General features: G+C 47.5%; 55 protein-coding genes and 1 other RNA gene (1 of these 56 cut by a window edge). 37 read left to right on the top strand and 19 right to left on the bottom strand.

What is annotated here, in order from left to right:
- Positions 1-67 precede the first annotated feature (67 nt).
- The 10 genes from ACKRDP_RS05540 (at position 68) to cysM (ending at position 10,972) form a co-directional block, all read left to right on the top strand.
- Positions 68-3,274: an Eco57I restriction-modification methylase domain-containing protein gene (locus ACKRDP_RS05540; protein WP_409153779.1), complete on the top strand. Its 3,207-nt coding sequence runs from the start codon at positions 68-70 to the stop codon at positions 3,272-3,274.
- A gap of 42 nt (positions 3,275-3,316) precedes the next feature.
- Positions 3,317-4,072 carry a DUF2851 domain-containing protein gene (locus tag ACKRDP_RS05545; RefSeq protein ID WP_409153780.1) on the top strand — a complete coding sequence of 252 codons (756 nt, stop codon included), beginning with the start codon at positions 3,317-3,319 and terminating at the stop codon, positions 4,070-4,072.
- Between the two features lie 61 nt (positions 4,073-4,133).
- A complete protein-coding gene (locus tag ACKRDP_RS05550; RefSeq protein WP_409153781.1) occupies positions 4,134-4,565 on the top strand; it encodes a rubrerythrin family protein in 432 nt (143 codons plus the stop codon).
- Between the two features lie 60 nt (positions 4,566-4,625).
- Positions 4,626-5,915, top strand: coding sequence for an anaerobic glycerol-3-phosphate dehydrogenase subunit C (locus ACKRDP_RS05555; protein ID WP_409153782.1), 1,290 nt, complete (start codon positions 4,626-4,628; stop codon positions 5,913-5,915).
- Between the two features lie 9 nt (positions 5,916-5,924).
- The gene (locus ACKRDP_RS05560) at positions 5,925-6,299 is read left to right on the top strand and encodes a nucleotidyltransferase domain-containing protein (protein ID WP_409153783.1); all 375 of its coding nucleotides are present in this window, start codon (positions 5,925-5,927) and stop codon (positions 6,297-6,299) included.
- Complete coding sequence (locus ACKRDP_RS05565; protein ID WP_409153784.1) at positions 6,275-6,415, top strand: hypothetical protein; 141 nt, start codon at positions 6,275-6,277, stop codon at positions 6,413-6,415. The genes ACKRDP_RS05560 and ACKRDP_RS05565 overlap by 25 nt, the downstream gene beginning before the upstream one ends.
- Positions 6,412-8,124: a selenocysteine-specific translation elongation factor gene (selB, locus tag ACKRDP_RS05570; RefSeq protein WP_409153785.1), complete on the top strand. Its 1,713-nt coding sequence runs from the start codon at positions 6,412-6,414 to the stop codon at positions 8,122-8,124. The genes ACKRDP_RS05565 and selB overlap by 4 nt, the downstream gene beginning before the upstream one ends.
- A complete protein-coding gene (gene selA / locus ACKRDP_RS05575; protein ID WP_409153786.1) occupies positions 8,121-9,458 on the top strand; it encodes an L-seryl-tRNA(Sec) selenium transferase in 1,338 nt (445 codons plus the stop codon). Before selB ends, selA begins: the two co-directional genes overlap by 4 nt.
- Position 9,459: 1 nt before the next feature.
- Positions 9,460-10,017 (top strand): precorrin-2 dehydrogenase/sirohydrochlorin ferrochelatase family protein, encoded by a 558-nt coding sequence (locus ACKRDP_RS05580; protein WP_409153787.1) that lies wholly within the window; start codon positions 9,460-9,462, stop codon positions 10,015-10,017.
- Positions 10,018-10,024: 7 nt separating this feature from the next.
- Positions 10,025-10,972, top strand: coding sequence for a cysteine synthase B (gene cysM / locus ACKRDP_RS05585; protein WP_409153898.1), 948 nt, complete (start codon positions 10,025-10,027; stop codon positions 10,970-10,972).
- Here cysM and ACKRDP_RS05590 read toward each other — a convergent pair.
- Positions 10,969-11,640, bottom strand: a complete 672-nt coding sequence (locus ACKRDP_RS05590) for a lipid-binding SYLF domain-containing protein (RefSeq protein WP_409153788.1) — start codon at positions 11,638-11,640, stop codon at positions 10,969-10,971. The genes cysM and ACKRDP_RS05590 overlap by 4 nt on opposite strands.
- A gap of 50 nt (positions 11,641-11,690) precedes the next feature.
- Here ACKRDP_RS05590 and pheT point away from each other — a divergent pair, with 50 nt between their 5' ends.
- The 17 genes from pheT to ACKRDP_RS05675 all read left to right on the top strand — a co-directional run bounded on the left by pheT (position 11,691) and on the right by ACKRDP_RS05675 (position 30,909).
- The gene (gene pheT / locus ACKRDP_RS05595; RefSeq protein WP_409153789.1) at positions 11,691-13,994 is read left to right on the top strand and encodes a phenylalanine--tRNA ligase subunit beta; all 2,304 of its coding nucleotides are present in this window, start codon (positions 11,691-11,693) and stop codon (positions 13,992-13,994) included.
- Positions 13,992-14,159, top strand: a non-coding RNA gene (ssrS, locus tag ACKRDP_RS05600) — 6S RNA. Before pheT ends, ssrS begins: the two co-directional genes overlap by 3 nt.
- 31 nt (positions 14,160-14,190) lie before the next feature.
- Positions 14,191-14,760: a 5-formyltetrahydrofolate cyclo-ligase gene (locus ACKRDP_RS05605; RefSeq protein ID WP_409153790.1), complete on the top strand. Its 570-nt coding sequence runs from the start codon at positions 14,191-14,193 to the stop codon at positions 14,758-14,760.
- Positions 14,757-16,493 (top strand): ribonuclease Y, encoded by a 1,737-nt coding sequence (rny, locus tag ACKRDP_RS05610; protein ID WP_409153791.1) that lies wholly within the window; start codon positions 14,757-14,759, stop codon positions 16,491-16,493. The genes ACKRDP_RS05605 and rny overlap by 4 nt, the downstream gene beginning before the upstream one ends.
- A 33-nt stretch (positions 16,494-16,526) precedes the next feature.
- Positions 16,527-16,847, top strand: coding sequence for an SH3 domain-containing protein (locus tag ACKRDP_RS05615; RefSeq protein WP_409153792.1), 321 nt, complete (start codon positions 16,527-16,529; stop codon positions 16,845-16,847).
- Positions 16,848-16,850: 3 nt separating this feature from the next.
- Complete coding sequence (gene mutS / locus ACKRDP_RS05620; protein WP_409153793.1) at positions 16,851-19,376, top strand: DNA mismatch repair protein MutS; 2,526 nt, start codon at positions 16,851-16,853, stop codon at positions 19,374-19,376.
- An 18-nt stretch (positions 19,377-19,394) separates the two neighbouring features.
- A complete protein-coding gene (carB, locus tag ACKRDP_RS05625; RefSeq protein ID WP_409153794.1) occupies positions 19,395-20,987 on the top strand; it encodes a carbamoyl-phosphate synthase large subunit in 1,593 nt (530 codons plus the stop codon).
- Positions 20,984-21,508 (top strand): NTPase, encoded by a 525-nt coding sequence (locus ACKRDP_RS05630; protein WP_409153795.1) that lies wholly within the window; start codon positions 20,984-20,986, stop codon positions 21,506-21,508. Before carB ends, ACKRDP_RS05630 begins: the two co-directional genes overlap by 4 nt.
- A 50-nt stretch (positions 21,509-21,558) precedes the next feature.
- Positions 21,559-21,825: a hypothetical protein gene (locus tag ACKRDP_RS05635; protein WP_409153796.1), complete on the top strand. Its 267-nt coding sequence runs from the start codon at positions 21,559-21,561 to the stop codon at positions 21,823-21,825.
- Positions 21,815-22,564 (top strand): LOG family protein, encoded by a 750-nt coding sequence (locus ACKRDP_RS05640; RefSeq protein ID WP_409153797.1) that lies wholly within the window; start codon positions 21,815-21,817, stop codon positions 22,562-22,564. The genes ACKRDP_RS05635 and ACKRDP_RS05640 overlap by 11 nt, the downstream gene beginning before the upstream one ends.
- Positions 22,561-23,712, top strand: a complete 1,152-nt coding sequence (locus ACKRDP_RS05645; protein ID WP_409153798.1) for a metallophosphoesterase family protein — start codon at positions 22,561-22,563, stop codon at positions 23,710-23,712. Before ACKRDP_RS05640 ends, ACKRDP_RS05645 begins: the two co-directional genes overlap by 4 nt.
- Positions 23,693-27,088, top strand: coding sequence for an SbcC/MukB-like Walker B domain-containing protein (locus ACKRDP_RS05650; RefSeq protein WP_409153799.1), 3,396 nt, complete (start codon positions 23,693-23,695; stop codon positions 27,086-27,088). Before ACKRDP_RS05645 ends, ACKRDP_RS05650 begins: the two co-directional genes overlap by 20 nt.
- A gap of 6 nt (positions 27,089-27,094) precedes the next feature.
- Positions 27,095-27,589 carry a DUF29 domain-containing protein gene (locus ACKRDP_RS05655; RefSeq protein ID WP_409153800.1) on the top strand — a complete coding sequence of 165 codons (495 nt, stop codon included), beginning with the start codon at positions 27,095-27,097 and terminating at the stop codon, positions 27,587-27,589.
- Positions 27,586-28,074: a DUF29 domain-containing protein gene (locus tag ACKRDP_RS05660; protein WP_409153801.1), complete on the top strand. Its 489-nt coding sequence runs from the start codon at positions 27,586-27,588 to the stop codon at positions 28,072-28,074. Before ACKRDP_RS05655 ends, ACKRDP_RS05660 begins: the two co-directional genes overlap by 4 nt.
- Positions 28,075-28,106: 32 nt before the next feature.
- Entirely contained in the window at positions 28,107-29,360 is a 1,254-nt protein-coding gene (locus ACKRDP_RS05665) for a M16 family metallopeptidase (RefSeq protein WP_409153802.1), read from the top strand.
- The gene (locus ACKRDP_RS05670) at positions 29,357-30,610 is read left to right on the top strand and encodes a M16 family metallopeptidase (RefSeq protein ID WP_409153803.1); all 1,254 of its coding nucleotides are present in this window, start codon (positions 29,357-29,359) and stop codon (positions 30,608-30,610) included. Before ACKRDP_RS05665 ends, ACKRDP_RS05670 begins: the two co-directional genes overlap by 4 nt.
- The gene (locus ACKRDP_RS05675) at positions 30,610-30,909 is read left to right on the top strand and encodes a hypothetical protein (protein ID WP_409153804.1); all 300 of its coding nucleotides are present in this window, start codon (positions 30,610-30,612) and stop codon (positions 30,907-30,909) included. Before ACKRDP_RS05670 ends, ACKRDP_RS05675 begins: the two co-directional genes overlap by 1 nt.
- Here ACKRDP_RS05675 and ACKRDP_RS05680 read toward each other — a convergent pair.
- A complete protein-coding gene (locus ACKRDP_RS05680) occupies positions 30,881-31,567 on the bottom strand; it encodes a sigma-70 family RNA polymerase sigma factor (RefSeq protein ID WP_409153805.1) in 687 nt (228 codons plus the stop codon). The two genes, ACKRDP_RS05675 and ACKRDP_RS05680, sit on opposite strands and share 29 nt — an antisense overlap.
- Positions 31,568-31,653: 86 nt before the next feature.
- Between ACKRDP_RS05680 and ACKRDP_RS05685 the strand changes: the two genes are divergently transcribed.
- On the top strand, positions 31,654-32,046 hold the full coding sequence (locus ACKRDP_RS05685; protein ID WP_409153806.1) for a bacteriohemerythrin: 393 nt from the start codon (positions 31,654-31,656) through the stop codon (positions 32,044-32,046).
- On the opposite strand, the gene ACKRDP_RS05690 is transcribed toward ACKRDP_RS05685, so the two are convergent.
- From ACKRDP_RS05690 to ACKRDP_RS05710, 5 genes are read right to left on the bottom strand one after another with little or no spacing between them, the layout of a single operon-like run.
- Positions 32,017-32,502 (bottom strand): JDVT-CTERM system glutamic-type intramembrane protease, encoded by a 486-nt coding sequence (locus ACKRDP_RS05690; protein WP_409153807.1) that lies wholly within the window; start codon positions 32,500-32,502, stop codon positions 32,017-32,019. The two genes, ACKRDP_RS05685 and ACKRDP_RS05690, sit on opposite strands and share 30 nt — an antisense overlap.
- Positions 32,480-33,328, bottom strand: a complete 849-nt coding sequence (locus ACKRDP_RS05695) for a type II secretion system minor pseudopilin (RefSeq protein WP_409153808.1) — start codon at positions 33,326-33,328, stop codon at positions 32,480-32,482. Before ACKRDP_RS05695 ends, ACKRDP_RS05690 begins: the two co-directional genes overlap by 23 nt.
- Complete coding sequence (locus tag ACKRDP_RS05700) at positions 33,325-33,711, bottom strand: hypothetical protein (RefSeq protein ID WP_409153809.1); 387 nt, start codon at positions 33,709-33,711, stop codon at positions 33,325-33,327. Before ACKRDP_RS05700 ends, ACKRDP_RS05695 begins: the two co-directional genes overlap by 4 nt.
- A gap of 2 nt (positions 33,712-33,713) precedes the next feature.
- Positions 33,714-34,868, bottom strand: a complete 1,155-nt coding sequence (locus ACKRDP_RS05705; RefSeq protein ID WP_409153810.1) for a hypothetical protein — start codon at positions 34,866-34,868, stop codon at positions 33,714-33,716.
- A 15-nt stretch (positions 34,869-34,883) separates the two neighbouring features.
- On the bottom strand, positions 34,884-36,299 hold the full coding sequence (locus ACKRDP_RS05710; protein ID WP_409153811.1) for a GspE/PulE family protein: 1,416 nt from the start codon (positions 36,297-36,299) through the stop codon (positions 34,884-34,886).
- A gap of 23 nt (positions 36,300-36,322) precedes the next feature.
- Here ACKRDP_RS05710 and ACKRDP_RS05715 point away from each other — a divergent pair, with 23 nt between their 5' ends.
- Complete coding sequence (locus tag ACKRDP_RS05715) at positions 36,323-38,194, top strand: S8 family serine peptidase (RefSeq protein ID WP_409153812.1); 1,872 nt, start codon at positions 36,323-36,325, stop codon at positions 38,192-38,194.
- Here the strand turns inward: ACKRDP_RS05715 and ACKRDP_RS05720 are convergent.
- Complete coding sequence (locus tag ACKRDP_RS05720) at positions 38,138-39,178, bottom strand: S8/S53 family peptidase (protein ID WP_409153813.1); 1,041 nt, start codon at positions 39,176-39,178, stop codon at positions 38,138-38,140. The genes ACKRDP_RS05715 and ACKRDP_RS05720 overlap by 57 nt on opposite strands.
- Positions 39,179-39,252: 74 nt before the next feature.
- On the opposite strand from ACKRDP_RS05720, the gene ACKRDP_RS05725 reads away from it, so the two are divergent.
- The gene (locus ACKRDP_RS05725) at positions 39,253-40,401 is read left to right on the top strand and encodes a glycosyltransferase family 4 protein (RefSeq protein ID WP_409153814.1); all 1,149 of its coding nucleotides are present in this window, start codon (positions 39,253-39,255) and stop codon (positions 40,399-40,401) included.
- Between the two features lie 7 nt (positions 40,402-40,408).
- Positions 40,409-40,834 carry a lytic transglycosylase domain-containing protein gene (locus ACKRDP_RS05730; protein ID WP_409153815.1) on the top strand — a complete coding sequence of 142 codons (426 nt, stop codon included), beginning with the start codon at positions 40,409-40,411 and terminating at the stop codon, positions 40,832-40,834.
- On the opposite strand, the gene ACKRDP_RS05735 is transcribed toward ACKRDP_RS05730, so the two are convergent.
- Genes ACKRDP_RS05735 through ACKRDP_RS05750 form a run of 4 tightly spaced genes read right to left on the bottom strand, consistent with a single transcriptional unit; the run spans position 40,796 to position 45,510 of the window.
- Entirely contained in the window at positions 40,796-41,368 is a 573-nt protein-coding gene (locus tag ACKRDP_RS05735) for a hypothetical protein (protein ID WP_409153816.1), read from the bottom strand. The genes ACKRDP_RS05730 and ACKRDP_RS05735 overlap by 39 nt on opposite strands.
- Positions 41,365-43,452, bottom strand: a complete 2,088-nt coding sequence (locus tag ACKRDP_RS05740; RefSeq protein WP_409153817.1) for a secretin N-terminal domain-containing protein — start codon at positions 43,450-43,452, stop codon at positions 41,365-41,367. The genes ACKRDP_RS05735 and ACKRDP_RS05740 overlap by 4 nt, the downstream gene beginning before the upstream one ends.
- A 50-nt stretch (positions 43,453-43,502) precedes the next feature.
- Positions 43,503-44,516 (bottom strand): 2-hydroxyacid dehydrogenase, encoded by a 1,014-nt coding sequence (locus ACKRDP_RS05745; RefSeq protein WP_409153818.1) that lies wholly within the window; start codon positions 44,514-44,516, stop codon positions 43,503-43,505.
- Positions 44,503-45,510, bottom strand: coding sequence for an ATP-grasp domain-containing protein (locus ACKRDP_RS05750; RefSeq protein WP_409153819.1), 1,008 nt, complete (start codon positions 45,508-45,510; stop codon positions 44,503-44,505). The genes ACKRDP_RS05745 and ACKRDP_RS05750 overlap by 14 nt, the downstream gene beginning before the upstream one ends.
- Before the next feature lie 104 nt (positions 45,511-45,614).
- On the opposite strand from ACKRDP_RS05750, the gene ACKRDP_RS05755 reads away from it, so the two are divergent.
- The 4 genes from ACKRDP_RS05755 to ACKRDP_RS05770 are packed head-to-tail and all read left to right on the top strand — an operon-like array spanning position 45,615 to position 47,777.
- Complete coding sequence (locus tag ACKRDP_RS05755; RefSeq protein ID WP_409153820.1) at positions 45,615-46,154, top strand: hypothetical protein; 540 nt, start codon at positions 45,615-45,617, stop codon at positions 46,152-46,154.
- Positions 46,155-46,168: 14 nt separating this feature from the next.
- Positions 46,169-46,546, top strand: coding sequence for a PulJ/GspJ family protein (locus ACKRDP_RS05760; RefSeq protein ID WP_409153821.1), 378 nt, complete (start codon positions 46,169-46,171; stop codon positions 46,544-46,546).
- On the top strand, positions 46,543-47,304 hold the full coding sequence (locus tag ACKRDP_RS05765; protein ID WP_409153822.1) for a hypothetical protein: 762 nt from the start codon (positions 46,543-46,545) through the stop codon (positions 47,302-47,304). Before ACKRDP_RS05760 ends, ACKRDP_RS05765 begins: the two co-directional genes overlap by 4 nt.
- Entirely contained in the window at positions 47,301-47,777 is a 477-nt protein-coding gene (locus ACKRDP_RS05770; RefSeq protein WP_409153823.1) for a PilW family protein, read from the top strand. Before ACKRDP_RS05765 ends, ACKRDP_RS05770 begins: the two co-directional genes overlap by 4 nt.
- A gap of 3 nt (positions 47,778-47,780) precedes the next feature.
- On the opposite strand, the gene ACKRDP_RS05775 is transcribed toward ACKRDP_RS05770, so the two are convergent.
- Together ACKRDP_RS05775 and ACKRDP_RS05780 are read right to left on the bottom strand one after the other, a co-directional pair.
- Positions 47,781-49,529 carry a YncE family protein gene (locus ACKRDP_RS05775; protein WP_409153824.1) on the bottom strand — a complete coding sequence of 583 codons (1,749 nt, stop codon included), beginning with the start codon at positions 49,527-49,529 and terminating at the stop codon, positions 47,781-47,783.
- Positions 49,530-49,583: 54 nt separating this feature from the next.
- Positions 49,584-50,804: a hypothetical protein gene (locus ACKRDP_RS05780; RefSeq protein WP_409153825.1), complete on the bottom strand. Its 1,221-nt coding sequence runs from the start codon at positions 50,802-50,804 to the stop codon at positions 49,584-49,586.
- A 143-nt stretch (positions 50,805-50,947) separates the two neighbouring features.
- On the opposite strand from ACKRDP_RS05780, the gene ACKRDP_RS05785 reads away from it, so the two are divergent.
- A complete protein-coding gene (locus tag ACKRDP_RS05785) occupies positions 50,948-52,426 on the top strand; it encodes a hypothetical protein (RefSeq protein WP_409153826.1) in 1,479 nt (492 codons plus the stop codon).
- Here ACKRDP_RS05785 and ACKRDP_RS05790 read toward each other — a convergent pair.
- The 3 genes from ACKRDP_RS05790 to ACKRDP_RS05800 are packed head-to-tail and all read right to left on the bottom strand — an operon-like array spanning position 52,400 to position 53,688.
- Positions 52,400-52,783 (bottom strand): hypothetical protein, encoded by a 384-nt coding sequence (locus ACKRDP_RS05790; RefSeq protein ID WP_409153827.1) that lies wholly within the window; start codon positions 52,781-52,783, stop codon positions 52,400-52,402. The genes ACKRDP_RS05785 and ACKRDP_RS05790 overlap by 27 nt on opposite strands.
- Positions 52,761-53,300 (bottom strand): RNA polymerase sigma factor, encoded by a 540-nt coding sequence (locus ACKRDP_RS05795; RefSeq protein WP_409153828.1) that lies wholly within the window; start codon positions 53,298-53,300, stop codon positions 52,761-52,763. The genes ACKRDP_RS05790 and ACKRDP_RS05795 overlap by 23 nt, the downstream gene beginning before the upstream one ends.
- A gap of 55 nt (positions 53,301-53,355) precedes the next feature.
- Complete coding sequence (locus tag ACKRDP_RS05800) at positions 53,356-53,688, bottom strand: pilus assembly FimT family protein (protein WP_409153829.1); 333 nt, start codon at positions 53,686-53,688, stop codon at positions 53,356-53,358.
- 120 nt (positions 53,689-53,808) lie between these two features.
- Here ACKRDP_RS05800 and ACKRDP_RS05805 point away from each other — a divergent pair, with 120 nt between their 5' ends.
- Positions 53,809-54,348 (top strand): hypothetical protein, encoded by a 540-nt coding sequence (locus tag ACKRDP_RS05805; RefSeq protein ID WP_409153830.1) that lies wholly within the window; start codon positions 53,809-53,811, stop codon positions 54,346-54,348.
- Here ACKRDP_RS05805 and ACKRDP_RS05810 read toward each other — a convergent pair.
- Positions 54,345-55,772 (bottom strand): GspE/PulE family protein, encoded by a 1,428-nt coding sequence (locus ACKRDP_RS05810; protein WP_409153831.1) that lies wholly within the window; start codon positions 55,770-55,772, stop codon positions 54,345-54,347. The genes ACKRDP_RS05805 and ACKRDP_RS05810 overlap by 4 nt on opposite strands.
- Positions 55,769-56,179, bottom strand: the end of a protein-coding gene (locus ACKRDP_RS05815; protein ID WP_409153832.1) for a choice-of-anchor D domain-containing protein. 1,302 nt of this gene lie beyond the right edge of the window; 411 of the gene's 1,713 nt are visible here — the last part of the coding sequence; its start codon lies beyond the right edge, outside the window; its stop codon occupies positions 55,769-55,771. Before ACKRDP_RS05815 ends, ACKRDP_RS05810 begins: the two co-directional genes overlap by 4 nt.

A 56,179-nucleotide genomic window follows, 5' to 3' on the forward strand; every position in this document is an offset into this window, starting at 1 on the left:
TCTACATGGCGGTAATTTCTTACAATCTCCATAGGCTCTGGAGTGCAGGGATGCTATAACTTGCAACTTGCGTTATACCTACTTTGTGGAGAGGGGAAAGGGCTATTACACCCTGAGGAAGGCCCTCCTTGAACTTGAGCTGAAAGACCTTCAGAGCCTGCAGAGAGCCTTCAGCACCGAAAGGCTTACAGAGAAGTTTTTCAACGCCTACCGCTCCGCGGTCAACAGAATAAGGTCAGCTCTGGATAGAAGGATTGACCCGGGCAAAGCCCACGCCTTTGCACAGCAACTTCTTTCAAGGATTATGTTTGTTTACTTCCTGCAGAAGAAGGGATGGCTCAAATGGAAAGACTATGTGCCAGACAGGGAATATATGCTGGGCTTCTGGAAAAGATACAGGGTGCATGTTGAAGATAGTCCCCACCAGAAAGACACCTTCTTTTCAAAGTGGTTATCCAGCCTCTTTTTTGGAGCCTTTAACAAAAGGCTCTCCTTGGTGGACCAGAGCCTTCCGGAGGACATAAGGGAGTCTCTGGCTCTTATGCCTTACCTGAACGGTGGTCTCTTTACAAAGAACGAGCTTGACCTTATGGTGGAAAGCCTTCCCGATGAGGTTTTTGAGTGGCTTTTTGAGCCAGACCCAACGGGCAGGGACGAACAGAAGGGCTTTTTACAGCTTTACAACTTTACCGTGGACGAGTCCATGCCTCTGGACGAGGAGGTGGCAGTTGACCCTGAAATGCTTGGCAAGGTCTACGAATCTTTAATCGCAGAGGAGGAACGCTCTGGCAGTGGAATTTTTTACACTCCAAGGCTTGAGATAGACTTTATGTGCCGTCTTGCCCTTACGGGCTATCTTGAGGAAAAGACAGGCATTGAACGGCGAAGGCTTCTGGATTTTGTCTACAATCCTGAAACTGCGTGGCTTAGCCATGACGAGCTCAGGTCAATAAGAAGGTCCCTTGAGGAGCTGAAGGTGGTGGACCCGGCGGTTGGCTCTGCCTCTTTTCTGGTTGGCATGCTCAACATACTGGTTTCCCTGAACTCTGCCCTTATCAGGAATCTGGAGGGGAAGGAGCCCAACCTCTTTGCCCTGAAAAGAAAGATAGTGCAGGACAACCTGTATGGCGTGGATGTCAAGGACTGGGCGGTGATGGTGGGAGAGCTAAGGCTCTGGCTCTCTCTCGTTATAGAGAGCGACGAAAAGGAGATGGACATATACACAAAGCCCCTGCTTCCCAACTTTTCCTTCAAGCTCAGACAGGGGGATTCTCTCATTGAGGAGGTGGGTGGCACGCCCCTGCTTTTGAGGGCAGAAGGTGCCTTCATACCCTCCAGGATAAAGAAAAAACTGCAGGAGCTCATAGATAGAAAAAACAGGTTCTACTCTGGAGAGTTCAGCTCAGACCTCAGAGAGCTTGAACAGATACACGAGCTTGAAAGAGAAATACTCCTTGAGGTCCTGAAAGAAAAGCTCCAGAACATAGAAAAAGACCTTCAAAAGCTCAAAAGAGACATTGAGCTTCTTTCTCAAAAGGACATGTATGCAGCTTCTCATCAAAAGGAAAGCCTTAAGGAGCTAAGAGAAAAAGAGAAACTTCTCAAGCAGGAAAAGGAAGAATACCAGAGGCTTGTGTCTGAAGTGGGTAAGAGTAAGTCAAAGGATTACTTTCTGTGGGAGATAGATTTTGCAGAAGTCTTTGAGAAGGGGGGCTTTGACATAGTCATAGGAAACCCGCCCTATGTAAGGCAGGAAGAAATAGCACCACCCCTTGAAAAGATGGAGAGACACTCAGAAGAGAGCTGGAAAGCCCTAAAAGAGCAATACAAGGAAAAGCTCCTGCAGTCTGTAAAAAGGCTCTGGGGCCATATAAACCTCTCAAAAAGAAGCGACCTGTATGTTTACTTTTTCCTACATGGGCTTTCGCTCCTGAGAGAGGGAGGAATCCTTTGCTTTATCACCTCAAACTCCTGGCTGGATGTGGGCTACGGTGCGGGGCTTCAGGAGTTTTTCCTCAATAAGGCAAGGCTTGAGTATGTTATAGACAATCTGGTAAAAAGGTCCTTCAAAGAGGCGGATGTGAACACGGTAATAACTCTCGCCAGAAGAAGGCAGGAAGAGGAGGACTACAGAGTGCGTTTTGTATCCTTCAGAAGACTCTTTGAAGAGGTTAACAACGCCCAGACCCTCAAAGAACTGCATGAACTCAGAGAGGACAGCTTTGACCATTCCACCTGCAGGCTCATAATAAGACAGAAAAGCCAGCTCCTTCAGGAGGGCACAGAAGAAGATAACAGATACACCGGTAGCAAATGGGGCGGCAAGTACCTGCGCGCGCCGGAGATCTTCTTCACCATTCTGGAAAAGGGCAAAGGCAAGCTCGTGCGTCTCGGCGACATCGCCGAAGTGCGTCGCGGCTTCACGACCGGTGCCAACGAGTTTTTCTACCTGAAGCCCATGGGGCTCAGCGTGAAGGAGGTGGTGGAGCTCTCTAAAAGAGACCCGGATGCCCCTGTGGCGGTGAGGAACTCTGCAGGATGGGAGGGTGAAATACCCGCAAGGTTCTTAAAACCTGTGGTAAAAAGCCCGAGGGAGCTAAAAAGTCTTGTTGTTCGCCTGGAAGACCTGAGCCATCTTGTGTTTATGTGCCACGGAAGGGAAAAGGAACTGAAAGACACTGAGGTATGGAAATACATAAAGTGGGGAGAAAAGCAGGGATACCACAAAAGACCTACATGCAGTTCAAGGGAAAGGTGGTGGGATTTGGGGGAGAGGGGTCTTAGCACTGCACTCTGGACAATGACATATAGGGAGAGATTTTTTATTCCTCTCAACAAGGTGGCATTCGCTGATGCCCGTTTATACGATATCTACTGTAGTGAAGAATTGCTTCCGACCCTTAACAGCGCATACTGCCTTTTGTGGATTGAACTGCAGGCAAGAGGCTATGGTGGAGGTGGTGGCCCAGTTGATGTGAAGGTTTATGAGGTTAATGAGATGCTAATACCAAGCCCTGAATTTGTTGATAGCAAAGAGGTGTATGAGCATATTTTTACCAGTAATAGCTCAGAAAGATTGTCAATATTCACCGAACTTGGCTTTGACCCCAGCAAGCCCATAAGGGAGCAGGAGCCAAACCCACTGCCCGACCGCAAAGCCATTGACGATGTGGTTTTTGATGCCCTCGGTCTCACAGAGGATGAGAGAAGAGAAGTCTACTATGCCGTTGCCGAGCTTGTCCAAGCAAGGCTGGAGAAGGCAAGGAGTGTGTAGGGACTTGCACTGTCTGGTATAACCACCCTTAGGGTAGGAAAAATGGAAGTTTTAAGGACCGACCTTGAGAGGCTGGGAGATATTTGGCTTTTTCAGAAGGTTCAGAGGATGAAAAACCTCCTGAAAATTGCAGAACCGGATGAAGCTCTTTACAGAGAGCTAATGGTATCTCTCGGGTATCCAAAAAACAGGGTCCAGTTTCTCAACCTTGCGCTCCTCCTTCCCTTCAAAGAAATCAGGCTTCTAAAGACAAAGGACCTGATAAGAAAGGCTCTCCTATACAGGGCTGGGTTTGAGGAGAATGTGGACGAACTTCCCCCCTTTTTTGACCTATCTCTGAGGATGGAGAGGTTCCAGTGGGTGGAAAAGGGAATAAGACCGGCCAACCATCCTCGCAGAAGGCTTGAGGGTGCGTCTCTTTTTCTTGAGGAGCTTGCAGGGATAGGTGCTGTTAATTTTTTCCTGAGCAGAATAAAAGGCTGGAAAAGAAAGATAGAAAATTCAGTTGATGCCTCCGCCTTTGTAAGAAGGGTAATGGAACTTTCTGGAGTTGGTATTCAGAGAAGGCAGGAATCCTTTTTCAATGTTATCCTCCCCTTCTTCCTTGCCCTCTTTCCACGGGAAGTGGAGAGCCAGCTCAGGGTGGTCTTTGAGCTCCATCCACCCCTTGCCTCCAACTTTCTCATCAAGAGTTTTCTTCAGAAATACCCCCACATCCTTCCAGCCAGCACAAGAGAACACTTTGGCATCATAATGCTGATGAAGAACTCCAGAGGAGGGTCTATCAATACCCCTTGACAAATGAAAAAAGTTTGCATATAATATACATAACCAAAAACCTTAAAAGGAGGTGTTAACCATGAGCAAGAGCCTGCAAGGCACAAAAACTCTTGAGAACCTCAAGCATGCCTTTGCCGGGGAATCCCAGGCAAACAGAAGGTATCTCTACTTTGCCAGAAAGGCGGACATTGAGGGATACCCAGACATAGCCAACATCTTCAGAGAAACAGCAGAGGGCGAGACAGGTCACGCCTTTGGCCACATTGAGTTCATGGAAAAGTATGGTGGCGGAGACCCTGCTACCGACATGCCCATAGGCACCATGGAGCAGAACCTTGAGGCTGCCATAGCCGGCGAGACCTACGAATACACAGAGATGTATCCCGGCTTTGCAAGGGTTGCAAGAGAAGAGGGATTTGACGACATAGCGGAGTGGTTTGAGACCCTGGCAAGGGCAGAAAAGTCCCACGCAGGAAGGTTCCAGAAGGCTCTGGAGTCCCTGAAGGGATAATCTTAGACCATATTTCGGGGGCTCTGCCCCCCATTCCTAAAAAAACATAAGGAGTGAATCATGCAAGAGTTTGCCCTCGGTGGAGTAAAGGATTTTGAGTTCAACATAAAAGACCCCAACTTCCTCAACGAACAGGCTCTATGGGAAGAGGCAAAGAGGGTTTATTCCAAGTGCAAAGACTGCAGGATGTGCGTCACTTACTGTCCCTCGTTCCCCGCTCTCTTTGATGCGGTGGACAGACACGAGGATGACATAGAAAAGCTCTCAAAGGATGAGCTTGCCCTTCCCTTAGAGCTCTGTTTTCACTGCAAGCAGTGCTACTTTAAGTGTCCATACACGCCACCCCATGAGTGGAGGATAGACTTTCCTCACCTTTCTTTGAGGTATAAGGTGTGGAAGTTCAAAAATAAGGGGGCAAAGCTCACCGATAAGCTCATGCTAAACACGGACCTTGTGGGCAAGCTTTCAGTGCCCTTTGCACCCATAGTTAACAGAGTCAACAACATCCCCGCCTTCAGGGTAATCATGGAAGGCGTGATGGGTGTGGACAGAAGGGCGAAACTGCCACCCATAAACTCAGAGACCTTCACGAGCTGGTTCAGGAAAAACAGAAAGCCCGTGAAGGGAGAAAACGGCAAGGTGGCACTCTTTTACACATGCCTGCTCAACTACAACTACCTTGAGAGGGGAAAGGCACTTCTTAAAGTCTTTGAGAAGAACGACATTTATGTAGAGCTCCCAGAGCAGCAGTGCTGTGGCATCCCCTTCTTTGACATAGGGGACATAGATTCAGCCACCGAGAGGGCAAGGTATAATGTGCAGAGGCTAAAGCCCTATGTGGATGCAGGCTTTGACATAGTGGTTCCAGTGCCTACATGTGCATTGCAGATAAAGTATGAATACCCTCTACTTCTGCCCGATGACCCGGATGTGAAAGCTGTATCAGAGAAGGTTTACGATGTGCACGAATACCTTTTCAAGCTCCACCAGGAAAAGAAGTTCAACAGGGACTTCAAGGTCTCCGTGGGAAGCATTGCCTATCACATACCTTGCCACCTCAAATCTCTGAACGTGGGATACAGGGCTCTGGCTCTTATGAGGCTCATACCCAACACAAAGGTCCAGCTAATTGAGAGATGCTCAGGGCATGACGGCACCTTTGGGGTTAGAAAGGAGACCTTTGACATGTCCATAAAAGTTGGCTCAAAGCTCTTTGAAGACATGAAAAACTCCAGTGCAGACCTCTATGTCTCCGACTGTCCCCTCTCGGGCAACCACATAGAGCTCATGACGGGCAAAAGGGTCTACCATCCCCTTGAAGTGCTTGCTATGGCATACGGGGAGGACTAAAATAGGAGTGTGGAAAGGGCTCAAATTCTCTCTCTGATTGGTATTGCGATAGAGGAAGTTCTGCAAAAAGATTGCCTTGTAGTTTTTTACGGTTCCGTGCTCAGTGAGAGGTTCAGCAGGAGCTCCGATGTGGATGTGGGCATATTCTGCAAAGACCAGATAGAAGGAAAGGAATACATGAGGCTTCTCTCCCGTCTTGAAGAGCTCCCACTTCTGAGGGATGTAGAGCTCATTGACCTCTGGAGGGTTAAATCTGCTGAGTTTCTGGATAAAATAATTCAGGAGGGCTATTTTTGGAAAAGCTCAAAAGAGCTTATGACGCTTTTGAGAAGGCGTTTAGAAGATTTGAAAAAGAGAGCTTGCTCGGTGAGCTCATATACCTGAGAAACAGGCTTGTGCATGTCTATGATGAGATGGAGACAAAGGCTCTCAGAAAAGAGCTTCTGAAAGAAGAAGTCTACGAACTTTTTAAAGAAGTGCTTTTCAAGCTAAAGCCATGAGATACTTCCCCCTTGGCATCGCCGGGCACGTGGACCATGGCAAGACCTCCCTTGTGAGAGCCCTCACTTCCATAGACACGGACAGGCTACCGGAGGAAAAGAGAAGGGGCATGAGCATAGACATAGGCTTTGCCTTTCTGGACTTTCCAGAGAAGAGCCTGAGGGTGGAGATAATAGACCTGCCTGGGCATGAGAGGTTCATAAAAAACGCCATATGCGGTCTTGCTCCCGTGTGGGGGCTTCTGCTCCTTGTGGATTCAGGGGAAGGTGTTATGCCCCAGACGGTGGAGCACACAAGGCTTGCAAAGAGCTTTGGTATAGAGGATGTGCTCCTTGTGCTTACAAAGGCTGACAGGGTGGACGAAGAAACCCTCGAGCTGGCAAGGGAAGAAGCCCTTCAGATGCTGAACCGTGAAGGTGTAAGGGTTTCCGGTGTTTTTCCCCTTTCCGCCGTCACCGGCTACGGGCTTGAAGAGCTCAAAAGTGGTATCCTTGAGTATGCGGAGAGAAACTTCAGAGACAAAGAAGGGGAGCTCTTCAGGTTTCTGGTGGATTCTGCCTTCAGCGTGAAGGGCTACGGGACCGTTTTGAGGGGGAGCTGTATATCTGGCAGGGTTCTGGAGGGTGATATTCTTACCCTTGAGCCTCTGGGAAAGACATGCAGGGTAAGGAGGATGCAGAACCACGGAGTGTTTGTAAAAGAGGGCAGGGCGGGCGAGAGGCTTGCCCTTAACATTCCAGAGCTGGAGCCTCATGAGGTGGAGAGGGGATGCTTCCTGGTAAAGGGTATAAAGAGCTCAAAAAAGCTTCTGGTAAGGCTAAAGGGCAACCCGCCCAGAGGTCTGGGCTATGCCTTCTTCGGTATGAGGGAGGTCCCCGTCTACGTAAGTGGTATCTCTGAGGATGTGTGTATCTTCAGGCTCTCTGAGCCCGTGCCTGCAGTGAGGGGAGACAGGGGACCTCTTCTTAACTCTTCTGGTGAGCTGGTGGGAGGCTATGAAGTGCTCCATCCCTTTCCTGTGAGAGTTTCAAAGAGGTTTATCAGAGAAAACCTCTCCCTTCTCCAGAGTGAGCCACTTGAGTATCTACTTTTAGAGAGTGGTCTGAAGGGATTGAGCCTTAAGGAGGTATTTTCCTTTTATGGAAAGCCCCTTCAGCCCCCAAGGGCTCCTGAGGTTGAGGGAAGGTTCTACCATCAGGAGGTGCTTGCACTACTTACCAAAAGACTTAAGGAGCTTCTCAGAGAGAAAGGTGGAGTTATTTCCCTTTCGGAGGCGGTGTCAAGGCTGAAGACCTCGGAGGGTTTGCTTGAGTTCATTTTGAAAAACGTAAAGGATATCAGGCTGATTGAGGGCTATGTGGTGGATGCAAAAGCTTCAGGACCGGAGGAGCTTGAGGGCTACAGAAGGCTCATAGAGCTTCTTTCGGAGGGCATAAGGGAAGAGAAAGAGCTTGAACCCTACAGGGAGTATCTATCTCTTGCAGTAAGAAAGGGTAGAGTCTACAGCCTTGGAGACTATCTTTATGTATCAAAAGAGCTCTTTGAGGAATACGTGAAAAGGCTAAGGGCTGTAGGTAGAGAGTTTACCCTGCAGGAGGCAAAGGAGGTTCTGGGTTTTACAAGAAAATACCTCATACCTCTGCTGGAACACATGGACAGGCTTGGCATAACAAGAAGAGAAGGAGAAAGGAGGGTCTTTCTGAGATGAGCCTTTTGAGGCAGATACCGCAGGTCTCAAAACTTCTCGAAGAGTTTGGAGAATACCCTAAGGAGCTGGCAAAAAGAGCCATAAGGGAGATGCTCCAGAGGGTAAGGGAGGAAATACTTCAGGGCAGGAGGCAGTCCCTTGAGGACCTCAGGAGCCTCATAGAAGCAAGAATAAGAGAGCTGTCTTCTACGAGCCTCAGAAGGGTCATAAACGCCACTGGTGTGGTCATAAACACAAACCTTGGAAGGTCGCCTCTGGCGGAGGAGGTGGCGGAGTTTATAAAGGAAGTGGCAATGGGCTACTCAAACCTTGAGTATGACCTTTATGAGGGGAGAAGGGGCTCAAGACTGAGCCATTTAGAAGGGCTTTTGAAGGACCTCACAGGTGCAGAGGCAGTGCATGTGGTAAACAACAACGCAGGAGCTGTTTATCTTGTGCTCAACAGCCTTGCCTGCGGCAAGGAGGTGGTGGTTTCGAGGGGTGAGCTGGTAGAGATAGGGGGAAGCTTTCGCATCCCTGATATCATGAGGGCGTCGGGCGCAAGGCTTGTGGAGGTGGGCACCACCAACAGAACAAGGCTCTCTGATTACGAGAAGGCAATAGGTCCGGACACTGCACTTCTTATGAAGGTGCACAGAAGCAACTTCTACATGGAAGGCTTTGTGGAAGAGGTTCAGCCAGAGGATCTTCTCAGCTCTGGACTTCCCGTATACTACGACATGGGGAGCGGAAGCCTTCTGAACCTGAAAGAGCTGGGTATAAAGACAGAAGAACCTAGCTTTTCAGAGTGTATAAAAAAGGGCATCCACATAGTATCCGGCAGCGGAGACAAGCTCCTCGGTGGACCTCAGGCGGGCATAATACTGGGAAAGAAGGAGCATGTGGAAAAGGTAAGAAAGAACCCCATGAGCAGAGCCCTCAGAATTGACAAGCTGACCCTTGCTGGGCTGGAGATGACCCTGAGGCTATACATGAGAGGAGAATACACAAAGATTCCCACCTTGCGTATGCTTCTGTCCAGCCCCGAAGAGCTCAGAAAAAAAGCCATTGCTCTGGCAAGAAGGCTCAGAAAACTCAGGAGGTTGAAGGTGGCAGTGCTGAAGGATTTCTCAAGATGTGGTGGTGGTGCACTTCCAGAGCTTCTTCTTGAGACATACTGCGTTGCTGTAAGGCACCAGGTGCTCAGCACTCCTGAGCTTGAAAAAAGGCTAAGAGGTTCAGAGCCCCCTGTGGTGGCAAGACTCAAAGAAGACATGCTCCTTCTTGATGTAAGGACCCTTCAGGAAAGAGATTTTCCTGACATAGTAAGAGCCTTTGAGCGAATGGAGGAATGATATGCCTTACTTTCCCATGTTCGTGAGCCTTGAGGGTAAGAAGGTGGTGGTGGCTGGGGGTGGAAGTGTGGCGAGCAGAAAGGTGGAGAAGCTCCTTCCCTTTGGTGCCAAAATCAAGGTGGTAGCACCGGAAGCCACGCCCTATCTACAGAGCCTTGCCGCGGAGAAAAAGATAGAGCTCCTGAAGAGAAGACTGAGACTGAAAGACCTCAGAGATGCCTTCATGGTTATTGTGGCTGTGGATGATATCAAATTGCAGGAAAAGGTTTATAGCTTTTGTATAAGGAGGGGAATACACTGCAACGCTGTGGACAGCCCAGACTTTTGCACATTCCTCTTCCCGGCTTTAATAGTCAGGGGTGAGCTTGTGGTGGGTATCTCTACCTCTGGCAAAGTGCCAGCCCTTTCTGCAGGCGTAAGGGAGCTTCTTGAAAAGTGGCTCCCAGAAGACCTGGAAAGGCTTCTTTCAGAACTTGAAAAAATAAGGGAAAGCCTGCCAGAAGGCAGGGAAAGGCAGGAGAGACTGATAGACCTCGTAAGACAGAGGCTTGGCTTATAATCTTTCTGTGTGGGTTCTTGGTCAGCACGATGAACCATACAGAAAACTGAGAAACTCTATCCTCAGCCTTGTGGGCAACACGCCCCTTGTGAGGCTCAGAAAAATCGTCCCCACAGATGTCTCTCCAAAGGTGGAGATATACGCAAAGCTCGAGAGCTTCAACCCGGGAGGCTCTGTAAAGGACAGACCGGCTTTGAGTATGTTTCTGGATGCCATGGAAAAGGGACTTCTCAAAGAAGGGAAAGTGGTCATAGATGCCACTTCTGGCAACACCGGTATAGCCCTCGCCATGGTGGGTGCATGTCTCGGTGTGCCTGTGGAGCTTGCCATGCCTGCAAATGTCAGCGAAGAGAGAAAAAGAATCATAAAGGCTTACGGTGCAGAGGTATACTTTACAGACCCCCTTGAGGGCACAGACGGTGCCATACTCTTTGTGAGGGAAAGGGTGAGCAAAGAGCCCGACAAATACCTTTACCTTGACCAGTATAACAACCCTGCCAACTGGAAGGCGCACTTTTATTCCACGGGCATAGAGATATGGAACCAGACGGGAGGAAGAATAACCCACCTTGTGGCTGGCATTGGCACTGGTGGGACCATAATGGGCACGGGAAGGAGGCTAAAGGTTTACAACCCCGACATTCAGATAGTTGGTGTTCAGCCCGCCTATCCCTTTCATGGCATAGAAGGTCTCAAGCATATAGAGAGCTCCATAAAACCGGGCATCTTTGACGAGACCTTTCTTGACAGAACCATATTCGTAGAAACGGAGCCTGCCTATGAGATGACAAAAAGGCTTGCCAGAGAGGAAGGAATCCTTGCAGGTCAGTCATGTGGTGCAGCACTGCACGCAGCCCTTGAGCTGGCAAGGGAGCTGGAGGAGGGAGTTATAGTGGTGGTCTTCCCCGACGGGGGAGAAAAGTATCTTACCACCGCACCTTACAGGGACCTTTAATCCCTGCCGGAGGCTATTTCTGTAAGGGTGCGTGAGAGTCTTATTGCAGACTCTGGCCTTCTCACCTTCCCAAACAGTATTTCCTTTGGGCTCAGTGTCTCTCCGTAGTAGGCTCTGATTCCCTCGCTATTGAAGCTGAGCACAGCACCCTGCAGTGAAACACCCGCAAATACTCCCCTCGCCCTTGAGTAGGAGTATATGTCTGCCTTGAGAGCAATGTCCGTTCCCGCTGAGGCTCCTCTGCCCACTGGTCCAGCTGCCACAGAAACGTCTGCACCCAGCTTAACTTTGTTTCTTAAAAGGCTTTTCATCCCTCTGTCTGTGCCTATTACAAGCAGCAGGTCAACAGATTCAACTCCTAACTGAAAGCCTATGGATGCCTGAGCAAGTGTATAGAAGGCAGGTGCACTCCATTCTCCGGTCTTCGGGTCTTTATAACTTACCACGCAATTTCCTGCACCAGCCCCAACTATAAAAGCACCTCTTAACATACTGGGGCAGATAACCACCCCTCTTGCCCTCCTGAGAAGGTCAGAAGGTATATCTTCCTTGCTTTTTCCAAGTTCTTTGAGCATGGCCACGGAGTCTTCTAAAAGTTTATCCATGTCCTCCTTTGTGGTCCCGAAGGACAGGGTGATAATAAGTAAGAATAAAAGCAGGCTTTTCATACCAATGCCTCCATTACTATGATAAAACAATCCTGCATTAAAATATTTCTATGAAATTTCCCTTCTCCTGGCTTTCAGAATTTATAGATACGGAAGGTCTTGACCCACAGAGAGTTGCGGAAGAGCTCACTCTCAAGAGCGTTGAAGCTTCTCTAAGCAGGTGGGATTTTGACCTTGATGGTGTGGTCTTTGCAAAGGTGGTGGGAAAGAGGCCCCATCCCACAAAAAATCTCAGCGTTTACAGGGTTAAGGCGGGTGAAGAGCTTTTTTTTCAGGTAGTGTCTGCAGACCATTCACTAATGGTGGGCGATGGTGTGCTTCTTGCACTTCCCAACGCAAAGGTTGGAAGCATGTGCATAACAGAAAGGGACTTTGAGGGTATTATCTCACAGGGTATGCTTTTATCCGCAGAAGAGCTTGGGCTTGAGGATAGTTCCAGAGGTGTGCTGGTGCTTGATGAAGACATAAAGCCAGGCACTTCAGCTTATGACCTTCTTGGCCTTGGGGAATACATCCTTGAGATAGAACCAACTCCCAACAGGGGAGACCTGCTCTCTGTAAAGGGTCTTGCCAGAGAAATATCCGCCATAATGGGTGTTAAAAAGAAGAAAAGAGAATACCCAGAATTTGAGGATTCTGGAAACCTTGACATAAGGCTTGAATCTCCGGACTGCAGAAGATACAGGGGTGCAGTCATAGAGGGTCTGAGAGTAAAACCCTCACCCCTCTGGCTCAGAAGGAGGCTCTGGCAGTGCGGTATAAAGACCATAAACAATGTGGTGGACATCACCAACTATGTAATGCTTCTGGAAGGTCAGCCCCTGCATGCCTTTGACCTGAAAAGAGTGAACTTCCCAGTAGTTGTCAGGGATGCGGTGGAGGGAGAGAGTATAACTACCCTCATGGGAAGCGAGAGGGAGCTGAGCCCTGTAAACCTTCTCATAGCGGACACAGATGGGCCCCTTGCCCTTGCGGGCGTGGTGGGAGGGCTGGAAAGTGGCGTGAAGGAGGACACAGAAAGCATACTCCTTGAGTCCGCCTACTTTGACCCATACAGAATAAGAAAGTCCGCAAAGTCTCTGAACCTTCAGACGGATAGCTCCTACAGGTTTGAAAGAAACGTGGACATAGAAGGAGTAAAGACCGCCCAGAACCTTGCCATAAAGCTGGTTCTTGAGCTGGCAGGTGAAAGGCTTACAGCCCTGAAGGATGTCTATCCAGAGCCCTACCAACCCAAAAGGGTCTTTCTGAGTCTTGAAAAGTTCAGAAGATACTCAGGAAGAGACTTTGACAGAAATTTTGTCTCAGAGGCTCTCACAGCCCTTGAAATACCCCATCAGGTAATGAGGTGTGGTGTGGAGGTTCATATTCCGCCTCACAGGAGCTTTGACATGCAGGGTGATGTGGATGTGATAGAGGAGCTTCTCAGGATAGGGGGCTACTCGGAAGTGGGGTCTCCCATCCTCAGGGAGCCCTCAAGACCTTCACAGGTGGAAAGTCTGGAGGAAAGGCTGAGGAGCCTTATGGTGAGCAGAGGCTTTACCGAGGTGATAACCTTCTCCTTTGAGGACTCTGAACTTTACGAACTTCTATCACTTCCACTGCCAAAGGTGGAGCTTGTCAACCCCCTAAACAAAACCCAGAGGTATATGAGAACCTCCCTTCTACCATCCCTTCTGAGAGTGTGTATTAATAATACAAGAAATTACAACTACAGCATGGCTATCTTTGAACTCGGAAAGGTTTTTCTTGAGGAGGAAGAGCCGAGGCTCGGATTTCTCATGACTGGCTACAGGAGGCTTTTTCCAGAGGAAGAATACAGCCCTTATGATGGACTGAGCCTTGTTCAGGACGTTCTCAGGAACTACTCAGAAAACTTCACCTCTGAGGCTTCTGCTCTACCTTTCCTTCACCCCGGCATTCAGAGGGTTTTCTATGCAGGCGGAAGGGAGGTTGGATACTTTGGTCTTCTTAGCCCTGCTCTTCAGGACAGGCTGGGTATAAGACACAGGGTTATGGTGGGTGAGATAAGGCTAAGTCTTCTTAAAGAGAGAATAAGAACCTATAAACCCTTTGCCCAGTATCCACCCGTGCTGAGGGACCTCACCCTACTTATGGACAAAGGGGTGAGTCTGGATAAATTAATATTCCATATCAGGGAAAAAGAGCTGGTGGAAGACATGAAGGTTTTTAGCCTTTATACAGACCCGAAGTTTGGGGAAGGCAAGAAGAGCGTTAGCTTCAGGCTGGTGTTTAGAAGCAGAGAAGGCACCCTTTCAGACCAGCAGGTTAACAGGCTCGTAGAAGAAATAGTAGCTGAGCTGGAAGAGAAGTTTGGGGCAAAGCTGAGATAGAGCCTGCCCTGTGCGTGGTGAAGGAGTTTATATTGGGGTCCACATGGTGAGGCAATAGGGAGCCCGGTCTCCGGAGGGGCCAGAAAGGCTTTCCGGGAGGGCACCCACCTGTTATTGTTGGGGCCCACCGAAGGCTCCTTCCTCCACGGCATGGGCGGGTATTTCTTGCCTTCCCCTCCTGCAAAGGAGGCGGAAGATGAAGGTAGCTGACAAAAGGAATATAAGAAAGAAGTTCATACATAAGAGGGAAGCACTCACAGAGGAAGAGAGGAGAAGGCTATCAGAAGGTGTAGTCAGAAACCTGCTGAGCCTTGAGCAGTTGAGGGAGGCAAAGACAGTTCTTATGTTCTGCCCTCACAGGGGGGAGCCTGACATAACACTTCTCTTCTCCTGGGTGATAAGAGAAGGAAAATCCCTTCTTCTTCCAAAGGTAGAAGGGGATGGACTAAAGCTCATAAGAGTTGAGGAAGGTGTGGACCTGAGCCCGGGTGCCTTCTGCATACCTGAGCCCTCTGGGGGTGAGGAGGTAAACCCTGAAGAGGTGGATGTTTCTCTGGTGCCTGGTGTGGCCTTTGACAGGGAGGGATACCGCATAGGTTATGGGAAGGGATACTATGACAGGCTCTTAGAGAGGCTTGGGGGGCTAAAGGTGGGAGTGTGCTATCAATTTCAGCTTCTGGAGGAGGTGCCAAGGGATGACTGGGACATGCCTGTTGACCTTGTGGTCACGGAGGAAAAAATCTATCAAGGAGGTAAGGAAATATGAGCGTGGAAGTGCTTCTTATTGTGAGTTTTTTGGCGCTGGTCATCGGGGGGCTTGTGGGTTTTATACTTTCAAAGAGGAGTGGAAGGGCACCCACTCAGATAGAGGCAGCCACGGATGTGGAAGAAAAAAAGAGAGAAGCAGAGCAGGTAATCTCCAGAGCCAGAGAAGAGGCTCAGGAAATACTTAAGAAGGCTCAGGAAGAGGTGAGAGAACTGAGGCTCAGCTCGGAAAGAGAGGCGGAGAAGATAGTCAGGCTTGCCCAGGAAGAGGCGGACAGGCTCAGAGCTACCCTTAAGGAAGAAACGGAAAAGATAAGAAAGGAGCTTGAGAAGAAGAGCAGGGAAATGGAGGAATACCTTGCAGAGAGGAAGCAGGAGATTCAGAAGCTGGAGCAGTCTCTCCAGCACCGTGAGGCAAACCTGGAAAGAAGGGTTCAGGCACTTGAAAGGCGCGAGGAGGAGCTTTACAGGAGGGAAAAAGAAATAAGGGAGATGGAAAGGCACATAGACCAGGCTCAGAGAGAAGTGCAGGCGAGACTCAAAGAGCTTGAAGAAAGAGAAAGAGAGGTAGAATCCCTCAGGCACAGAGAAATTCTTGAACTTCAGAGGATAGCCAGCATGACCCTTGAGGAGGCCAGAACAGAGCTCTTAAAGAGAGTAGAGGAGGAGGCAAGGGTGGAAGCCATAAGGGTTATGAAGCGTATAGAAGAAGAGGCAAGGGAAAGGGCAGAGTTTGAGGCAAAAAAGGTTATAACCACCGCAGTTCAGAGGCTCTCCTCTGAGATTGCCATAAACTACACCACGACCACCGTGGAACTTCCCAGCAACGAGTTCAAGGGAAGGATAATTGGGAGAGAAGGGAGAAACATAAGAACCTTTGAACTTCTCACTGGTGTTGACCTTATCATTGATGACACACCAGACATAGTCACTATTTCCTCCTTCGACCCAATGAGAAGAGAGCTTGCAAAGGATGCCCTTGAAAGGCTTATACAGGACGGAAGGATTCATCCTGCAAGGATAGAAGAGGTGGTTGCCGAGGTCAAAAAGGAAATGGACGAAAAGGTCAGAAAGATGGGAGAAGAGACCTGCATGGAACTGGGTCTTTATGATGTAAACCCGGGACTTTACTACTACATAGGCAAGCTCTACTACAGAACAAGCTACTCTCAGAACGTGCTTTTACACTCTAAAGAGGTTGCCTACATAGCGGGCATGATGGCAGAGGAGCTTGGGCTTGATGCCAAAATGGCAAGAAGGGCAGGACTTTTGCACGATGTGGGCAAGTCCATATCCCACGAACTTGGAGGCTCGCACACGGACATAGGCATTGAGCTCTGCAAACGCTACGGAGAGCCAGACCCGGTTCTCAACGCCATAAAGGCTCACCACAACGAGGAACCCGTCCGATACCCTGAGGTTGCCCTCGTGTGCGCCGCAGATGCCCTTTCTGCCGCAAGACCTGGAGCAAGAAGAGAAAGCCTTGAAGCCTACCTCAAGAGACTTGAGAAACTGGAAGAAATAGTCAGGTCCTTCAAGGGTGTGCAGAACGCCTATGCAGTGCAGGCAGGAAGGGAAGTAAGGGTTATAGTAAGTCCAGAGGAGATAAGCGACGAGGAAGCCTATATGCTCTCCAAGAACATAGCCAGAAAGATAGAGGAGGAGATGCAGTTTCCCGGTCAGATAAAGGTGGTGGTCATAAGAGAAACAAGGCACGTGGAATACGCCAAGTAATCTGCCCGCTTCGGCGGGCTTATAATTAATAGCATGTGGTTTTTGGCCTTTCTGGTAATCCTGTTTTCTCTGGTAAGTGCGAAGGAAGTCCCCTTCACCCTTGAAGACAGGGAGAGAATAATAAGGCTAGAAGAAGGCCAGAAGGCTCTTATGCAAAAGATAGAAGACACAAACAAGCGTATAGACGATGTGAGGGAAGAAATCAGAGACCTGAAGAACTTTATGCTCTGGGGTTTTGGGGTGCTGTTTGCTGGTATGATGACGCTGATAGGCTTTGTTATATGGGACAGAAGGACTGCACTTTCACCCGCCATAAGAAGAACAGAGGATCTGAAAGAAGCAGGACTGCTCTGAGCCATGCAGGAAGACCTCACCCCTATGCTCTCTCAATATCATCACTTTAAAAGGCAGTATACGGACTGTCTGCTCTTTTTCAGACTGGGGGACTTTTACGAGCTTTTCTACGAGGATGCGGAGTTGGGCTCAAGGGAGCTGGGGCTTGTGCTTACCTCAAGACCTGCAGGCAAGGGGAAAGAGAGGATACCCATGTGTGGTGTGCCTTACCACTCTGCCAGCTCTTATATTTCAAGGCTCGTCTCTAAAGGCTACAGGATAGCCATATGCGAGCAGGTGGAGGATTCAGCTCAGGCTAAGGGGCTTGTAAGGAGGGATGTGGTAAGGGTTATAACCCCAGGCACATATTTTGAAAAGGAATCCTGTGGGCTTGCCGGCCTGTTGAGGCGTGGAAGTCTTTATATGTGTGCCTATCTCAATCCTGCCACCGGGGAGTTTGTAGGAGGTAGCTTTGAGCAGGGGGGAGCAAGGGAGTTTATTCTCAAGTTCTCCCCCAGAGAGCTCTTGATTCCAGAAAGTCTGAATTTTGAAATCAGGGAGCTGGAGCTTTTCAGAAGCGCTGTGGCAGAAGAATACTTTTATGAAGGTCTAAAGATGCTCCTTGAAGATATGAACATATTCAGCGCAAAAGGCCTTGGCTTTGAAAGAGAGGAAGAGCTGTTGCCCTTTGGTGGACTCTATCTATACCTCAAACAGACCCAGAAATCTTTCTTTCCCTTTGTGGGAAGACCAAAGCCTTATACGGACGAGGGTTATGTAAGGATAGACTATAGAACTTGCAGAGGTCTGGAGCTTCTAGAGTCTTACGAGGGCTCAGAAAAGTATTCTCTCTTTGGGGTTTTGAACAAAACCCTTACTGGTATGGGAAGAAGAAGGCTGAGGTTTCATATAATGCACCCCTTCAGGGAAATAAGTTCAATTGAGAGGGTTCAGGATGCTGTAGAAGAGCTAACAAGAAACAGAAGGCTTTTAGAGCAGTTGAGGGAGAGCCTCAAAAACATGCCAGACCTTGAAAGGCTCATAAGCAGGATTAGCGGGGGGCTTTCAACACCGAGGGACATAGTGCAGATAAAGAGGGCGCTGGAGTCTACAGAAAGGATTAAAAGAAGTCTTGAAGATGTGACTGTAGAGGTTCTGAGGGAGGTCTATGATGGTCTTCTGGAGCTTTCTGACCTGAGAGAAGACATAGAGAGAACTCTAGTGGATGACCCCCCTCTGCATGTGAGAGAGGGAGGTCTTATAAGAGAAGGCGTGGACCCACAGCTGGACCAGCTCCGCTATTATAGGGACAACGCCCAGAAACTCATAGATGGGTATGAGGCAAAGCTAAGAAAGGAAACAGGCATTCAGAGCCTCAAAATTGGCTTTAACCGGGTAATGGGCTATTATGTGGAGGTGACAAAGCCCAATCTCAGGTATGTGCCTCCTTACTTCCGCAGGCGTCAGACCCTCTCAAACGCAGAAAGGTTTACCACCGATTACCTTCAAGAGCTTGAGGAAAAAATACTCTCTGCCCAGAGCAAGATAAACAGCCTTGAGTATGAGCTTTTTATGTCTCTGAGAGAAAGAATTCTTAGAAGGCTGGAAGAGCTTGCCCATAACGCAAGACTTACAGGCTGGCTTGACTATCTTCAGTCTCTTGCCGCCGTGGCTATAGAGAAGGGATGGGTAAGACCGCAGATAGTGGAGGAAAAGGTCCTACACATAGAGGAGGGAAGACATCCCGTAATTGAGGAGTTTGTAAAGACATACTCCCCCAATTCCACCCATATGGACGAGGAGAACTTTCTTTTCATCATAACCGGTCCCAACATGGCGGGAAAGTCCAGCTACATAAGGCAGACCGCACTGCTCACCCTCATGGCACACATGGGCTCTTTCCTTCCCTGTAAGTCTGCAAAAATCGGAATTGTGTCCTCAATCCATGCCCGCATAGGCTCTGGAGATATCCTTGCCCTTGGAGTATCCACCTTTATGAATGAAATGCTGGAAGTATCCAGTATACTCAACAACGCAGATAGCAGGAGCCTCATAGTGCTTGACGAGGTGGGAAGGGGAACATCCACCTATGATGGCATTGCCATAAGCAGAGCTATAGTGGAATACATACTGGAGCATATAAGGGCACGGACCCTGGTGGCAACACACTTTTTAGAGCTTACGGAGATAAACAGAAAAGGTATCAGAAACTACCACATGGCGGTAAGCAAAGATGGTGAAGACATAAACTTTCTTTATGTCCTTAGACCAGGGAGGGCTGAAGGGAGCTTCGGCATAAGGGTTGCAAAAAAGGCAGGACTGCCAGAAGAGGTTGTAAAAAGAGCCAAGGAGGTTCTTGCAGAGCTTACCACTTCAAAGACCCTTCCAGTTCTGGAGAAGGTCTATCAGGAAAGCCTAAGGGAGGAGGAAAGGGCACTACTTGAAGAATTACTCCAGCTTGACCTTGTCCATCTAACACCCCTTCAGGCACTTATGAAACTGGCAGAGTTGAAGGAAAAGCTTCTGTGCCTGAGAAAATCCAGGTCCTGAGGTAAAATATTAGACTTAATGAAAAAGGTCCTCATTCTTGGCAGTGGTCCAAACAGAATAGGTCAGGGAATAGAGTTTGACTATGCCTGCGTGCATGCAGTCTTTGCCCTCAGAGAGCAGGGTATAAAAACCATCATGCTCAATTGCAACCCCGAGACAGTATCTACGGACTATGATACTGCAGATGCCCTCTACTTTGAGCCCGTTGTTCTTGAGAATGTGCTTGAGGTAATAAGAAGGGAAAAGCCCGATGGGGTGTTTTTGCAGTTTGGGGGTCAGACTCCCCTCAAACTTTCTCTGCCCCTGAAAAACCTTGGCATTAACATACTTGGCACACCACCAGAAAGCATAGACATGGCTGAAGACAGGGAGCTTTTCAGAAGGCTCATAGAAAGCCTGGGAATAAAACAGCCTCCCAGCGGAACAGCAAGGACAAATCAAGAGGCTCTGAGGATTGCAGAGGAACTCACCTTCCCCGTTCTTGTGAGGCCTTCCTATGTGCTGGGTGGAAGAGCCATGAGGATAGTTTACGACAGGGATGAGCTTCTGCAGTATCTTGAAGAGGCGGTGAGCGTCAGCTTTGAAAGACCCATACTCATAGACAAGTATCTTTCCGACAGCGTGGAGGTGGACGTGGACGCCATAGGGGATGGTGAGGATTACCTCATAGGTGCTGTAATGGAACACATAGAAGAGGCTGGCGTCCACTCAGGAGACAGCGCCGCAAGCATCCCACCCTACACCCTCTCTGAGGAGGTGGTGGAGGAGATAAAAAGACAGTCAAAACTTATATCCAGAGCCCTCCGTGTGAAGGGTCTTGTAAACCTTCAGTTTGCAGTCAAGGAGGGGGAAGTCTACGTGCTTGAGGTAAACCCCAGGGCTTCAAGGACGGTGCCCTTTGTGAGCAAGACCATAGGCTATCCTCTGGCGAAGCTCTCTGCCCTTGTAGGAGTTGGTAAGAAACTGAGAGAGCTTGTGCCTGAGGTTTTTGAAAGGCTCCAGAAGGGTAATGCGCACTTTGCCAGCGACTTCATGCCCTCAGGTAAGAGGATACACTCTATCAAAGAGGTGGTTTTCCCGTGGAACAGGTTTCCTGAGGAAGACCCTGTGCTTGGACCTGAGATGAAGAGCACGGGAGAGGTTATGGGCATAGCGGAGGATTTTGGACTGGCTTACTACAAGGCACAGCTATCAGCCGGTAGCAGGCTTCCACTTGAAGGCAGGGTCTTTCTAAGCGTGGCAGACAGAGATAAGCCAAAAGTGGTTGACCTTTCAAGGGGATTTCTTGAGCTGGGCTTTGAAGTTTACGCCACGGGAGGGACCTACAGGTTCCTGAGAGAAAGGGGACTGGATGTAAAGCATGTTCTGAAGGTTTCTGAGGGAAGGCCAAACGTGGTGGACATGATAAAAAACCAGGAGATAAACCTTATAATAAACACGCCAACTGGCAGGAAGGAAAGGAGCGATGCCTACCATATAAGAAGGTCTGCAGTGCAGTATAATATACCCTACACAACTACAGTGAGGGGGGGCTACGCCATGCTTGAGGCTATAAAGAGCTACATAAAACATGGAGGAAGGCTAAAGGTCTACGCCCTTCAGGACCTATGAAGATAGTCCTTACCGGAGAGCCCGGCGTGGGCAAAACTACTCTCATAAAGAAACTTCTCAAGCATCTGGGGGATAGAGCTGTGGGCTTCTGGACGGAGGAGGTGAGAGACCCGCAGACCAGAAAACGCACCGGCTTCAAAATAGTCACCACGGAGGGCAAAAGTCTGCTCTTTGCAAGCAAAACTTTTACCTCAAAGCACCTGGTTGGCTCTTATGGAGTAAACGTGCAGAGGTTTGAAAGCCTTGCAATCCCGGTGCTTCAGAAAGCCCTGAGTGAAGACAGGATAGTGGTCATAGACGAAGTGGGCAAGATGGAGCTTTTCTCAAAGACTTTTGTGGGGCTTGTGAGGAAGCTCATCCACGACCCCAGAAAGAGCATGGTGATAACCATACCCACAAGGGATGTTCATCCCCTTGTTGCAGAGATAAGAAGGTTAAAGGGCGCAGTCCTTATGGAGGTAACGAAAGAAAACAGAGATGCACTTGTGGAGAACATCCTGAACCTTCTTGACATAAACTGAATTTTTGGGGTATAGTTTTACCTGCCCCTCTGGGGCAAAGGAGGGTTGTTATGAGGAAAATATTAATTTTTGCTTCTATTCTTTCAGTCCTTAGCCTTTCCGTGCCCACAGACCTTTCCTTTGCAGGCACGCAGCCAAAGAAGCAGACTGTGCAGGGAAAGGCTAAGAAGGAAGGGAAAAGCATAAAGGCAAAGAAGAAGGGTAAAAGGACCACAGCCAGCTACAAGCGCCCAAGGTATGCCAGCAATGTTAACCAGCCTCAGGAGGGGGATATGCTCAAGCTGGAGGGTATGGTAAAAGACCTGAATGAACAGTGAAGAGATAAGGCTCATAGAAGAGCTCAAGATAAAACAGGGTGATACTTGGCGAGTGCTCAAGATAATGAGCGAGTTTGTCCAAGGTTTTGATGGGCTGTCTTCTGTGGGACCAGCCATAACCTTCTTTGGAAGCTCAAGGCTCCCTGAAACAGACCCCTACTATAAGAAGGCTTACAGGACTGCCTTCATGCTTGGAAGTCTTGGCTTTCACATAGTTACCGGTGGCGGTCCAGGCATAATGGAGGCCGCCAACAGAGGTGGGAAAGATGCAGGAACGCTTTCTGTTGGTCTGAATATCCAGATACCCACAGAGCAGGTGCCCAACCCCTATCAGAACCTTTCCCTGAACTTTGATTACTTCTTTGTCCGGAAGGTGATGCTTCTCAGATACTCCACCGCCTATCTCATATTCCCTGGAGGCTTTGGCACCCTGGATGAGCTTTTCGAAGCCCTGACGCTCATACAGACAGGCAAAAGCCCGAGATTCCCCATAATCCTCTTTGGCTCTGAATACTGGAAGCCCCTTCTGGACTTTATGAAAAACACAATGGTTTCTTATGGCACCATTGACCAGGGAGACATAGGCCTCATATCTCTGTGCGACAGCCCGGAGGAGGCTGTTGAGCTTATAATTGATGAGATGCTGACCCTTTACAGAAGGCTTGAAAGGGAGGAGCCCTTCAACCCAGTGTTTGAAAGGTTAAGAACCATACTGGCGGGGGCGGGTGTCCTACCATGAGGCTTCTTCACATTGCAGACCTTCATGCAGGTAAAAAGCTTTACGACAGGATAGGCAGGAACGAAGACCTCCTCTATGCCCTTGAGCAGGTGAAGCACATATGCAGAGATAACAGAGTAGATATACTCCTGATAGCCGGGGACATATTTGATAAGAGGAACCCCGACTTTGAATCTCAGGAATTAATCATGGACTTTCTCACTGAGATAAACACCCTTGGAACACATATACTTCTCATAGCAGGGAACCATGACAGCTATGATTTTATGAGGATATACAGGAATCTGAGAAGGCTTGCAAACATTCATGTTTTTGACAGACCTTCAAAAAAGCCTGAAGAAGCCATATTCCATTACCATGAGCTAAAAGTTGCCTGCCTTCCATATCCGGATGAGCGTGTTATAACCCACCTTGATGAAGAAAAGAGGAGGAGCTACGCAGAAAAGGTGCAGCTATACATGAAAGCTCTTGCCAGGGAGCTGGAGGATGCACCATACAGGATACTCATGGCCCACCTGATGGTGGACAGGGCTCAGATAGCAGGTAGTGAACTCTACTCAAGCGTCAGCCCCTACTATGCGGTAAAAGCGGAATCCATCCCTGATACCTTTCAGTATGTGGCTCTGGGACATGTGCACAGAAACCAGAGGATAGAAGGAACAGCACCAAAGGTTTACTACTCTGGCAGTCTATACCAGATAGACTTTTCAGAGAAGGGGATGGATAAGTTTGTGAACCTGGTGGTGCTTGAGGATGGAATGGCAAGAGTGGAGCCTGTAAGGCTTGACCTAAAAAGACAGCTGGTGGAGATAAGGCTCAGGGAGGGAGAGAGCATAGAGGGCGTGCTCGAACCTATAGCTCTAAGGGATGTGCTGGTAAAGGTGCAGATGGAGGTCAGGATGGGGGACCCCTCCTTTCAGCTAAAGAAAGATTACATAAACAGAATCCTCGGGGATAAGCTCGCAAGGCTTGAGATGGAGCCAGTGGGCACCTCTGAAAGCAGGGAAAGTCTGGATGAAAAGCTTGACCTCATGAGCCTTTATGAGGAGTTCCACAGGGGCAAATACAGGGTAGAGCCAGCTGAGAGCTTGAAGTCTCTACTTCAAGACCTTATAGTCAGGGCCAGTCATGAGACCCATAAGGCTTGAAATTGAAAACTTTACCGTTTACAGAGGAAAGCACAGCCTGGACTTTTCACCCCTGAATTTCTTCGTTATAAAGGGAAGGACTGGGGCAGGAAAGACAAGCCTCATAGATGCCCTATGCTACGCCCTCTACGGAACTGTGCCCAGATATGGAGGTGAGAAAGCCCACAGGCATCTGATTTCAAGAGGTCAGAATTTTATGCGTGTGGCTCTGGAGTTTTCTGTGAGGGGCAGGAGATACAGGGTAGAAAGAGAATACGAAGCGGGGAAGAAAAGGGCTCAGTCGGACTTCAGGTTCTACGAGGAGGGAAAGCCAAAACCCTTCAAGGAAGAGGAGCTAAGGAGGCACATAAAGGATATCCTCAGACTTGACTACAATACCTTTACAAAGGTGATTCTCCTTCCACAGAACCAGTTTGACAGATTTCTAAAGCCTCAGGAGCAGAGGGAAAGAAGGGAGATACTCAACTCACTTTTAGGCTTTTCTGGGCTATTTTCCGCTTTAAAAGAGCTTGTGGGAGAGGAGTATAGAGGTCTTATGAGCAGGCTTCAGGCTCTGCAGCTGAGGCTTGAACAGCTTTCACACATAAGCCCTGAAGAAGTTGCCCGAAAGGAAGCGGAGGTCCGCAGGCTTGAGAAGGAGTATGAAAGGCTCCTTAGGGAAAAGTCTGAACTTGAAAAAACCCTTTCCCTCTGCAGAGAGAGGGACGGCCTGCTCAGGGAAAAGGAGGAGGTGCAGGAAAAGCTCGGCGAACTCATCTCTGAGGAAGAGACCATACAGGGAAAAAGGCAGACCCTTGAGCGTGCCCTTGAGATACTGCCCCACCTGCCAAAGATAGAGCACTACGAAAGGCTTTTGAAGGAAGAAGAAAGGCTCTTGAGGGAAAAACAGGGCAGAGAACTTGACCTGAAGAAGTGCTCAGATGAAAGACAGATGGTGGAAGAGGAGTTCAGGAGGATACGTGAGGAGTTTGAAAGCCTTGAAGATTATAACAAAAAAAGGCTTGAACTTGGCAGTCTTCTTCAAATCCTTCAGCAATATGCAAGCCTCAGGAGGGAAAGAGACAGCTTGGAGGAAGAAATAGGCACAGTGGAGAGGGAGATGGCTAAGCGAAGTGAGAAGGAAAAGGAGCTAAGAGAGAGGTTTTCAAAGGGGCTTGACATTACAAGACAGGTCAGTGAAGCCATCAGAGCCCTTGAAGAAAAGGGCGTGGAGGATGGAATGATAAGAGTGGAGGAGCTCAGGGGGAAAATCAGGAAACTTGAGGAGATGAAAGAAGAGGAGGACAGGCTAAGAGAGGAAAAGGGCATCCTGCAGAAAGAGCTTGATAAAAAAAGGGAAGAACTCAGAGCAAAACTGGATGAGCAGAACAGTCTGACGGAAGAGATAGAGGAGTTTGAAAGGGAGCTGGAGGCCCTCAGGCTATCTCTGAGTGTGGAAGGAGAACTTCTTCAGGAGGAGGCAAGGCTGAGAGACCTGCATGCAAGGGCTGTAGAGCTCAGGGACTTCAGGAATAAGAAAAAGCTCTATCAGAGCAGGGTGCTGGAGCTGGAGGAGGGCCTGAGACTCTTAGAAAGTGAGAGGGAAAAGCTTCAGGAGAAGAGGCTTGATGTCTACGCACTTGAGATAAGGGCAGGTCTCAGAGAGGGAGATACATGTCCCGTATGTGGTGGAACCGTTGGACATCTTGTATCTGAGAAATCTGAGGAGGACCTGCAGGAGATTTTGCATAGACTGAAAGAGCTTGAGGAGGAAAGGGAGAGGCTAAAGAAAGAGCTTTCAGAAGCCCATGCCAACATATCCTTCCTTGAAAGGAAGGAGGAAGAGCTTTCAGGCCTCTTGGGTGGACTTTCCGAGGAAGAAATTGAAAAGAGGCTTTCTGAAGTGCAGAAGAGCCTGAAAGAAATGCAGGAAAAAAGGAAAACTGTCCAGAAAAAGGAGCAAGAGCTTAACATTCTCAGAAAAAGACACGGAGAGCTTTCAAAGCAAATTGACCTGCTCAGGTCTCAGGAGGCAGAGCTCAGGGAAAAGGTCTCTGCGAGTTTGACTCTTCTTAAAAGGCTTGAGGAGGAAGAGCAGTCCATACTTACCTCGCTGGGTGGAGATGTTGAGGCTGTGCTTGAGGAGGTTCAGAGAGTTGAAAAGGAGTATGCGGAGCTCAGGTCCCTTAGAGAGAAGGAAAGAAAGTTCATGCAGAAGCTGGAGGAGATACAGAAAGAACTATCAGAGGTGGAAAAAGGGCTTGCAGAACTCAATGAAAAGGTCAGAGGACTCCAGTCTCAGAAGGCTTCTGTAGAAGAAAAGCTCATAAAGATAGAGGAGGAGGTGGTAAAAATAACAGGGGAAAAACCCTCTGAGCTTTTAGCCCAGAGACTGAAGAGGAAGATGGAGGAGCTTGAAAAAAAGGTCAGGGAGGTGCAGAAGGAATACCAGAATACAGTATCATACCTGCAGAAAGTAAGAGCGGAAGAGGCAAGGCTTGTCTCAGACATACAGAACATGGAGAAGTTCATATCCTCACTTCAGAAGCAGAGGGCAAGCTTATCCGTTGAGCTCTACCAGCTTCAGGAGAGGTTCGGAAGCCTTGAAGAGGCAATAAAATGCGCCCTCAGTCAGGAGGAGATAAGGGCAATTCAGAAGCATATAGAGGACTACGAGAAGGAGAGACACAATCTCCAGAGCAGGCTTGAGAGCCTAGAAAAGAGACTTGAAGCCCTCAAACACCTTCCCGAAACCCACTATGTGGAAGAAAGGCTCAGAGAGCTGAGCTCAGAGCTATATCAGAACAGGGAAACATACGGAAGCCTTCAGGGTGAGATAGAGAAGCTCAAGAGGGAACTCCTTGAGAGGGAAGAGCTCGAAAAGGTCCTGACCGAGCTCCAGTGGCAGGTAAGCCTGTATGAGAGGCTAAAGAATGACCTTGCAGACAATCAGTTTCCTGAGTTTGTAAGCCAGCTCATGCTGAGAAGAATCACAGAAAGGGCAAGCTACTACCTTTTCAAGTTTACAGCCGGACAGTTTACCTTTGACCTGCTTGATGGAGACCTTCATGTTTACGACCACACCACCGACCATCATAGAATAGTGTCAAGCCTGAGTGGTGGTGAGACATTCCTTGCAAGCCTTTCCCTTGCCTTTGCGGTTGCGGACATACTTTCCCAGAATGCACCCCTTGAAAGTCTTTTCATCGACGAGGGCTTTGGCTCTCTTGACAGGGAAACGAGAGAGTCCCTATCGGAGTTTTTTGACCTCATAAGGCAGTCCACAGACAGGCTTGTAGGCATAATAACCCATGTGGAGGACATAGCGGAGAAGTTCTCGCAGCGTATTGAGGTGGAAAAAAGCGGTGGCTCTGCAAGGCTGAAGGTCATATATTAAAAAGCTATGAAGACCATAAGCAAAGAAGAGTTAAGAGAACTCTACGAAAAGGACTTCCCCCTGTGGGCTCAGATAAACCTTGAACTTCTGAAGGAAAAAGCCTTTGAGCTCGTGGACTGGGAGAACCTGCTGGAGGAGATAGAGGACATGGCTCAGAAGCACCTTGATAGTTGCATAAGTCAGCTGGCAAGAATTCTTGAGCATATGTATAAATGGGACCATTTTAGAGAGCTGGCAGGTGGACAGACTGCAGGAAAGGGATGGATAAAAAGCGTGGAAAATGCAAGAGATGAGATTGAAACCATTCTGGAAGAATACCCAAGCCTGAAGAAGAAAATACCTCAGGAGATAGAAAGGGCGTGGAGGCGTGCCAGAAAAAACCTGAGAGTGTGGCTCAGAAACAATGACTACGACCCTGAAAAATTCCGCATTCCAGAGAAGTGCCCCTATACCTACGATATGGCAATGAATAGAAACATAGGCGAGGTTATAAGCTCATGAAAACCCTGAGCAAAGAAGAGTTAAGAGAACTCTACGAAAAGGACTTCCCCCTGTGGGCGCAGATAAACTATGAACTTCTGAGAGAAAGGCTCTACGAGCTCGTGGACTGGGAGAACCTGCTGGAGGAGATAGAAGATATGGCACGCTCTGACCTGAAAACCTGTATAAGCCAGCTGGCAAGAATACTGGATCACATGTATAAGTGGGACCATTTCAGGAGCCTTATTGGTGGAGAGACTGGTGGTATAGGATGGCTCAAGAGTATAAGGTCAGCAAGAAGCAAAATACTTGACGCCTTTGACATGGCACCCAGTTTGAAGAAGAAACTACCGCTGGGGATTGAGCTGGCATGGGGCTCCGCAAGAAGGAAGATAGAAAACTGGCTCGAAGACAATGGCTATAACCCAGAGGACTTCCACATTCGCAAAGAGTGTCCCTACACCTATGAAGAAGCCATGACCAGAAACCTGAGAAAGGGGCAATGAAACTATTTTTAATATTTCTGGAGGTGTTTTTTATGGCTACAGCAGTTTTTGCCGGAGAACTCAAAACCTATAAACTACCTAACGGTGCAAAGCTAATCGTAAACCGCAGGGATGATACAGAAGCGGTAGCCCTCCATGTGTGGTTCAGGGTAGGCTCTGTATACGAGGACTATCAGCAAAAAGGCATGGCTCACTTTCTTGAGCATATGCTCTTTAACGGCTCAGAAAAGTATCCTTATGGTCAGATAGACTACATGGTGGAAAGTCTTGGTGGTAATCTGAACGCCGGCACATCAAAGGAATACACCTTCTACCATATAACCATAGCCAAGCCCTACTGGAGGCAGGCACTGGATGTGCTTTATCAGCTTACCCAGAAGCCCCTATTACTTGAGGACATGGTAGAAAAGGAAAAGCCTATAGTCATAGAAGAGCTCAGGCGCGGCAAAGACAACCCCACAACGGTCCTCTGGGAAGAATTTGAAAAGCTACTTTACAAGGTCTCACCCTATCGCCATCCCATAATAGGCTACGAAGAAACCATTCAGAAGTTTACAAGGGATATGCTCCTTGACTTTTACAGAAACTTCTACCAGCCAAGGAACATGTATGTGGTGGTGGTTGGGGATGTGGAGCCGGAGGAGGTCTATCAGGAGGTGCTCAAAACCTTCGGGAAGGAGGAGGGAAAGCCCGTGCCACGCGTTGAGCTAATCCCTGAGCCAGAACAGTTAGAAAGCAGAAGCAAAACCATAAAAGACAGAAGGGTTGAAAAAACCTACTGGCTCATAGGCTGGAGAGTGCCTGCCATAGGCACAAAGGAATACTATGCCCTTGTGGTGCTTGACCAGATACTGGGCAACGGCAGGACATCCTTACTTTACAGGGAGCTGAGAGAGAAGGGACTTGTATACAGCATATCCACCGGAGACTTTGGAAGACCAAGGGATAATATCTTCTTTGTATCTGCAACTCTTGACCAGAATAGGCTTGAGGAAGTCAAGTCAAAGGTGTTTGATTTGATGAACTCTTTGAAGGAAAGGTTAACAGAGGAAGAGCTCCAGAAGGCAAAAGAGAGGGTAATAAACTCTGAAGCCTTTGCCCTTGAAAGGGTTGAAAGAGACGCCTTCTACATAGGCTACTCCCTCACTGTGGTTGGTCTTCTTGACTACTACCTTTATTTTGAGAACAACATAAGAAGCGTGCGAAGAGAGGATGTGCTGAGGGTTCTGGAAAAGTATATCCTCAGCAAGCCCTATAGCGAAGTTATCATGGTGCCAGAAAGATGAGGTTTATAATACTCTTGCTTTTGCTTTTCAGCTTTTCCTCTGGAGGTGCAAAGGTGCAGGAATACACTCTTGAGAACGGAGTAAAACTCATAATTAAGGAGACAAAGGGTAGGGGTATAGTGTCTGGAGTTATCTTCATAAAGTCGGGAACTCACGGAGAGTATAAGAGGGGTCTTACAAATCTGACTGCCACCCTTCTTACAAAGGGCACAAAAAGCTATGACGCTTACCAAGTCGCCAGTGCCTTTGAAGACTATGGAGGGAGCATATATGCCTCCACGGGGGATGACTATGTGGAGATAGGCTTTTCCACAAAGGTGGATGGTCTGGAAAAGGGTCTGAAGGTTATAAAAAGCATGCTTCTTGAGCCCCTCTTTTCTCAGGAGGACCTTGAGAGAGAAAGGCAGAATGCCCTTCAGGCAATAAAGTCAAGAAGAGAAAGGGGGCATGAGCTTGCCATGGATGCCCTCAGAAGGCTAACCTACAGGGGCTCAAACTATCAGGTGGTTCCGCTTGGACTGGAAGAGGATATCAAAGCCATAAGCAGGGAGGATGTGATAAAAAGGTGGCATGAGGTTCTTAAGTCCAGAAATATGGTGGTAGCCCTTGTGGGAGATTTCAAAGGGGAGGAGGTCCTGCCTCTTCTGAAGGAGGTCTTTTCTGCAATTCCTGAGGGCGCTTACTGGATAAACCCTACAGATGTGCCTATGAAGGAAGACCTTCTTGAGAGGGTAAAAAGACCGGGCTCTCAGGCAACCGTTTTCTGTGCCTTTGATGCACCTGAGTTCAGGGGTGAAGAATACTTCGCCTTTAAGGTGCTGGACTCTGTTCTTGGAGATGGAATGACTTCAAAGCTCTTTAAAGAGCTCAGGGAGAAAAGGGGCTACGCCTATGCTGTTTACTCTACCTATCCCACTCGCCTTGCCTCCCCAAGGCTCATAGCCTACATAGGCACATCCCCGGAAAAAAGAGAGGACGCTCTGAGAGACATGGTGGAAGTGGTCAAAAAGGCGGACATTAAGCCCGAAGACGTGGAACTGGCAAAAAATAAGATAATCGGCGACTTTTTATTGGCTCATCAGACAAGGGCAAGGCAGGCCTGGTATCTGGGATTTTTTGAGGTGATGGGCTTTGGCTGGAAAGCGGATGAAGAGTATCCAGAAAGGATAAAGGCTGTTCGCTTTGAAGATGTGCAGAAGCTTAGGGAAAAATACCTTAAAATTCATCACTGCGTGGTGGTGGAACCCTGATGGCTGACCTTACAAAGGCCGGGCTTGACAGAGGTGACCTGCAGAAAGAGCTTGAACACACTCTCTTATCTGCAAAGATGCTCTACAGGACATATTCTGTAAGCATTGATGACCTTACAGAGGAAGAGATGAAAGCTGACTTTGAGGAGTATTCAGACCAGCTGAGCAGAGTTGTTATACCTCTTGTAAAAAGGGCAGAGGCCTCAAGAGACTCAAAGCTGGTGAGCATGGCCTATGAGCTGAGATACACTTATGAGAAGCTACTTGAGCTTATCCAGCAGAGGTTAAATACTTCTTGAGCTTTTCAATGGCACCAGCCTTTATCTGAGAGACCCTTGCCATAGATATTCCCAGCAACCCTGCCACCTCTTTCACTGGCAGTTCTTCATAGTAGAGAAGCTGGAGCACCAGTTTTTCTCTTTCATCAAGGCTTTCAACAGCCCTGAGCAACCTCTCCCTCATGTCTCTTTTTATAACAGCCTCCTCAGGCCCCTCCTCCTTGCTTTCAAAGAGCTCCTCATAGCTTCTGCCCTCCTGAAAGATCTCGTCAAGGCTCAGAAGGTATGAAAAGCTTATAGCCTGCAGGTCTTCCTTCAATTTTGCTGGACTTTCGCCAAGATACTGTGCCAGGTCCTCGTCGCTCACCTCACCGCCCTTTTCCATACTTAGCTTCTCCATTGCCTCTCTTATTGCCTTTTCCTTTGACCTGAGACTTCTGCTGACAAAGTCAAGACTCCTCAGATAATCATACATGGCCCCCTTTATGCGCAACTTCAGGTAGGCAGCCGGGTTTTTTGTCCTGTCCAGCTTTGGTAGAGCCTCCACGAGAGCCAGCACCCCATATCCTATAAGGTCTCTCACATCCACTGAGGCTGGCAGGTGTCTGTGAATTCGGTAGGCTATCTGCTGGATTAGGGGAAGGTAAGACAGCACCAAATCTTTTTCCTCTGAGGTCATGGGAATATTTTAGCGGTTATGAGCCTTATCAGGGTAGCGCAGAAGATTTAAGTATATATTTACTTAAAAACTCAGGAGGTATGACCATGCTTGAGCTTAAGGACCTGCCAAAAGTTGCCAATGAACTCTTCAACACCCTTCACGAGGAGGAGCTGGAGATAATAAGGGAGCTATATTCTGCCTGCGAGAAGGGTAAGAGGGATGAAGTGGACAGACTGATGGATATACTCCTATACGATGTGGAAGACCACTTTTCTACAGAGGAAGATTTGATGAAGGAGGCAGAGTTTTTTGCCTATCCAATGCACAAGGCAGAGCATGACAGCATGAGAAAAGACCTGAAAGCCCTCTACCTCAGCTGGAAATCTTCAGGAGACATGAGGGAGGTGAAAGACTTTATAGAAGAAAGGCTCATACCATGGCTCCTGCTCCACATATCCCGCTGGGATTCAGTGACCGCCGTGCACATAGGGGATTAAAAAGCTCAGCCACAGCACATTGCTGGCAAGGTGAAGAAGGAATGCAAAGCCCAGAGATCTTGTCTTCTGGTATACGTATCCATAAAAGAGTGAAGGGAAAAAGGTAAGCACTGACCAGATGTCTGTGTAGAGAATAATGTGTGGAAGGGCAAAAAGAACTGAAACTGCAAGGTTTGAAAACCTCTGCATAAGATAGGCTCTGAAGAAAAGCTCTTCTGCAAAAGCCTGAAGAGCAAGGCTGAAAAAACCCTGAGGGTAAAGAATATACAGAAATGGCAGTAAAAGAAGACTTGCATTCCACCTACTCCTCAGTCCAAACCTTTCAGAGGGCAGAAAGGCAAGGGGAAGGAGAAGAAGGGCGGTGCTCAGGTTTGGGAAACCGTATAACCTGTGAAGGGTCAGGTTTATAAGAAGAAGTCCATAAAGTAAAAGCTCAGTAGACCCTTTTATAGACAATCCTCCCCTCCTGCCTGTCGTAGATGGCAGAAAAGCTCACGCTGTAGCCACCGCTTTTGAGGTCCATAACTATGTGAAAAAACCTGCTTTTTGTATCTATGTAGTTTTTCATCCTGTAAAGCATGTCAAAGGTAAAGCCTTCCACGAGCACCAGGTCTTCTGGTCTTTTGAAGGACTCTTTAGCTCTTCTTTCCATTATCCTGCTTGCAAGGGTCTGGTCTATGCGAGGGTCAAGGGCAGTAAGGACCTGAAGGGGTGCGGTGTTTACGTTTACCCTTCCAGAAGAGAAGGTGGTGGTCAAGCTCCATAGCCCCGGGTAGAAGCTGTTTCCTACTGTCTTGCCCTGCAGGTCTTCTGGCTTGAAGCCCACATAAAGGAGCTCTTCCTTTGAACTCAGGGGTGCCCTCTTTATGGGATACTGGCTGTCAAAGCTACCATCCTTCTTACCAATCCATATAAGGAGCCTGTCCAAATACTGGGGGTCAATTCTGAGGGAGGAAAAGAGATGCCTGAAAAGCTCTGGGTTTTCGCCTGCGGTGTTGAGGTTTATGAACCTATCCTCGTCGTAGATGCTTATGGTCAGCTCTCCCTTCTCCGTTTTGAAGCTTATGGGGAAGGCCCATCTTTCCTGCAGATGGTCCACAGAAGGGTCATCAGACCTTATTATAGCGAGGGCAAGGGGCAGAGCAGATTTAAAGACATAAAGAGCCTGAGTGCGTGCATAGACCTGCTGGACTGCAATCTGAGTGCTCCTGACTGTGCTGTAGAGGTCAAGAACAAGGACGCTGGCGCTGATAAAAAGTATGAGGGCAAGAACAACTGTCATCTTATGGTCATATCAACCTCATAAATTCCCTGACCAGTGTTGTCCACAGACCTGAGCTTGAGTATTTCCACACCCGAATTTTCCAGAGAATACACAAGCCTTGGCAAGTTCTCACCTCTCAGGTTTCTCGCCTTTACTTCATAGCCCACATCCACCTGTTTGAAAGAAACAAAGTCTGCACCCACTTCTGATAGCTTCTGACGGACAAAGTTTTCGTCAATATTAGCCTTTTGACGGGTCTGGTAGTTTTTCAAAAGTAGCATAACCTCCTTATACCTCAAATACTCAGCATAGTAGCCGTCCCTTAGCCTGTAGTAGCGGTCAAGGAGAAGGGCAAGCAGGACAAGCGTCAGCAAGAAGAATATGAGGTTTAGCCTGCTCATACTCATGGCACTCTCAGCTCAAATTCTACCTTTCCAGTGGGTGTTTCCTTTATTGACTGCAGTTTAAGACCCTCAAGGGTATTCCTGTCTGCCTCACCTTTTATGGTGAGCCTTCCATCCGCATACTCAAAGCTGTATAGCTTCATGCCCGGTCTGAGACTCTCCTGAGCCCTTGAGAAGAGCTTTGTAAGCCTGTATTCTTCACCGGTAGATACCTTTGCCCGGACCTGCTCCTGAAGGGAAACTATGGGCTCTCTTGGAAATAGCTTTTTGAACTCAGTCCTCTGAGCATCTCTCAGGGTCTCCACCGAGTAGACCCTGTGCATGGCAAACAGGCTAAGCATAAAAGCTATACCCATACCTGCGCCCACATAGGCCAGTCTTTTCATGCCCTGGGGTGTCAGCTCCCTCTGGACAAAGTCCGGGTATGAGTTTTTTAAAACTTCCCTTAGACATGCTCCGAGACAGACTGCATATTCTGGCTCACAATGCCTCAGTTCCAGAGCCTCAGGGAAAAGACCTCTCAGCCCCCTTAGCCTTGAGCCTCCACCCGTAAGAAGCACCCTTTTGCCTTCAAAGTTGTAGCCAGAGAGTTCAAGGATTTCCTTAACTGCTTCTTCCACCTCTCTGAGGGTAATGCCTTCAAGCCTTTTGAGCCTTTCCCCTTCTTCATGGGATATACCTCTGACCTCTGAGAGCTTACGGCTTATGTAGTCTCCACCCCTCATCACAACCCTGAAGGACTGAAGCACACTATCCCTAAGTTCTACAAAGACCGTCTTCCTCCTGCCCCAGTCTATGACAAAAATCTCGTCGCCGTAGAGACTTCCAAGTCTTGCAAGGGCAAAGGGTTCAAGCTCAATGGCTTCACAGTCCTCACAGCTTCTGCAGAGAGCAAGATAAGCCCTGCCCTCGGAGAGTCTTATATCGTGTCTGCTTTCCGGAAACTTTTCCCTTGCGTAATTCTTAAGTTCAGAGAGCTTTGTCTTTTTATCTTCCTGAGTATAACTTTCAACCTTTATGAAAACCCTGTCAGATGGCACACAACAAAGAACTCTTCCAGACTTTTGAGAGGTCCTCCACTCTTTTGAAAGCGAGCTATATTCAATGCTTAAACTCTTCTCTCCATCCTTTGCGGTTACAACTTTTTTAAGCATCACTTCAACCCTACATCAATCCTCTGCCCTTACAGCCCTGAGCACCTCTTCAGGTGTGGTTATGCCTGCAAGCACCTTCCTTATGCCATCCTCCAGCATACTTTTAAAACCACCCGCTCTTGCAGAGTTTCTGAGCTCCACCGCATCCTGCATTTTTAGTATAACCCTCTTTATCTCCTCGTCCACCTCCAGCACCTCGTATATGCCCGTCCTTCCCCTGTAGCCCGTTCCCATACAGTGCTCGCAGCCCCTACCCCTGTAAAAGGTGAATTCCCCAGAAAGACCCAGCTCCAGAAGTTCTTCCTCAGTGGGTCTGTATTCCTCTCTGCAGTGTGGACATATCTTTCTTACAAGCCTCTGAGCCACAACCCCCTCAAGGGCTGAAGCTATGAGAAAGGGCTCTATGCCAAGGTCAAAGAGCCTTGTTATGGCGGAGGGTGCATCGTTTGTATGGAGGGTGGAAAGCACCAGGTGCCCCGTTAGGGCGGACTGCACCGCTATTTCTGCGGTCTCTGCGTCCCTTATCTCCCCCACCATGATAACATCCGGGTCCTGACGCAGGATGGCTCTTAGCCCCACCGCAAAGGTAAGACCCACTTTTGGGTTTACCTGTATCTGGCTCACCCCTTCTATCTGATACTCGGGCGGGTCTTCTATGGTGATGATGTTTCTGGTGGGGCTTTTAATCTCCAGTATCATGGCATAGAGGGTGGTGCTTTTGCCCGCACCTGTTGGACCTGTGGCAAGCACTATGCCGTAGGGCTTCTGAGAGAGCCTTCTGAGCCTTATGAGGTCTTCCTCCCAGAGCCCCAGGTCCTCAAGCCTGAGAAGCCTTCCACCCTTTTCCAGAAGCCTGAGAACCACCCTCTCCCCAAAGACGGTGGGGACAACCGATACCCTTATGTCAAGGTGTCTCCTGCCAACTCTTACTGCAATCTTTCCATCCTGAGGCACCCTTCTCTCTGCCACATTCAGGTTTGCCAGCACCTTTATGCGGGAGACCACCTGCTCGTGCAGGGAAAGGGGTATGCGCGTGTATTCATGCAGCACACCATCAAGCCTTATCCGGACCACAGACTGCCCTTCGTAGGGTTCTATATGAACGTCTGACGCAGAGACATTCACTGCTCTGATGAGCGTCTGGTTTACAAAGCTCACTGCAGGGCTTGTCTCCTCTTCGTAGAGGATATCTCTGACCTCCTGCTCCTGCCCCTCTTCGGTCTCTATACGCACCTCTTCCTGAGCCAGCACCTCCTGAAGCCTCTGGGAAAACTCCTCCTCAGACACAAAAAGGGGCACCACCTCCTTTCCAAGAGAAAAACGAAGCTCCTCAAAGAGGAGAGGGTCTGCTCCCCTCGGTGCAAGAACTTTCACAAGGGAGTCATTTTCCTCAACTGGAATGAGCCTGTAGCTTTTTACTATGTCAACCATCTCTGTTAAAATTTTAAACCACCATGTGGCTTTTGATTTTCTTTTTATTGAGCTTTGCTCTGGGAGGGGAGCTAAAGGTTCTCTATCACGATGGCAGGGTGGGCGTGGTTTCAGAGCAGGCTCTGAAAAGTCTCAAGTCTCAGCTTGTATACACAGAAAAGCCCAAGAGGCTATGGCTAAAGGATGAAATACTCAGGAGTTCCTCCATTGGCATATGGGTCAGGGGCTCAAAAAGCTACAGCCTTCCAGTGAGGGCAGGACAGACCATAGGCTTTTCCACCATAAACGCATCGGTGAGCTTTTCAGGTCCCTGCTCCCAGTCTGGCAATATCCTCAGCTGTTTTTCTGACGGAAGCCTTAACATAAGCGCCAGCTCCTCCGATGGCAGGCTTTTGCTCTGGAGTGAGACCCATCCTTTAAGCCTTCTGCCAGACTCTTACTGGCTTGGCACATCTGCGAGGCTCTCTGGCAGGACGGGGAGGGGTGTGCTGGCGGTAGTAGTGGACACGGGTATAGACCTGTGCCATCCCGAGTTTGAAGACAGGATAGTGCTTTTTTATGATGCAACCTCTGGGCTGGAGCTGGACCAGAACGCCATAAGACAGAGGCGTCAGTCTGGAGACTGCGACTACGACTTTGGGGGGCACGGCACTGCGGTTGCTGGAGTGCTGGCGGGCAAAAACGGCATTGCACCCGGGGCCAGCATAGTGGCGGTAAAAGTTGTTAGTTCTATAGGCGCCATTGACGACGCCACCGTAATGAGGGCACTTGAATACATAAAAAGCAAAAGACAACAGCTTGGTATGCCCATGGTGGTGAACATATCCCTTGGCAATACCCTTGGACCTGCCGACGGCACCTCACTCCTTGACCTTTTCATAGACCAGAACTCTGGTCCTGGAACCATCGTAGTAGCTGCCGCAGGAAACGAGGGACACCTGCCCTTAAGGGCGGTCATTCAGGAGGCTACTTTTGTGAGCGTTCCCGTCAGCCTTAGCCCTGGCATACCCTTTGAGGTCTGGTATGGAGGAAGTTCTTCTTATCGGGTGGAGCTCTGCGACAGCTCTGGAAGGTGTGCAGTCTCTCAGAGGGGCAGTCCTCCGACCCTTAACCTGTCCTGCGTCAACTCCATAACCCACCAGAGTTATCCTCTCAATGGAAAGGTCTATGTGGAGTTTGACCACAACTGCTCTGGAAGCTATACTCTCAAGCTCACACTCACCTCAGGTGGTCCCTCAAGAGTGGACCTCTTTGGAGGTTTTGAGGGCAACTCCTTTGGAGCCTACACGGTCTCTGACGGACAAGGTGGATACCTCTACACAGTTGCCCAGCCGGCTACCGCAAGGAGGGCTATAGCGGTGGGTGCCTTTACCTCAAAGGCTCTCAGTAGTGGCTCTCCAGCCTTCAACAGCCTTGGAATGCTTGCCTTTTTCTCTTCGAGGGGTCCCACCGTGGACGGAAGGACAAAGCCAGACATAAGCGCAGGGGGTTATGTGGTATATGTGCCGCAGGAAATGGGGGGTTATGCCTATGAGGCGGGCACCTCCTTCTCTACACCTGCAGTGGCGGGGCTTGTTGCCCTCATGCTGGAAGCAAACCCGAGCCTTATCCCAGAACAGGCGAAGGAGCTTCTCTGTCAGAACGCCCTGAGGGACTCAGCAGTGGGCAGTGTGCCTAACAACTTCTTTGGCTGTGGAAAGGCACAGGCGGTCATGAGCGTCTCCCCCGGTTCTGGAGGTCAGACACCACCCTCTGGTGGCACTCTCACAACTTCTGGCGGGGGTGGGGGTTGCAGCACTGGCTCTGCTCAGTATCTGTGGGTGTATGGCTTTGTTGCCCTACTGCTTGTCCTCAGAAGGTTCAAGGGCAAGCCTGACCGCATGGAGGGCGCTTGAGAAAGAGGTACCCACAAAGAGCCTTTCCATACCACCCACTCCCAGAGCCTTTACCCTGTAGGGCTCTCTGGGAAAGTTTTCACACAGCCCTCTTGGAAAGCAAGGGTCTCCTGCCACCTTTACAACTGCCGGATGCCTTGCGGGAAAGGGTAGAACCCTTGATGGCTCGTTGCCTACGGGCGCAACCACCCTGAAGCCAGCCCTTGATATTCCAGAAATTATCAGTCCTGCCAGCCTGTCCTCCCCATACATGCCAAAGGGCGTGTTTATCACCCTCACTCCCTCTCTGAAGCACTCCACCAGAGCCTTCGCAAAGGCAAAGGAGGTGCACCTGCCCTCAGAGCAGACCCTGTGGAGGTAAACACCCGCTCCCCCTGAACCTATGAGGTAGGCGCTGGCAGTGCCGTGGTCTTCTGGAGCGTATGGACTTCTCAGATGGTTTTCAACCCTCAGTAAAAATCCACCCACTGCCTTCTGGTCTGCGCCCGTATCCAGAAGGCATACGCCAGCCTTCAGCCCGCCCTCTCTTCCCTCACCAGACCTTACTTGGGCTGTGGCTTCGCCAAAGAGCTCGTATATAAAGTTTGGCTGAACAAAGAGCACACTATCCTTCAGGCTCTCCTCCAGCTCCCTCTGGCTCTTCTCCCACCGCACAAGGGAGAAGTTTATATCTTCAAAAATTCCCCTTTCTATCACCTCAAGCCCCTCCAGAAGCCCTCTGTGAACCACTATAAACTCAAAGGGAACAAAGGCTGGCATTTTCTGGTCTTTCCCACCCTTACCTTCAGCGGGCTTTGCAGGCACAGCCTTTGAGAAGATAAGGCTCAGAATCAGACCGCCCACCACTGAACCCACTACCAAACCTAGCCCCGCACCACCACCGCTGGAGGATTGTGGTGTCTGGATAGGTTGTGGCGTTTGCTCCCTTGGTTGACCTGGTATGGGAACTACAATTGTCTGAGAGAGTGCCAGGTTTATGCTCATGAAGAAGGCTAATAGCCGTATCATGCACAAATTATAACTTGAACTGCGTTAAAATATTCAGAGCGTGAAACTCCATGACCGTCTCAGAACTTGGGAACAGGAATATTCTAATCAATGCACTTTTTATACATAAAAAACCCACTGGTCTTGGAATTTACACAGATGAAGTGGTTAAATCCCTTCTTAATCTGAACAGGGAACTGGCATTTCTGCTACCAGAATCACATTCTCGTAATTACCAAGGAAATTTCTCTGCAAGGTTCTTCGGGGTGTCTGACATTGTGATGCCGGGAAGAAGTTTATTGAACAGCATTGCGAGAATAGCCTGGTTACAGTTAAGACTTCCTTTCATTCTGAAAAAAAACAGCGTGGGAGTTTTCTATTCAACAGTTCCAGAGGGTATGATATACACATTAAGTGGCGTAAGGCAGATTATAACAATTCATGACTTTCTTCCTCTAATATTCTGGGGTGAATATCCAAGAATGAGATATTATTTCAAGTACGTGTTACCACTCGTAATAAAGAGCTCATCGTGTATAGTCTGCGTTTCTGAAAGCACAAGAAAGGACTTGTATAAATATTTTCCATCAAACTCTCAAAGGGTGGAGACCATTTATCCGGGTGTGGATACAGATACCTTCAAAAGGCTGTCCTACGAAGAGGTGTATCAGGAGAAGCTTGTCTATGGGGATTATGTTCTCTTTGTGAGTGCGGTCAGAAGATACAAAAACCTTCATAGACTGGTGAGGGCTTTTGGAAAACTTAACCATGGTCATGTAAAGCTTTTGGTTGTGGGAGAAAGGTCCGGCGAATACTATGAAGAAGTCTACAGGGAAGTGAGGCAGATGGGGCTTGAGAAGAGGGTATACTTTCTGGATTACGTAGACAGGCAAAAGCTTGTCAAGCTATATAATGGAGCAATAGCACTCATATTCCCCTCTCTGTATGAAGGTTTTGGTCTTCCGCTCCTTGAAGCCATGGCCTGTGGCTGTCCAGTGGTTGCTTCAGACAGGGCTTCCATACCTGAAGTATGTGGTGATGCGGCTGTTTATTTTGACCCAGAAGATGTGGAAGATATGGCCACAAAGATATCAACAGTAATCAGGAACGAGAGCTTGAGGCTCAGTATGAGTATGAAAGGACTGGAAAGAGCAAGATTCTTTACGTGGAAGAATACTGCCAGAAAGACGATGGACTTGCTTGATTCCATGTTAGAATAAAAGTATCATGGATCTGTCTCTCTGCTTCCAGCAGGCATCTGAAGTTTATGACATTCCCAAGAAGTTGATGGTGGTCATAGCTTATGTGGAGAGTGGTCTGAACCCGAAGGCATATAACAGAAACAAAAATGGAACTTACGACATAGGAATAATGCAGGTTAACTCATCCAATATCCCCTTGCTAATGAGAAAAGGCATTATAGGAGGAGAACAGGACCTGTGGCATCCCTGTAAAAACATAATGGCAGGTGGATACATCTTGCGAGAGTGTATTCTAAAAAACGGAGTAAGCTGGAAGGCTGTAGACTGTTACAACAAGGGGAAAAATGCCAGAGAGACCAGCAAGTATGTCTGGAAAGTATACAGGACCCTCGAAATGGTAAACCTTTACGCTTCAGGGAGAAACTCTGAGGTTACAGGAAACGAGTTTTAGATTTACCAGTAGGGTTACGGGGTTATTTGGGTCTTCAACCTTTATCTCAAGTGATTCTACAAGAACGTTGCCTGACTTTTCCATCTTTTCAAGAAAAAGCAAAAAAGGTTTTATATCCACTATCCTTCCACTTATATTCATAGTGAAAATATCCACATCGCCATAAGTTTCTGTTGCAGGTTCCTGTAAGTTTAGATTCATGTTTTGAGTTTCCGAAGATACCATCTGGAAAAACTTTGATTTTGCCTCTTCCGAATTTTTTTCCCTAAAACATATCCTCGTAGCTTCTTCAGTTCTTTCCCGTAGTGCCTTCAACTCCTCCTTTAACCTTGGGATTTCTTCTACACGTTCTCTGTATCTCCTGAGAAGTTCCTTTTTTTCTTTGTGCTCTTCTTTGAGCTTGTTTATGTGCTCCATGTATGGTCTGTAGCCAAGGGCTATTATAAGAAAGATTATGATTAATGGACCAGGCAAGATAAGCGCCTGTCTCCTGTATTTTGCAAGTCTCCTCAGATTTTCTCCGATTGGCTTCATTCTTCTCTTATAAGCTCTCTCAGTTTTCTGGTCTTTTCAAGAAATTCTCCCTTGTAGGTTGTATTTTCCGCAGGTGTGTTTATCACATTTGCCTTTATTAACACTATTAGCTCCGTGTTGGATGTGCTTTCCTTTTGATTTCTGAAAAGAATGCCCAGTCCCGGTATATCAGATAGAAGAGGGACACCGCTCGTGTCCTTTGTTGTCCTGCTCTGTATTATTCCCCCGAGCAGGGCCACCTGATTACCATCGGTTATAAGTGTAGTGGAAGAAGACCTCTTGGTAATTATGGGAGACTGAAGCTGAGGAGTTATGGTGTTGGAAACTGCATCGCTTACCTCCTGATATATCCTGAGTGTCACCCTGTTATCAGTGCTTATGGTGGGGACCACCCTGAGGATTATGCCGGTGTTTCTGTATTGAACCTGATTCTGAACGCTTGGAAGACCTCCTGTGCTTACAGCCAGCTGTTGACTGAGGATAGGCACTTCTGCACCAACCTGTATGGTGGCTTCTTCGTTGTCCCTGACTATAATATGCGGTGCTGAAAGCACCCTTACAGAAGTTTTTGTTGATAGAAAATTAAGTATTGCCCTTAAATCTCCAGCGTTGTTAAAAATGGCTACATTCAAACCCTGCAGGTTCTGGGCATTTGGAATGAGCCCAAAGGATGTGGATATGTTGAACATCTTGCTGTCTATAAAGCCTTTTATAAGACCTTCAAAGCCAAGCTGAAGGGAATCACCTAGAGATACCTCAGCCACAACCATCTCAATGAGCACCTGCCTGGGGACCCTGTCAAGCTCCGAAAGAAGGGCCTTGATAACCTGATGTTGTAGAGGCGTAGCCCTTACTATAAGTGAGTTGCTCTTTGGGTCTGCTATTATGTTGCCAAAGGTTGTCAGCTTTTCCTCTTTTCTCTCTTCCCTTATGGTTGTAGGTTCAGCGGGTCGTTGAAGCTGCTGAGCGGGTTGCTGAGCTGGCTGCTGTTCCTGAGCCTGTCTCTGAGGTGTTCTTGCTCTTGTCTCGGCAGGAGTTTCCACTCTTTCTGGCTGTGCCTGCTGTTGAGTTCTTTGCTCACTCGCAACTTTCTCTGTAGTTGTTGTTATGGTGAGGGTTTCCTGAAGAAGAGCCAGACTGGATATTATCTCAGCAACTGTCTTTGCCTCCACAAAGTTGAGCCTGTATATGGCAACCTCCTGTCTTTCTCTCTTTGAGTATTCTTCTATTATCCTGACCCAACCCTTTATCTCCTCAAAGAGGTTCTTGTCGGAGGACACTACCACAAGAAGTCCCTCCCTCCTCAGGGCCTCCACCACCTGTGGTGTGTCCGCCTTTCCAAGGAGCCTAAGTATCTTCTCAAGGCTTTCCTTAACCTGCTCCGGCGGAAGGGCTGTTCTTATGAAAGCTATATTCGTGGAGCTATAGAGAGAGCTGTCCACGCCCTGAATAAGACCTCTTATTCTTGCTATCCTGGCCCCTTCATCTATGACTACAATCGCCTGTCCGCTTACAAAGGACTTACCTATAGGAGAAAGAAGCCCCTTTATGGCTTCGTTGAGTGTCTGTGGGGCTATGTAGGTAGGTCTGTAGACCAGAAAGCCGAGCCCCTGAGCTGTAGTAGCCTTCTGAGGAACCACCCTAAGAACTCTGTCTTCTTTTAACACCCCATAGCCAGCCATCTCTAAAAGGCTCTTTACATACTCATAGGCTTCTTCTTTTGATATCTTGTCTGCATGAATGGTAACCCTTTGAGTAAGCTCTGCAGGTGCCACGTAGGAAAGCCCAAGTATCTTGTAGAAGACCTCATTCAGAAGCTCCTGAAGGCTTATGTCCTCAAAGTGGAGGGAGATTTTTCCACCCTTCTGGATTTCTTTTTCTTCAGCAGCCTCTCTCGCAGGCTTTTCATAAACCACTGGATTGACCTTTTCCTCTCTCTCTGACTTTAATTCGCTGATGGATGTTTGAGGCACTTCCTCCTGTTTCTGGATTTTTTCAGTTTTTATGGTGTAATGCTCCTGAACTACCTGACCGCATGAAAAGACCATTATGGCTACTGTGCAAAAAATGGCTATACTTTTCATGTTTCTCCATAAGAATTATAACACAAAAAGGCCTCTTGAACACTTCTATTTCATTGACATGGATAGAGACATTCTCCAGTTTTTCTGTAATGCAATAAGGTTCTCAATGTGTACTCCACATCCCTTTTTATGCTTTCTTCAGAGTTGTATGCATTATGCGGTGTTATTATCACGTTGGGGAATTTTGCTATATCATTGATTATCTGAATTTTGGAGGGGCTATCGCTTGACTTCCCTCTTATAAAATAACTCTCGCCCTCAAAACAATCCAGAGCACAGCCTGCTATTATGCCATTTCTTAGTCCTTCATAGATAGCCTCAAGTTCTATGAGCCCTCCTCTTGCAGTGTTAACTATGTATACACCAGGTTTTACAATTCTCAGAGAACCTCTGTTGAAGATATAGCGGGTTTTTTCAGACAGGGACAGGTGAAAGGTCAATACATCCGCTGACCTGTATAGCTCTTCAAGGTCAACATACCTTATTCCGAGCCCTTCAAGCTCCTCTTTCCTTCTGAAACTCCAGTAGAAGACCTTAGCACCAAGGCATTTTAAAAGCTTTGCTACTGTTGTGCCCACCAGGCCAGTGCCCACAACCCCCACAATCTTACCATGGAGGTCTGCGCCAGTTTCCCTTTCAAACCTTCCCTTCTGCACTTTCAGTATAGTACTTTTCAGCTTTCTCAACAGTGAAAAAATAAGAGATATGGTGTATTCAGCGGTTGATATGGTGCTGTAACCTCTTATGGAGCATACCTTTATACCCTTATTATTACAATATTCTAAATTTATGTGTTCACAGCCGGTTGATCTCGTAACTATGAGCTGAAGACGCTTAAAGTTGTCAATAATATACTTATCAATGGTTGTGTTTACAGAAGAGAAAACTATGACGTCTATAGCATCCTTCCATTCAAGATTTATAATCTCTCGGTTATCAAGAGACAGTTTGGTGCCATACACGTAAAATCCTTCTGTCTCAAGGTTTTTTAATATCTCTAAATCTTCCCCGTAAATATTTAGCCATAAGACATTTAGACCGCCCTTCTGCTCATCCTTCGGCATTTTTGAATATCAGTTCTCTAACGGCTTTCTTTATAGATGTGACAAAGGGTGCCTGGTAAGAGTATTTTGGATCCGTTCCCGAATATGCCTGGTATTTAAAACAGGGTGAAGCTTCAAACAAAACTATACTACCGTCCTGTAAAATGCCAAAATCTACGATAAATACGTCTAATTTTATTCTCTTGTAAATTTCTACAAGAGGTTTATACTCCTTTCCATCAAAACACTCTAACCATTTCCTTTCCTCATGCCTATACTTTTCGTACTTATCCATAACTCTTTCTCTATCCCTGCCGTGAATATTCCAATAATCAGAGACTATCATTGTCCTCGGGTATAGTTTGCCATCAATAATGAATACTCTATATTTCCTGTATAGACCGTCCTTGGACTTATAGTCTACAAACTTTACGAGGTAATATTCCTCTCCTCTGAAAGGATACCTCTCAAGCAAACTTACATCTTTGTAACTCTTCACAAGGACCGCTTCGTGATATGTGTGTACCCCAACCTCCCTGAAAATAAATGGATACATTGCCTCTTTATCCGCAATCTCCTTTATGAATTTTAAGGAATCTGGTTTTATTCTCAAAACTTTAGGAACTATTAAACCATCAATACCCTTAAGAATTTCGTAGACTGTGTCCCGTGACAGTTTCATAACATACTGAGGATGATTTATTATAGGTTTATTAACATTATTTTTCAAAAGTTCTATAGCAGACTTTAAAGCGTTCTTACATATGTCCGGCTCACATATAGCGTTAAAAATTACATTAAACGGTCTAAAATCTACATATATATTCTCAATATCTAGATCGGTATTTACTAAAAATGGTAGAACAAGAGGGGTTATTTCGAGTCCTTCAATATCTATCCTGTCTACTGCCTCGGAAACACCGTCAAAATCAAATTCCAATCTGCCAGGTTTGTAGTAGGACACAGTCAGCTTCCTGTCATCTCTTATACACATGATTTTTAAAACTTTTATCATGAACTATTAATTGTATCATACTCGTATAATCGATGAACTAAGTCTTGTATGATATAAATCATGCACCTCTTCCTATGCTAAGTTCTATAATCGTATAATGTGCCATGGAAAGAGTATATTACCTTACCGATAGGTTCATGGGCTGGTTAGCGGGTAGAGATAGAGTTCTGTATGAGAAGCTAATTAAACAGGCTGAAGTTGCAAAGGCTGAAAGGTATGGTGATTCCCTAAGCTTTGAAAGAGGAATTGCTCTAAGGTTTAGGAATGAAGATGATAGCCAGACATTTGGAGCCATACTGCAAGAAGCAACCCTTCTGTGGGTTAATCAGGAAAACAACTTTGGCTTTCCAGAAATACCTAAGAAAGCCACTTCAGGAGAATATATTTTCCTTTCTGATAATTTTTTAAGATGGTTACAGTTAAACAAACCGGAGGTAATCAAAGAGATTGAATCGCATATAGAGGACATGGGCATAGATAAGGTAAATTTTGGAATAAAAAGTTCTCCTCTGGACACTGGCTACTATCTTTTATTTTCCAAAAATGAAGATAGAGAATTAATCGGAGCTATACTGCACAGAGCTGTATTAGACGCACTTACATACATAAAAGAAACACGTAACACAATTAATTTTAACGTTTAAAAAGTTGAACGAATATGCGAGGCTATACTTTAATTGAAATCTTAGTCGCCTTTTCTATAGCCATTATTGCTATACCCGTTATTTATCAAACCCTTTCAACCCTCAGTTCAAGACTCTACTATCTTGATAAAATTTCCCGTGAGATAGATTATCTTCAGAGATACAACAACTCAGTAGTAGGAGAATTGACAAACCAGAGTAGCATTATCAGAAGCTTCTACTTTGAACTTGAAAGCATAAAGGGGGAATGTGAAGAAAAAGGCTCAGAAGAGAGATATATATCATGTCCATACAAGGACTTTTCGCCCCTTAATCCTTATCTCGATACACCAGTTGACGGTGTAAGAGTCATAGTTTTTAGCAGTGGTTTTTATTTCTTAATACCAAAATGAAGCACAAAAAAAGTGGGTTTGTCACGATTTATGTCTTATGGATGATGAGTGCAATGTTTGTTATTCTATTCGTTGCATCTGCTTCAGTTCAGAACATTTATCTTGGAGAGAGTAGAGACAGGGATAAATTGGCTTTCACTTTTGAATCACAGGCAGTTGCACGCATTGCACTCTGGAAATTGTTGAACAGCTATCCACCTACCTACGCAGGAATACTCACTCTACCATATGAGATGGAGCTAAAGGTAATGAATAGAGTTTACAATGTTAGAATTGAAGCAGAGGATTCGAAAGTGCCGGTAAATCGTCTTAATCTCAATGAACTTATGAACCTCACAGATATTTTTCTTGGTGATAGGAATAAAGGTAGGCTAATTTTCACTTATTTGCAGCTGAACGGACGCATGAATTCAGTCAATGAGCTATACAACATAATAGGAAGCAATGGATTTGGTAAGCTCAAAGACCATGTAACTGCATACTCACCACGATTAAATCTCAATTATGCAGATGAAAAATCCATAAGAGTTATCGGATTGGGGAGAGGTGACATAGAAGCTATAATTTCTCGAAGAAAAGATGGTGTGGTAAACATAATGGATATAACCAATACATTTAATGAGACAATTCTCTTAAAATATGCAACGTCAACACCTAGACCTGCATATTACAGAATAAAAGTCAGGATGGCAAAGCCCTTTTATTCCGAGGCTGAATATATTCTTTCTCCAGACATGCAGATTCTTGATAGACTATGAAGGCACAGAAAAAATACGGATTTACCCTCATTGAACTTCTCGTCTCTGTGCTCATAGCCATGTTCCTGTTAACCATGCTTTATGCAACCTTTGGGAGTCTAACGAGTTTTCAGAGCAGGTGGCTATCCTTAAGGAGAACATACGAAGTGAATGGTTTTTTTACAAAAATACAGGAGCAGATGCTTTTCTGTAGAAACTTCAGATTAGTGGAAAACAGAAGTGGCAAAACTCTTGAATACTACACCACGGCGGGTTACACTTCGCCGTATGTAAAGGTAAAAGTAGTTATAAGTTCAGAAGGTATTGTGTACGAGGAAATAAATCCTGTCAATATGCAGACCCTTTATGAGAAAAGGCTTGATATGAGGGTAGAGAGGATAGAGGCTAATAAAAACTATATAGAGATATACGTGAAAGGGCAAAAATTCATTCTGATAGTAAGGGAGGCAAGTAGCCCTCCCTTCCTGTTCTGAAAATTACCACCTTATGAAGAAATCTCCCACAGGGGCTTCCACTGCATAGTACCAGGAGCCATTTATGTAAAGCCATATGTGGGTAAACTTGTATTTCCTCTCACCTGCCTGTTGTATAGGTTTACCCATTATTTGCTCAGGTAGCTGGACCGTCATCTCACCCTTAGCTACTGCTAACGGTGTATTTTCTATGAGTTTAACACTATCGTATTTGAATTCCTTAACCTTTAGATTTAACTGTCTATTCATCTCCTTCTGCCTTTCTAAGGATACAAAAGTTTTGTATCTTGGGTCAAAGTACTTATATATGCACTCTACGTCGTCCTTTATCTGACACCTTGAAAAGTTTTCAGTAGCTTCCTTTAATGTCTTTTCCATGTCTCTAGATCTGGGTAAGCTGTGGTTTTTGCTTATTTTACTCCCAAGAACGTCCACTACCTTCATATTCCATCTGTTTTTGTCTCTGTCAAAGTTCTGGAAGAATATTCTGTAGAGGTCTTCCTTTATATGGACTATTTTGGGAACGCCCAAATTTTCTGAAGGTTTATTGATTAATCCGTTTTTATAAACCTTTCCATCCTTTGTTATATACGCTACCATGAGACTGGGGAATATGTATCTGTTGTCGGAGTAAACCAAAAAAGTCGCCCCATCAGTTGAGTAAACAGACTGGACCTGTTGAGTGAAAAAGTATTCGGGAACATCATCTGTGAGGGGCACACCTTTTCCTTTCTCACTCAGGAATATGTTGGCTCTGGAGCTCACTGGAAAGCCTTCCAGCTTTATGGGTTCCGTCTGGCTTCTGTGGAAAAGAGATCCGTAGCCATCTTTGAAGGCAAATGGATAGTAATTTGTTCCGTAATAGTACTTCTTTACCTCTTCTGGACTGTAGGAGGCGAGCTTTCGCAGTTTGTCGGGTCCTTCAATTTTAAATACCTCTATGTTACCTCCCACAGCCGGGTCATACCAGCCTGTAACAATATAGGAATTTTTAGGAAAGCTGTATAGATGATATATTGTCCTGTTATCACGTTCCAAGAGTGTCCTGTCTTCCCTTCTGTCTACAAGATAGGATTTGATAAAATCCTTACCACCAGACATGGCATAGATGATGTAAAAACCAGCCCCCTCCGCATAAGCTGGCATGAACTTTTCGTATAGTGTTTGCCCTTGGAAATGTATAAACTCTTCCTTTTCAGGGACTTTTTCCCCGTAGTTTTCAAGAACCAGGTAGGCGATGGAGTATCCCACGAGATGTTCATCATACCAGGCAAGAAGCAGTCTCCCTTTTCCATCTGTTGCCATGTGGGCGGGGCTGAGAGCCTGCTTTGTGGTAGAGAAGTATCTGGTCAGTATCTTTCCATCCTTGAGGTCGTATCTTGTAAACACAACCTGCTTATCGTTGGCTTCCTTTATCCAGTAAGACACATACAGATACTTCCCATCGTAAAGGTAGGAGAGCCTGCCATAGATTGCTCTTGGATGCTCTTTTACCACATCCTCGTTTATTACCACGTCCCTGCCATCCACCCAGAGGTGTATCCTGCCGGTAGGGTCGTAATAGAGAAAGGCAATTCTGTCTTCTGAATTCATTTCTCTAATGGGTTCATACTGGGAATCATCAAACCTTATGGGGATTTCTATGGTCCTTATCTCTTTCTCCGACTTGATAAAAGACTGAGCCTTTCTTTCACAGGAAAGGAAGCCGAGACCAATCAAAACCACAGAGAAAAATAAAAACAACCGTGACATCTTTTCTCCTTCACCTTTTGTTGAAGAGGCGGGCAGAGCCCGCCACGGGATAGATTATCTGATATAGATGAGCTGATGGAGAGGTGTTATGGCAAAGCCGTAGGCGGGGTTTACTTCCACTTTTAAGGCTATGATGCCGTCTCCAAGCTCAGCAGCCCTGTTTTCTCGGGGCAGGGTGTTGCACGCTGCAGGAGTGCCGGCAGGATCTTGACAGTATGCCACTGGCCTGAGGTTAAACCATGCACCATGTCTCCTTATGACGGGGTCAAGTGGAACAAGACCGGGTGTTCCCTCTTCGGAGGCAGCCCTTATCTCTGCTGCACACCTGAAGTCTATGGTTCTCACAGCAGACAGCCTCTGCTCGTCACGCAGGTAGTAACCCTGTATTGGGTTGCCGGGTATGAAGTCGTTGTTTCTTCCCTCTGTTATTGCGGTGAGCCTTATGGCAGCGGCGTAGTTTACACTGCTGAAGTTGACCGTGGAGCCGGGCTGATTGTTATTACTACCGGGATTAAAGCTGTTTCGATTGACGGCTATGGCGTAGACGAATGTGTCGGCAACGTCAGTAGGAAGGAAAGCAAAGTATCCAACGTTAGGAGCGGAATCGATGTTGGCATATCTGTGATCCACAGGTTCCGTAGTGCCAACAGTTGCCGCTATCGTGTTGTGGTTACCTCCTCCTGCTTCCCAGAGCTCTCTCACATCGCCAAAGCCTCTATGGTGCATCTCTATTGCCCTTTGGGAGTAGAGGAATCTGGATGTGAGATTAAAGACGATCGCCTCTGCGGCGAGGGTCTGGCAGTTGGCATTGGTGCCTTCAGTAGTATCATCGCAGTCTTCCACTGTTATGGGCTGTGTAGAAGCCACGTTTTCAAGGACTGCAAAGCCCTGCATGGGTATGCCAGGGTCGTATCCACCGCCCACAGTTCCTATGAGACCGCCCTCAAATATGGGTGGCTTTGGAACGGGGGATACGGTGGCATCCACTATGAAGGTGGTGAGGTCGTTTGTGGAGGATGGAACAAGCAGGTTCCTCTCAGAGCAGGCAGTCATGGCTGGTGCCAGGCTGGACTTGAACTGATAGGTTATGTGGACGCCGGGTGCACCCAGGACGTTAGGAAGACTGGGTGTAGTTGTTATGTAGGACAGAACGGTTACCCACCCACCTCCAGACTTAATGGCGGGTATCATCACCGCAGATGCCTTTGCCTGCTGGCTGGCACCAAAGAGTGCCATTGCTGTCAGAGCTGAGGCTGCGATAGCCTTCTTCTTCATGGTTCTACCCTCCTTAAAGGTTTTAGTTGCTTACAAGTATAGCAAAAAATTTTTTGCTTGTCAAGGGTTTTTTGTTTTCCCCTGACATTTCACTCAGTGGGTGTATAGGTTTTAACCAGTGGTTCACGGGTTAAAATTTTTTCATGGTATTTGCATGGTTTCTCCTGTTCTTTGTTTTTGTTCTATCCTGTGGAGGGGGTGGTGAGCCTGTCAGCCTTCAGCTCAGGCTCTCTTCTTCCTCTGAGCCCTATTACACGGGCGTATGGGTCAGGGTTTCAGGAAGGGACTTTGAGCCTGTTTTCTTGCAGAGGTCAGGAGTTTTCTACCCCGGGGACAGGGTGGTCTTTGAGCTTCAGCTCCCACCGGGCAGGGAAAGGCACATAGAGGCGGTCATACTTGACCCCAGTGGAAGGCCTGCCTTCTATGGGAGAAGGACCCTTGACCTCTTGGGTGGCGTGGTGGTTATGGATATGCAGGAGAGCTTTCTCAGGGTAAGACTGGAGGAGAGGTTTCTGGATAGTGCGGTGCCTGTGGATGGAAGGATACTTTACCTTTTTTCTGAAGACTTTTATAGCCTGAATTACTCCACAGTTTCAGAGCCCTTCTGGGTTGGCTCCTATTTAGCCTTTCAGGACTCTTCTGGCTGGCGTTTTAACTACCTGCCTGCTCCCGGGGAGTATGCCTTTGCATACTCAGGGCTTTACGAGATTCCCTTTTCTCTTCCTGAGGGAGAAAGCAGGCTGGAGCTTTATGGCTCCTATGTGGGGGAGCTGGGCAAGGAGGACAAAATCATAAAAATTAGCTCAGAGCGTCTGCTCTCTGGGGGCATACCTCTTCTGGCAGGTGTGGGCAGAAGGCTTTACCTTTATGCGGATGGCTCTTTCAAGCCCGCCTGTGAGCTGTTTGAATGCATATCTCTGAACCTTTCCATCTCAGCACCGGAGCTGGAGAACTACGGACTTTTTGTAAGACCATACGGGCTTGATATCCCCGTGCAGGAAGGGGAGAGGTTTGTTTTGTTCAGAGGCATTCCCTACTGGCTCAGGCTGGAGGGAAGTGTGAAAACTCCCTGCAGGATGGACTACAGGCTGTGGGTAAATCTTGGGGAGAACTTCTCTGGTGAGGCAAAGGTGGAGGTCAGAACGAAGAGGGTAAGGCTTGAGGGCGTCCACCCCAGCGCCCAGATAAGGGTCTATTCGGAAAACCTTCAGATGGAGGGGCGTTGCGAGAGCTCCGCAAGGGAGGGTCTTGAGGTTCCCTATGCGATGGAAGAAGACCTGTGGGTAGAAGCCAGATATCCAGACGGGCTTGTGGTAGGGGTCCTGCTCAGGGCGGGTCAGGAGGCTGTCAATCTGCCAGAAATTGACCTGAAGGTCAGTCTTGAACTTCGGAAGGATATTTTGACTTTTAGCTTTGAAAGGGTGGGTTTTGCTGGCTGGTGCTCCCTTGAGCTCTGGGAAGGAGAAAAGAGGGTCCATATTGACCGCATACCGCCATGGAGAAGTTACATAAAACTCAAAAACACGGGCTACTTCCAGAGAGAGCCAGAATACAGGCTAAGATGCCAGTGGCAAGGTGGCTATGTGGAGAGGAGTTCAGTCAAGGGCTCTGAGGTTTTTTGACTTGCTGAGAAACTCCCTTACCCTACTCTCCTCGCCCTTTAGGATGAACACGTCCCCTTCGTATGGACCTTCAATAGTGAGCTGATGGCTTCTGAGCTCATCCGAGAGTTTTTTGATGCCTACGTCCTCAACAATTTTTACTGGAATACCGGCGGAGAAGGTCTGATATTCTGTGTTTTTCAGTGGCTGATAAAAATATAATCCCAAAAGCACCAGCATGAGAAAAGCCTCAAGGACCGCAACCTTGAGGAGCCTTTTTCTTTTTTCCCTTTCCAGCCTGAGGGCGACCTTGAAGTCCATGGCTTCCGGTGGCTTCAAAGAGCCGTAGTATTCTTCAAAGGCTTTCCTTATGCTCATTTTTAAGCTCCTCCATAGCCTTCAGCAGCTTTTTCTTTGCGTTAAAGACCCTAGTCTTAACCGTGTTGACGGGCACGCCCAGCACTCTTGCTATTTCCTCGTAGGGCATGTCCTCGTAGTAGGCAAGATGGAGGACCTCCCTGTGTATGGCCGGTAGTCTGTCAAGAGCCTTTGCTATCAGTTCCACCTCCATGGGTTCTATTTCTTCTTCTACCACCGCATCCTCTTCTCTTATCTCAAGCATAAATGGGTGCCTCCTGTTTTTCCTTAGCATATTCCTTATCACGTTCCTGCAGATTCCAAAGAGCCATGTGCTTACCCTTGAGTCACCTCTGAAGTTCCTGGCTGACCTCCATATCTGATAGAAGGTCTCAGCCACAGCCTCTTCTGCGTCCTCGTAGTTCTGGAGTATTCCGTAGGCGTAGGAAAAGAGCCTTGAGTTATACATGAGTATGAGGGTCTTCAGTGCCTGCTGGTCGCCTCTTGCAATTCGGGCTATCAACTCCTCCTCTCTCATGAGAGAGATTTTACTACCTTCTACTGAGTTTGTGTATGAAGAATAGCGTCTGGTTTTATAGGTCAAATACCGTATAATACTTTCTCTCTCCCCTCTTCTCAAACCAGCAGTATCTCAGTTCTCCGCTGGGGTATGCGTAGCACTGCCCCCTGTAAGGAAGGTCAATGGTCTCACCTTCTGAGTTTTTTATCTTGCTTCCGTCCCCCGCTATCTCCACTACTTTCCCCTTTTTCATAGACTGGTTTAAGCTCCTCATTAAAAAAGCCCTCAGGACATCTTCTTCCCCAAAGAAGGTCCTGTTTATGGCAGGAATGACAAGCGTCAGCGTTAGGGCGGATATGGCAAGGACGATTATCAACTCCAGAAGGCTGAAGCCGTTTGCTTTCATGTATGAATAATTATAGCCTTACCAACTCAATAGAAGGTTTTTAAATCATGTTTGTATGCTTGACAAAGTTATAATGTTTGATTATATTTATAAGCATGATAAACTAAGGGAGGTTGAAGAATGAACACAGTCAACACATCCTACACTTTCTTTGTGAGCGACGACATGAGGGCGTGGCTTCAGACCAACTTTTCTGAGGTTTACTATCAGGCTCTTAACCTTGCCAGATATGCCAGAGCAGAAAGATACGGAGAGGACAATCCACTTCCCGACGGCACAGCCCTGACCTTTACAGACCCGGTAAAGGCCTTTCAGTTTCAACAGCTTCTCGAGAGGGCTAATATGGTCTATCTTCAGTCCCTTTCTAAAAATCCTCCCAAAGTGCCGGCCCCTCCTGCCAGCAGCGCCGGCTACTTCTACATAACCGACGACCTTAGGTTCTGGGCAAAGGAAAACCTCCCAGATCTCTACAGACAGGCTGAGGAGCTTGTGAAGCAGGACAGAGCAAGCGTTCAGAGATATGGGGATGGCATGCCCACCTCCAAGGGGCTTCTGATATCCTTCAACGACCCTCAGGGAGCAAGTCAGTTTGAGGAGCTGGTAAAGAGAGCTCTTCTTTCCATGAACTGGGGAAATAACCTCATGTCTCTTTCTGCCTAATCCTTGTAGACTCTCAGGACTTCTTCTACAGAGGTGATTCCCTCTTTTGCCTTCTTCAGACCATCAACGAGGAGGGGGGTCATACCCTCCTTTATTGCCTGTTCTCTTATACGGACTGCGTCCGCCCTCTTTACTATAAGCTCCCTTATGCTGTCAGAGACCTCAAGCACTTCGCCTATTACAGTCCTACCCGAGTAGCCTGTGCGGTTGCACTCCTCACAGCCCATACCTCTGTAAAGTCTATCGGGAAGCTCAAGGCCATTCCTCTCAAAGAGTGCCAGCTCTGCAGAATTGGGTCTGTGCTCTTCCTTACAGAAGGGGCATATTTTTCTCACCAGCCTCTGGGAAAGGACGCCTATGACGGAAGAGGCTATTAAAAATTCTTCTATTTCCATATCCATGAGCCTTGCAAAGGCACCGGCAGCGTCGTTGGTGTGCAGGGTTGCCAGCACCAGGTGCCCCGTCAGAGATGCCTGTATGCCTATCTCTGCAGTTTCTCTGTCTCTTATCTCCCCTATCATTATAATGTCCGGGTCCTGACGCAGAATGCTTCTGAGGGCTGTGGCAAAGGTTAGACCTACCTTTGGGTTTACCTGCACCTGCACCAGACCCCTCAGGTTGTATTCTACAGGGTCTTCCACCGTGATTATCTTTCTGTCTCCTGTGTTTATCTCCTTTATGCTGGCATACAAAGTAGTAGTCTTGCCAGAGCCAGTGGGTCCTGTCACCAACACCATACCATAGGGCTTTCTTATGAACCTTCTTATCTTTTTAGTGTCTTCTACAGAAAAACCAAGGTTGTCAAGATTAAGAGACACCTCACCCCTTGTGAGTATCCTCATCACCACCCCCTCACCATGAACGGAGGGGAGGGTTGAAACCCTTATGTCATAGTCCTGCCCTGCGTAAGAAAAGGAAAACTTCCCATCCTGAGGAAGCCTCTTTTCTGCTATGTTCAGTTTTGCCATTATCTTTATGCGTGAAACTATGGGTGGTGCAGCGTATTTTGGAAGCTTTCTTATGGTATGAAGCACCCCATCAATCCTGTAGCGAACCTCCACATCTTCTGAAAACTGTTCTATATGAACATCGGTTGCCTTCTTCCTTATGGCCTCTACAAGGGTGTCGTTAACGAACTTTACTATGGGAGCTTCCGAGGCTATATTCTCAAGTTTTTTTTCGTCCAGAAAGTCGGACTCTATTATATCCCTCTCTGCCTCAAGGGTCAGCACAGGGTCTTTGAGGAGCTCCTCTATCCTTTCAGGTGTTGTTATCTCATACTCAACCCTTTTACCATAGACTCTTTCCAGAATTTCTATGAGGTATGGGTCCTCTTCAGCAAGGGCAATTCTGATATAATCCTCGCCCTCCTCAAGGAGGGCAACTCTGTTGCTGCGGAGAAAGTTGTATGATAGACCTCTCATCTCTTTCTGAACCTTCTGAGAAGTGCAAGGGCAGGCAGTATTGAAAGCCATGCCATGCTACTGCCGCCTGTAGAACAACCACCTCCGCCACCCGACCCTATGGAGGGAGCTGGCTGAGACATTGGAGGAGGTGGAACATCCATCCTTGCTGACATGGGAACGGTTACCACCTGAGCCTGCGTGTCTATTATAACAGCACCATTCATGTTGCCTGTTGATGTGAGAGGCGGGCTGAATTCCACCACTGCACTGCAGACCTCACCGGGTCTTAGACGGTAGGCACGGCTGGAGGTTGGTATAGGTAGAGGCGTAAGAGTTGGAAAGCTGGGATCACGCAATAAATTTTCATATGGTGGAACACACGGTCCACCGCCTGGTGCTGTCACATAACCAGTATTACACGTGCA

Origin of the sequence: Pampinifervens navoyensis (assembly GCF_046159715.1) — a bacterium.
Lineage (GTDB): Bacteria > Aquificota > Aquificia > Aquificales > Aquificaceae > Pampinifervens.

Coding starts and splice junctions, on each gene's coding strand:
- ACKRDP_RS05670 (WP_409153803.1), top strand. CDS start 29,357: ATGAGGTTTATAATACTCTTGCTTTTGCTTTTCAGCTTTTCCTCTGGA.
- ACKRDP_RS05805 (WP_409153830.1), top strand. CDS start 53,809: ATGAACACAGTCAACACATCCTACACTTTCTTTGTGAGCGACGACATG.
- ACKRDP_RS05755 (WP_409153820.1), top strand. CDS start 45,615: ATGGAAAGAGTATATTACCTTACCGATAGGTTCATGGGCTGGTTAGCG.
- ACKRDP_RS05705 (WP_409153810.1), bottom strand. CDS start 34,868: ATGCTTAAAAAAGTTGTAACCGCAAAGGATGGAGAGAAGAGTTTAAGC.
- ACKRDP_RS05685 (WP_409153806.1), top strand. CDS start 31,654: ATGCTTGAGCTTAAGGACCTGCCAAAAGTTGCCAATGAACTCTTCAAC.
- mutS (WP_409153793.1), top strand. CDS start 16,851: ATGCAGGAAGACCTCACCCCTATGCTCTCTCAATATCATCACTTTAAA.
- ACKRDP_RS05735 (WP_409153816.1), bottom strand. CDS start 41,368: ATGAAGCCAATCGGAGAAAATCTGAGGAGACTTGCAAAATACAGGAGA.
- pheT (WP_409153789.1), top strand. CDS start 11,691: ATGAAATTTCCCTTCTCCTGGCTTTCAGAATTTATAGATACGGAAGGT.
- ACKRDP_RS05785 (WP_409153826.1), top strand. CDS start 50,948: ATGGTATTTGCATGGTTTCTCCTGTTCTTTGTTTTTGTTCTATCCTGT.
- rny (WP_409153791.1), top strand. CDS start 14,757: ATGAGCGTGGAAGTGCTTCTTATTGTGAGTTTTTTGGCGCTGGTCATC.
- ACKRDP_RS05660 (WP_409153801.1), top strand. CDS start 27,586: ATGAAAACCCTGAGCAAAGAAGAGTTAAGAGAACTCTACGAAAAGGAC.
- ACKRDP_RS05730 (WP_409153815.1), top strand. CDS start 40,409: ATGGATCTGTCTCTCTGCTTCCAGCAGGCATCTGAAGTTTATGACATT.
- ACKRDP_RS05590 (WP_409153788.1), bottom strand. CDS start 11,640: ATGAAAAGCCTGCTTTTATTCTTACTTATTATCACCCTGTCCTTCGGG.
- ACKRDP_RS05740 (WP_409153817.1), bottom strand. CDS start 43,452: ATGAAAAGTATAGCCATTTTTTGCACAGTAGCCATAATGGTCTTTTCA.
- carB (WP_409153794.1), top strand. CDS start 19,395: ATGAAAAAGGTCCTCATTCTTGGCAGTGGTCCAAACAGAATAGGTCAG.
- ACKRDP_RS05580 (WP_409153787.1), top strand. CDS start 9,460: ATGCCTTACTTTCCCATGTTCGTGAGCCTTGAGGGTAAGAAGGTGGTG.
- ACKRDP_RS05635 (WP_409153796.1), top strand. CDS start 21,559: ATGAGGAAAATATTAATTTTTGCTTCTATTCTTTCAGTCCTTAGCCTT.
- ACKRDP_RS05770 (WP_409153823.1), top strand. CDS start 47,301: ATGAAGGCACAGAAAAAATACGGATTTACCCTCATTGAACTTCTCGTC.
- ACKRDP_RS05745 (WP_409153818.1), bottom strand. CDS start 44,516: ATGCCGAAGGATGAGCAGAAGGGCGGTCTAAATGTCTTATGGCTAAAT.
- ACKRDP_RS05665 (WP_409153802.1), top strand. CDS start 28,107: ATGGCTACAGCAGTTTTTGCCGGAGAACTCAAAACCTATAAACTACCT.
- ACKRDP_RS05710 (WP_409153811.1), bottom strand. CDS start 36,299: ATGGTTGACATAGTAAAAAGCTACAGGCTCATTCCAGTTGAGGAAAAT.
- ACKRDP_RS05790 (WP_409153827.1), bottom strand. CDS start 52,783: ATGAGCATAAGGAAAGCCTTTGAAGAATACTACGGCTCTTTGAAGCCA.
- ACKRDP_RS05700 (WP_409153809.1), bottom strand. CDS start 33,711: ATGAGCAGGCTAAACCTCATATTCTTCTTGCTGACGCTTGTCCTGCTT.
- selB (WP_409153785.1), top strand. CDS start 6,412: ATGAGATACTTCCCCCTTGGCATCGCCGGGCACGTGGACCATGGCAAG.
- ACKRDP_RS05775 (WP_409153824.1), bottom strand. CDS start 49,529: ATGTCACGGTTGTTTTTATTTTTCTCTGTGGTTTTGATTGGTCTCGGC.
- ACKRDP_RS05655 (WP_409153800.1), top strand. CDS start 27,095: ATGAAGACCATAAGCAAAGAAGAGTTAAGAGAACTCTACGAAAAGGAC.
- ACKRDP_RS05720 (WP_409153813.1), bottom strand. CDS start 39,178: ATGAGCATAAACCTGGCACTCTCTCAGACAATTGTAGTTCCCATACCA.
- ACKRDP_RS05605 (WP_409153790.1), top strand. CDS start 14,191: ATGAAGGTAGCTGACAAAAGGAATATAAGAAAGAAGTTCATACATAAG.
- ACKRDP_RS05545 (WP_409153780.1), top strand. CDS start 3,317: ATGGAAGTTTTAAGGACCGACCTTGAGAGGCTGGGAGATATTTGGCTT.
- ACKRDP_RS05640 (WP_409153797.1), top strand. CDS start 21,815: ATGAACAGTGAAGAGATAAGGCTCATAGAAGAGCTCAAGATAAAACAG.
- selA (WP_409153786.1), top strand. CDS start 8,121: ATGAGCCTTTTGAGGCAGATACCGCAGGTCTCAAAACTTCTCGAAGAG.
- ACKRDP_RS05630 (WP_409153795.1), top strand. CDS start 20,984: ATGAAGATAGTCCTTACCGGAGAGCCCGGCGTGGGCAAAACTACTCTC.
- ACKRDP_RS05715 (WP_409153812.1), top strand. CDS start 36,323: ATGTGGCTTTTGATTTTCTTTTTATTGAGCTTTGCTCTGGGAGGGGAG.
- ACKRDP_RS05760 (WP_409153821.1), top strand. CDS start 46,169: ATGCGAGGCTATACTTTAATTGAAATCTTAGTCGCCTTTTCTATAGCC.
- ACKRDP_RS05780 (WP_409153825.1), bottom strand. CDS start 50,804: ATGAAGAAGAAGGCTATCGCAGCCTCAGCTCTGACAGCAATGGCACTC.
- ACKRDP_RS05550 (WP_409153781.1), top strand. CDS start 4,134: ATGAGCAAGAGCCTGCAAGGCACAAAAACTCTTGAGAACCTCAAGCAT.
- ACKRDP_RS05615 (WP_409153792.1), top strand. CDS start 16,527: ATGTGGTTTTTGGCCTTTCTGGTAATCCTGTTTTCTCTGGTAAGTGCG.
- ACKRDP_RS05750 (WP_409153819.1), bottom strand. CDS start 45,510: ATGATAAAAGTTTTAAAAATCATGTGTATAAGAGATGACAGGAAGCTG.
- ACKRDP_RS05555 (WP_409153782.1), top strand. CDS start 4,626: ATGCAAGAGTTTGCCCTCGGTGGAGTAAAGGATTTTGAGTTCAACATA.
- ACKRDP_RS05695 (WP_409153808.1), bottom strand. CDS start 33,328: ATGACAGTTGTTCTTGCCCTCATACTTTTTATCAGCGCCAGCGTCCTT.
- ACKRDP_RS05645 (WP_409153798.1), top strand. CDS start 22,561: ATGAGGCTTCTTCACATTGCAGACCTTCATGCAGGTAAAAAGCTTTAC.
- ACKRDP_RS05795 (WP_409153828.1), bottom strand. CDS start 53,300: ATGAGAGAGGAGGAGTTGATAGCCCGAATTGCAAGAGGCGACCAGCAG.
- ACKRDP_RS05765 (WP_409153822.1), top strand. CDS start 46,543: ATGAAGCACAAAAAAAGTGGGTTTGTCACGATTTATGTCTTATGGATG.
- ACKRDP_RS05650 (WP_409153799.1), top strand. CDS start 23,693: ATGAGACCCATAAGGCTTGAAATTGAAAACTTTACCGTTTACAGAGGA.
- ACKRDP_RS05675 (WP_409153804.1), top strand. CDS start 30,610: ATGGCTGACCTTACAAAGGCCGGGCTTGACAGAGGTGACCTGCAGAAA.
- ACKRDP_RS05810 (WP_409153831.1), bottom strand. CDS start 55,772: ATGAGAGGTCTATCATACAACTTTCTCCGCAGCAACAGAGTTGCCCTC.
- ACKRDP_RS05725 (WP_409153814.1), top strand. CDS start 39,253: ATGACCGTCTCAGAACTTGGGAACAGGAATATTCTAATCAATGCACTT.
- ACKRDP_RS05680 (WP_409153805.1), bottom strand. CDS start 31,567: ATGACCTCAGAGGAAAAAGATTTGGTGCTGTCTTACCTTCCCCTAATC.
- ACKRDP_RS05800 (WP_409153829.1), bottom strand. CDS start 53,688: ATGAAAGCAAACGGCTTCAGCCTTCTGGAGTTGATAATCGTCCTTGCC.